At 55.0% G+C, this 57,671-nt stretch carries 39 protein-coding genes and 1 tRNA gene (1 of these 40 running past the window's edge); 22 read left to right on the top strand and 18 right to left on the bottom strand.

Annotated elements, in window-relative coordinates; all coding sequences use genetic code 11:
- The 7 genes from I2E77_RS09870 to I2E77_RS09900 all read left to right on the top strand — a co-directional run.
- Positions 1–429: ATP-binding cassette domain-containing protein (locus tag I2E77_RS09870; protein ID WP_195451148.1), on the top strand; the 429-nt coding region annotated here is incomplete at its 5' end.
- Positions 430–541: 112 nt separating this feature from the next.
- Positions 542–1,753 (top strand): galactose/methyl galactoside ABC transporter permease MglC, encoded by a 1,212-nt coding sequence (gene mglC, locus I2E77_RS09875; RefSeq protein ID WP_191441904.1) that lies wholly within the window; start codon positions 542–544, stop codon positions 1,751–1,753.
- A gap of 340 nt (positions 1,754–2,093) precedes the next feature.
- On the top strand, positions 2,094–2,276 hold the full coding sequence (locus tag I2E77_RS09880; protein WP_191441901.1) for a hypothetical protein: 183 nt from the start codon (positions 2,094–2,096) through the stop codon (positions 2,274–2,276).
- Between the two features lie 61 nt (positions 2,277–2,337).
- Positions 2,338–3,990, top strand: a complete 1,653-nt coding sequence (locus tag I2E77_RS09885) for a response regulator transcription factor (RefSeq protein ID WP_191521487.1) — start codon at positions 2,338–2,340, stop codon at positions 3,988–3,990.
- 54 nt (positions 3,991–4,044) lie between these two features.
- Complete coding sequence (locus tag I2E77_RS09890) at positions 4,045–5,826, top strand: sensor histidine kinase (RefSeq protein ID WP_191521486.1); 1,782 nt, start codon at positions 4,045–4,047, stop codon at positions 5,824–5,826.
- Positions 5,827–5,986: 160 nt separating this feature from the next.
- Complete coding sequence (locus tag I2E77_RS09895) at positions 5,987–6,958, top strand: substrate-binding domain-containing protein (protein WP_195451149.1); 972 nt, start codon at positions 5,987–5,989, stop codon at positions 6,956–6,958.
- Positions 6,959–6,982: 24 nt separating this feature from the next.
- On the top strand, positions 6,983–8,044 hold the full coding sequence (locus I2E77_RS09900; RefSeq protein ID WP_330608923.1) for a galactose ABC transporter substrate-binding protein: 1,062 nt from the start codon (positions 6,983–6,985) through the stop codon (positions 8,042–8,044).
- A 184-nt stretch (positions 8,045–8,228) separates the two neighbouring features.
- On the opposite strand, the gene I2E77_RS09905 is transcribed toward I2E77_RS09900, so the two are convergent.
- The 3 genes from I2E77_RS09905 to I2E77_RS09915 are packed head-to-tail and all read right to left on the bottom strand — an operon-like array spanning position 8,229 to position 11,531.
- Positions 8,229–9,557 carry a helix-turn-helix transcriptional regulator gene (locus I2E77_RS09905; protein ID WP_195451150.1) on the bottom strand — a complete coding sequence of 443 codons (1,329 nt, stop codon included), beginning with the start codon at positions 9,555–9,557 and terminating at the stop codon, positions 8,229–8,231.
- Positions 9,476–9,841 (bottom strand): response regulator, encoded by a 366-nt coding sequence (locus tag I2E77_RS09910; protein WP_195451151.1) that lies wholly within the window; start codon positions 9,839–9,841, stop codon positions 9,476–9,478. Before I2E77_RS09910 ends, I2E77_RS09905 begins: the two co-directional genes overlap by 82 nt.
- Positions 9,819–11,531, bottom strand: coding sequence for a sensor histidine kinase (locus tag I2E77_RS09915; protein WP_195451152.1), 1,713 nt, complete (start codon positions 11,529–11,531; stop codon positions 9,819–9,821). The genes I2E77_RS09910 and I2E77_RS09915 overlap by 23 nt, the downstream gene beginning before the upstream one ends.
- Positions 11,532–12,001: 470 nt before the next feature.
- Between I2E77_RS09915 and I2E77_RS09920 the strand changes: the two genes are divergently transcribed.
- The 9 genes from I2E77_RS09920 to I2E77_RS09960 all read left to right on the top strand — a co-directional run bounded on the left by I2E77_RS09920 (position 12,002) and on the right by I2E77_RS09960 (position 29,297).
- A complete protein-coding gene (locus I2E77_RS09920; RefSeq protein ID WP_195451153.1) occupies positions 12,002–13,288 on the top strand; it encodes a galactokinase in 1,287 nt (428 codons plus the stop codon).
- Positions 13,289–13,338: 50 nt separating this feature from the next.
- The gene (galT, locus tag I2E77_RS09925; RefSeq protein ID WP_191405419.1) at positions 13,339–14,319 is read left to right on the top strand and encodes a galactose-1-phosphate uridylyltransferase; all 981 of its coding nucleotides are present in this window, start codon (positions 13,339–13,341) and stop codon (positions 14,317–14,319) included.
- A 175-nt stretch (positions 14,320–14,494) separates the two neighbouring features.
- Positions 14,495–15,496 (top strand): UDP-glucose 4-epimerase GalE, encoded by a 1,002-nt coding sequence (galE, locus tag I2E77_RS09930; protein WP_087231067.1) that lies wholly within the window; start codon positions 14,495–14,497, stop codon positions 15,494–15,496.
- A gap of 491 nt (positions 15,497–15,987) precedes the next feature.
- Positions 15,988–17,484: an ABC transporter substrate-binding protein gene (locus I2E77_RS09935; RefSeq protein WP_172749569.1), complete on the top strand. Its 1,497-nt coding sequence runs from the start codon at positions 15,988–15,990 to the stop codon at positions 17,482–17,484.
- A gap of 231 nt (positions 17,485–17,715) precedes the next feature.
- Entirely contained in the window at positions 17,716–23,811 is a 6,096-nt protein-coding gene (locus I2E77_RS09940) for a carboxylesterase family protein (protein WP_195451154.1), read from the top strand.
- A gap of 335 nt (positions 23,812–24,146) precedes the next feature.
- Positions 24,147–24,223: transfer RNA gene (locus I2E77_RS09945), tRNA-Arg, on the top strand.
- A 587-nt stretch (positions 24,224–24,810) separates the two neighbouring features.
- The gene (locus I2E77_RS09950) at positions 24,811–25,434 is read left to right on the top strand and encodes a potassium channel family protein (protein WP_237966916.1); all 624 of its coding nucleotides are present in this window, start codon (positions 24,811–24,813) and stop codon (positions 25,432–25,434) included.
- Positions 25,435–25,634: 200 nt separating this feature from the next.
- On the top strand, positions 25,635–26,297 hold the full coding sequence (locus I2E77_RS09955; protein WP_087231079.1) for a potassium channel family protein: 663 nt from the start codon (positions 25,635–25,637) through the stop codon (positions 26,295–26,297).
- Positions 26,298–26,639: 342 nt separating this feature from the next.
- Positions 26,640–29,297, top strand: coding sequence for a TasA family protein (locus I2E77_RS09960; protein ID WP_195451155.1), 2,658 nt, complete (start codon positions 26,640–26,642; stop codon positions 29,295–29,297).
- A 636-nt stretch (positions 29,298–29,933) separates the two neighbouring features.
- On the opposite strand, the gene I2E77_RS09965 is transcribed toward I2E77_RS09960, so the two are convergent.
- The 3 genes from I2E77_RS09965 to I2E77_RS09975 form a co-directional block, all read right to left on the bottom strand.
- Positions 29,934–31,325, bottom strand: a complete 1,392-nt coding sequence (locus I2E77_RS09965) for a TrkH family potassium uptake protein (RefSeq protein ID WP_237966914.1) — start codon at positions 31,323–31,325, stop codon at positions 29,934–29,936.
- A gap of 57 nt (positions 31,326–31,382) precedes the next feature.
- Positions 31,383–31,928, bottom strand: a complete 546-nt coding sequence (locus tag I2E77_RS09970) for a QueT transporter family protein (RefSeq protein ID WP_087231084.1) — start codon at positions 31,926–31,928, stop codon at positions 31,383–31,385.
- A gap of 381 nt (positions 31,929–32,309) precedes the next feature.
- Positions 32,310–33,629, bottom strand: coding sequence for a hemolysin family protein (locus tag I2E77_RS09975; RefSeq protein WP_330608924.1), 1,320 nt, complete (start codon positions 33,627–33,629; stop codon positions 32,310–32,312).
- A gap of 442 nt (positions 33,630–34,071) precedes the next feature.
- Here I2E77_RS09975 and nifJ point away from each other — a divergent pair, with 442 nt between their 5' ends.
- Complete coding sequence (gene nifJ / locus I2E77_RS09980) at positions 34,072–37,638, top strand: pyruvate:ferredoxin (flavodoxin) oxidoreductase (RefSeq protein WP_195451156.1); 3,567 nt, start codon at positions 34,072–34,074, stop codon at positions 37,636–37,638.
- Positions 37,639–38,140: 502 nt separating this feature from the next.
- Here the strand turns inward: nifJ and I2E77_RS09985 are convergent.
- The 3 genes from I2E77_RS09985 to I2E77_RS09995 all read right to left on the bottom strand — a co-directional run bounded on the left by I2E77_RS09985 (position 38,141) and on the right by I2E77_RS09995 (position 42,036).
- Positions 38,141–40,009, bottom strand: a complete 1,869-nt coding sequence (locus tag I2E77_RS09985; RefSeq protein ID WP_195451157.1) for a heavy metal translocating P-type ATPase — start codon at positions 40,007–40,009, stop codon at positions 38,141–38,143.
- A 288-nt stretch (positions 40,010–40,297) separates the two neighbouring features.
- Entirely contained in the window at positions 40,298–40,573 is a 276-nt protein-coding gene (locus tag I2E77_RS09990) for a metal-sensing transcriptional repressor (RefSeq protein WP_087231095.1), read from the bottom strand.
- A 287-nt stretch (positions 40,574–40,860) separates the two neighbouring features.
- Positions 40,861–42,036: a M15 family metallopeptidase gene (locus I2E77_RS09995; protein WP_195451158.1), complete on the bottom strand. Its 1,176-nt coding sequence runs from the start codon at positions 42,034–42,036 to the stop codon at positions 40,861–40,863.
- A 309-nt stretch (positions 42,037–42,345) separates the two neighbouring features.
- Here I2E77_RS09995 and I2E77_RS10000 point away from each other — a divergent pair, with 309 nt between their 5' ends.
- The 3 genes from I2E77_RS10000 to I2E77_RS10010 all read left to right on the top strand — a co-directional run bounded on the left by I2E77_RS10000 (position 42,346) and on the right by I2E77_RS10010 (position 46,864).
- Positions 42,346–43,749: a sensor histidine kinase gene (locus I2E77_RS10000; protein ID WP_087231101.1), complete on the top strand. Its 1,404-nt coding sequence runs from the start codon at positions 42,346–42,348 to the stop codon at positions 43,747–43,749.
- A 21-nt stretch (positions 43,750–43,770) separates the two neighbouring features.
- Positions 43,771–44,358 carry a response regulator gene (locus I2E77_RS10005; protein ID WP_087231104.1) on the top strand — a complete coding sequence of 196 codons (588 nt, stop codon included), beginning with the start codon at positions 43,771–43,773 and terminating at the stop codon, positions 44,356–44,358.
- Positions 44,359–44,614: 256 nt separating this feature from the next.
- Positions 44,615–46,864: a vitamin B12-dependent ribonucleotide reductase gene (locus I2E77_RS10010; protein ID WP_195451159.1), complete on the top strand. Its 2,250-nt coding sequence runs from the start codon at positions 44,615–44,617 to the stop codon at positions 46,862–46,864.
- Between the two features lie 179 nt (positions 46,865–47,043).
- Here the strand turns inward: I2E77_RS10010 and I2E77_RS10015 are convergent, their stop codons facing one another.
- The 7 genes from I2E77_RS10015 to I2E77_RS10045 form a co-directional block, all read right to left on the bottom strand.
- Positions 47,044–48,180, bottom strand: coding sequence for a hypothetical protein (locus I2E77_RS10015; protein ID WP_195451160.1), 1,137 nt, complete (start codon positions 48,178–48,180; stop codon positions 47,044–47,046).
- Positions 48,173–48,703, bottom strand: coding sequence for an RNA polymerase sigma factor (locus tag I2E77_RS10020; RefSeq protein WP_195451161.1), 531 nt, complete (start codon positions 48,701–48,703; stop codon positions 48,173–48,175). Before I2E77_RS10020 ends, I2E77_RS10015 begins: the two co-directional genes overlap by 8 nt.
- Positions 48,704–48,937: 234 nt before the next feature.
- Positions 48,938–49,630: a peptidoglycan recognition protein family protein gene (locus tag I2E77_RS10025; protein ID WP_195451162.1), complete on the bottom strand. Its 693-nt coding sequence runs from the start codon at positions 49,628–49,630 to the stop codon at positions 48,938–48,940.
- Positions 49,631–49,655: 25 nt separating this feature from the next.
- Positions 49,656–50,183 carry a cob(I)yrinic acid a,c-diamide adenosyltransferase gene (locus I2E77_RS10030; RefSeq protein WP_087231118.1) on the bottom strand — a complete coding sequence of 176 codons (528 nt, stop codon included), beginning with the start codon at positions 50,181–50,183 and terminating at the stop codon, positions 49,656–49,658.
- 13 nt (positions 50,184–50,196) lie between these two features.
- Positions 50,197–51,786 (bottom strand): hypothetical protein, encoded by a 1,590-nt coding sequence (locus I2E77_RS10035; protein ID WP_195451163.1) that lies wholly within the window; start codon positions 51,784–51,786, stop codon positions 50,197–50,199.
- Positions 51,783–52,262, bottom strand: a complete 480-nt coding sequence (locus I2E77_RS10040) for an RNA polymerase sigma factor (RefSeq protein WP_237966906.1) — start codon at positions 52,260–52,262, stop codon at positions 51,783–51,785. The genes I2E77_RS10035 and I2E77_RS10040 overlap by 4 nt, the downstream gene beginning before the upstream one ends.
- Before the next feature lie 155 nt (positions 52,263–52,417).
- Positions 52,418–52,711 (bottom strand): DUF6809 family protein, encoded by a 294-nt coding sequence (locus I2E77_RS10045; protein ID WP_087231124.1) that lies wholly within the window; start codon positions 52,709–52,711, stop codon positions 52,418–52,420.
- Positions 52,712–52,822: 111 nt separating this feature from the next.
- Here I2E77_RS10045 and I2E77_RS10050 point away from each other — a divergent pair, with 111 nt between their 5' ends.
- The gene (locus I2E77_RS10050) at positions 52,823–53,011 is read left to right on the top strand and encodes a ribbon-helix-helix domain-containing protein (protein ID WP_087231127.1); all 189 of its coding nucleotides are present in this window, start codon (positions 52,823–52,825) and stop codon (positions 53,009–53,011) included.
- A gap of 418 nt (positions 53,012–53,429) precedes the next feature.
- Positions 53,430–55,112 carry a S1C family serine protease gene (locus I2E77_RS10055; protein ID WP_243252589.1) on the top strand — a complete coding sequence of 561 codons (1,683 nt, stop codon included), beginning with the start codon at positions 53,430–53,432 and terminating at the stop codon, positions 55,110–55,112.
- A gap of 350 nt (positions 55,113–55,462) precedes the next feature.
- Here I2E77_RS10055 and I2E77_RS10060 read toward each other — a convergent pair whose 3' ends face one another.
- Together I2E77_RS10060 and I2E77_RS10065 are read right to left on the bottom strand one after the other, a co-directional pair.
- Positions 55,463–55,807, bottom strand: coding sequence for a TIGR04076 family protein (locus I2E77_RS10060; protein WP_191395855.1), 345 nt, complete (start codon positions 55,805–55,807; stop codon positions 55,463–55,465).
- 25 nt (positions 55,808–55,832) lie between these two features.
- Positions 55,833–57,671, bottom strand: partial view of an NAD(+) synthase gene (locus tag I2E77_RS10065; protein ID WP_207727290.1) — the 3' portion only. The gene runs 78 nt beyond the window's last position; only the last 1,839 of its 1,917 coding nucleotides appear in the window; its start codon lies beyond the right edge, outside the window; the stop codon is at positions 55,833–55,835.

A 57,671-nucleotide genomic window follows, 5' to 3' on the forward strand; every position in this document is an offset into this window, starting at 1 on the left:
ATTGCGGCGCAGAGGAGTTTTGCAAAGCACGGCGTCTTGCAGGAAGGCAAGCGCTTTAAGGCGGCAAAGGAATCCAACGAGAGCATGCACACCAAGACGCCGAGCATGAAGGAATTGATGCAGAACCTGTCCGGTGGTAACCAGCAGAAGGTTCTGATTGCGCGGTGGCTCTTGACGCATCCGGATATCCTGATCCTGGATGAACCGACGCGCGGCATCGACGTCGGTGCGAAATACGAGATCTACACGATCATGCATGACCTGATCAAGGAAGGCAAGTCGATCATCATGATCTCCTCTGAGATGCCGGAATTGCTGGGCATGGCGGACCGCGTAATGGTCATGTGCGAAGGCCGTGTGACGGGCTTCCTGGACCGCGAAGAGGCGGACTCCGTTTCGGTTATGCGTCTGGCTACCAAGTTTATGTAAAGAAACCGGCGGCCGGCATGGCACGGTTTTGGATTTCCGAATCCGCCATATATCTGTTGGTTTCGTCGCGCGAAACGCAGATGTATAATAAAAGAAAGTGAGGTAAATGGGTATGCAAGGAGAAAAGACAGTCCCTCGCAAACAGTATGCAGTGGCCTTCGTCATTGTAGGCGTAGTACTTGCGATCCTGGGAGTCATTTTCAATTTTGCATTGGATGCAAGCAAGACCTTTGACTTGCCGTGGTTCGTCCTTGGCATTGGCGTAATCGCAATTGTATATGGTATCGTACAAATGACAAGAGGGCAGCGCCTTCATCCGGAAGTATCTTTTTCTGCTAGATCGGCAAAGAATTTCTTGACGAATAACGCCATTATGCTGGCATTGCTGGCACTGGTTGTTGTTATCTGCTTCATTGAGCCCCGTTTCATGCAGATTCAGGTTCTCTTGGACATCTTGACGCAGTCCTCCACGAGAATGATTATTGCATTGGGCATCTGCTTCACCCTGTTGATTGCAGGTACCGACCTGTCCGCAGGCCGTATGGTCGGCTTGGCGGCAGTTGTTTCCACCTCCATGTTGCAGACGGCTACCTATGCGAACCGGTTCTATCCGGATCTTCCGCAGCTGCCGGTATTCCTGCCGATTATTGTGGCAATCATCGCCTGCATGCTGTTTGGTACTTTGAACGGGTTCCTGGTGGCAAAGTATGACATGCACCCCTTCATCGCAACTTTGGCTGTCCAGGTTATGATCTACGGTGCATGTTCCCTGTATTTCGATATGCCTCCGAACAGCTCCCAGCCGATCGGCGGTATCCGTCCGGACTTCTCCGCAATCGGCCAGACCAAGCTGTTTGGTAGAATTTCTGTTTTGGTTCCGATCGCCGTTGTGTTCACCATTGCTATCTGGTTCGTATTGAATAAGACGGTCTTTGGTAAGAACGTTTATGCAATCGGCGGCAACCGTGAAGCAGCTGTTGTTTCCGGTGTTAACGTATTCAAGACCATCATGGGCATCTTCATCCTCGCTTCCTTCATGTATGGTGTTGGCGGCGTTCTGGAAGCAGCTAGAACGGCTGGTGCAACGAACAACTACGGCGACGGCTACGAGCTCGACGCAATCGCAGCTTGCGTGGTCGGCGGTGTGTCGTTGAACGGCGGTATCGGTACCGTTGGCGGCATCATCAGCGGCGTGTTGATCTTCACCGTTATCCAGTATGGCTTGCAGTTCATCGGCGTCAGCCCGATGTGGCAGCAGGTGATCAAGGGCATCATCATCGCCATCGCTGTTGCAATCGACCTGTCCAAGTACAGAAGAAAGTAATTTATATTACGAAAATTCAAGCCTGTTCCGGCTTTGCCGGAACAGGCTTTTTGTTTTATGGTTGGCATTTTGGGGGGCCCTTGAAAGTGGATTTGCATGCATTTCCCATATGGAACGGGCCTTATAGCGGGAGGAAAAGCCGGGAGGCGGTCCGCAGTTCCTATATGGCCGGGCAAAAGAGGGGATATGGGCAAAACTTTGTACAGCTGTAAGAAGGGACATGGGGTTATACCGCGGGCTCCAGAGGGCATTTGGCAAAAAATAATGGCTTTAGGGGAGGAAATTTTCCAAATTTGAAGCAGAATGGCAAAGAATCTGTTAAAATAAAGGAATACAATTTTTGTTTATAAGCCAAGTGGCCGTTCCAAAGGGATATCCTATGGAAGTGAATTTCAAAGTGCCTGCCCATGCGGCAATGATGGCAGGAGTGCTGATGAAACGGAAAGTATTGCGTAATTTGTGTAAGAATGGTACAATAAATTTAAACACCGATCAAATAGATGGAAAAATTGCCGTTTTTTAAGCAAAATTTGCGAAATGCTACAGGAAAGACCGCTGGTTGAAAATCAATAAAGGAGTTTCCTATGGGACAATATCGTGTAATTGTGGTGGATGATGAGGAGGAGATTCGTGAAGGAATCATCCGCAAGATCGATTGGAATGCTTTGGGATATGAAGTAGTCGGCAGTGCGGAAAATGGTGTGGAAGCGTTGGAATTGGCCGAGCATCTGCACCCGGATGTGATTATGACCGATATCAAGATGTCGTTTATGGATGGCTTGCAGCTGTGCGAGCATATTGCAGAAAAGATGCCTTCTGTAAAAATGATTATTTTTTCTGGGTTTGATGATTTCGAATATGCACAGAAGGCCATCAAATTGAATGTTACAGAGTATCTGCTCAAGCCGGTCAATGCACAGGAGCTTACGCAGACGCTCAAAAAGTTGAAAAGCCAGCTCGATCAAGAGCTTGCGGACCAACGCGATATTGAAAAATTGCGGCGCAATTATGAGGAAAGCCTGCCCGTTTTGCGGGAGCAATTCCTGGTCGGCCTGCTGGAAGGGCGTGTACCCCGGCAGCGGGTACAGGCACAGGCGGGGATGTTCCAACTGAAATTGGATGCGAAATATTGGGCGGTTGCGCTGGTCCACGCCGAGGGCGGCACATCCCAAGCATTGGACAATGTTGGCCCGCTGCGCAGCGCACAAGAGTTGGTCCCGCTTTCCGTGGCAAAGACCGTGGAGGAAATGTTGGGGCGTTTCTGCCATTTTACCAGTTTCCTTTATATGGATAACGTGGTTATCCTAGCCGATTTCCAAGGGGAAAATAGCGTTGCGGCTTTGATCACTGGATTGAACGAAGTTTGCAAGAGCGCAGGGCGCATCTGGGGCGGGGATATCTCCGCCGGCATTGGGGGGCTTTGCACCAACCTCAATGAGATCAGCCGCTCGTATCAGGAGGCACAAAGCGCCAGGGATTACAGCGCCATTATGGGCGAAGGGCGCGCCATCTATATCAAGGATGTGGAACCGGATACGTCCGTGCAGTTGCAGTTTGGCGAGCAGGAGGAGCGCGCGCTTATCAATGCAATTAAGCTGGGTGGGGAAGAGGAGATCACCAAGGTGATCAACGAGATGTTTTCCCACTTTGAGTCACAGCTGATCCCGGTGGCGCAATACCAGGTCTATTTGGTTGAATTGGTGACAGCCCTGTTGCGTGTGGTGCGCACATATGAACTCAACACAGATGAGGTGTTTGGCGAGGAGTTTAATTATTTTGCAACGATTTTTTCCCATTCGCCCTCCAAGATCCGTCAATGGCTGATCGAAAGCTGTATCCGGATCAGCGCGCAGGTGAAGCGGGAACGGCTGGATTCTACAAAGCTTCTGGCGCGCAATGCCAAGCAGTATATTGAAGAACATTATATGGACCCGGAGATTTCCGTGGAAAAGCTCTGTGCGGTTTTGCATGTGAGTCCCGCGTATTTCTCCACCGTATTTAAACGGGAGACGGAGATGAGCTTTGTCTCCTACCTAACCGAAGTCCGCCTCCAGAATGCGTTGAATTTGCTGAATACAACGGATGATAAGACTTATGTAATTGCAGGGAAAGTGGGTTATACGGAGCCAAATTACTTTAGTTATGTTTTTAAAAAGCGCTTCGGGGTCTCCCCGTCCAAATACCGCCAGTCTGCTCCGCCTGTGAGAGAGGATGTGGACAAGGGCCGCTTGGAATAAGCGGCGCATTTGGAAGGGCTAGGCTGCGAGCTGCATACCTTTTGGAGGATTGTGATGCTGAGACGCCTGAGATATCTCACGCAAAAAATCAAACATGCCTTTAAAAAACGCAGCCTCCAGTTTACCATTTCGATCACCTTTACCTTGGTGGCAGTGACCGGAATGATCCTGGTGGCGGTGATCCTGTCTGCACGCTTTGTCAACTCCAACGAGCAAATGATTTCGGATGACAACCGCCGCATGTTGAACCAGGTCAATTTGAACTTGGATAATTACCTGCACAATATGATGCGCGTTTCGGATTCGATGTATTACCGCGTGATCAAAAATGTCGATATCGATACAGATATGGAAAGCCTCACCAAAGATATGGGGCTGCTCTATGAGACGAACCGGGATCTTTTGGTGAGCGTGGCGGTCTTTACGGACAACGGCGAAGTGGTTGCAGCGGAGCCGCTCTCCCAGCTGAAGGCGACGGTGGACCCAAAGAGCCAAAGCTGGTTTGTGGACGCAAACGAACGGATCGAAAATTTGCATTTTTCCACCCCGCATGTGCAGAATTTGTTTATAAATTCCGACAACCGCTACAACTGGGTGGTGTCCCTCAGCCGTTCCATTGAACTTACGCGCAGCGGCTCCATCGTGCACGGCGTGCTGCTGGTGGATATGAATTTCAGCGGCATTGAACAGATCTGCAAAAATGTTGACCTGGGGGAATCGGGATATTTGTATCTCATCGATTCCAACGGCGAGATTATTTATCACCCGCGCCAGCAGTTGATTTACTCCGACTTGCTCCATGAAAATAATCGGCAGGCTGCGGAATATGAAGACGGCACCCACACAGAGACGTTTGAAGGCCAGCAGCGCCTGGTGACCGTTAAAACGGTCGGGTATACGGGCTGGCGCATTGTCGGCGTGGTGCCCATGTCGGACATTACGAACGACTATAGCCAATTCCAGATGTTTTCGATGTTCTTTGTCTGTTTTGCCATCTTTCTTTTGATTTCGGTGAATATGTTCCTTTCCCAAAGGATTGCAAATCCCATCAAATCCTTGGAGAGTTCCGTCAAAGAGTTGGAAAAGGGGAATTTGGGTGCCCATATTAGCATCAAAGGGTCGTACGAGATCCAGCACTTAGGCAAGGCGATCCGGTCCATGGCGGAGCAGATGCGGAAGCTGATGGACGATGTGGTGGCAGAGCAAGAGAGCAAGCGCAAGAGTGAAATGGACGCCCTGCAATCGCAGATCAACCCGCATTTCCTCTACAATACCTTGGATTCCATTGTCTGGATGGTGGAAAACGAAAGGTATGAGGGCGCAATCCAGATGGTTACCGCTTTGGCGAAGCTGTTCCGGATCAGCCTGTCCAAGGGGAAAAATATTATCACCGTGGCGGACGAACTGGAACATGTGCGCAATTACCTGACGATCCAAAAGATCCGCTATAAAAATAAGTTTTCCTACGACATCACCGCAGAGCCGGAGACACTCAGCTGCCAGACCATCAAATTGATTGTACAGCCGTTGGTGGAGAACGCCATCTACCATGGGATGGAGTTTATGGATGGGGATGGCGAAATCCACATCCGCGCATACCGAAAGGGCAAAGACTTGTATATTGACGTGGTGGACAATGGGCTCGGCATGCCGCAAGAACAGGCCGACGCCTTGCTGACTGAGGATACAGGGAAGGTGCGCGGGAAGGGGTCTGGGATCGGGCTTAAAAATGTGCAAGAGCGCATCCAGCTCTATTTCGGCGCCGACTACGGCCTCTCCCTTTACAGTGAGCCGGACGAAGGGACGACAGCCCGCATCCATTTGCCGGTCACCTAAAAAGCGGTCCCTTTGGATGGACTGCAGAAGAACGGCCCGGTGCGCAGGCAAAGCCCAAAGGTCCGGGGGACGCGCCGTCCCGCCAGGGGAAGGGTTTTCAACACTTGCCGGAAGGATTGTGGAAAAAACATCCCGGCGTGGGCCGTGCTGGAGGTTTTTCATGAGTAAGAAAAAAATATTGGTGGTCGCAATTGTTTTTTTATTGTTGGGCGTCTCCCTGGTGCGGTTGTCCGGCGATAGTGTTTGGAGCCCCAAACAGGACGAGACGATTCAGATTTCCTTTATTGCCCGCGGAAAAAAGACAGAACGCTGGAGCACCATTGAACAGGGGATTGAACAGGCGGCAAACGACCTGAATGTAGAGATTACGCCGATCTATCTTTCTAGTGAGAATGATGCGTCCGAGCAGATCTCCCTCCTGAACCGGGAAGTGCAGAATGGCGCGGATGCGGTGCTGATTGCGCCGGCCAATTCGGAAGACCTGCGCGCCCCTATTGAGGAGGCCCAAAAACATGTGCCGGTCGTCGCGATCGAATCCACGGTGGCGGGGATGGAGACACTCCCCTATATTGGCTGCGACAATGTCAGCCTTGGGCAGGCGCTGGGGGAGGAAATCCTTGCCGGCGGGGGCAAAGGCACCAAAGTCGCGATTTTACAAAACAGCCTTTCCTGCTCCAGTGTGAAGGAGCGCTACCAGGGCGTGTTGGAAGTGTTGCAACAATATGGGATGGAATTGAGCTTTTGGGAGATCCCGGACGATCCAACGCAGGCCTATGAGACGGCAAAAACGCTTTTGCAACGACAGGACGTCAACAAGGCGGTGGCGTTAGATGGCGCTACGCTGGAAGCTGTGGCCCGGGCCGAAAAAGAGCTCAGCCCACCCGGCGTGACCACGGTGGATATTTATGGGGTAGGGAGGACAAACCAGGTTGTCTCCTACTTGGAGGAGAAAGTCATCACATCCATCGGTGTGCAAAATGAGTTCAATATCGGCTATTTGGGCGTGAAGGCGGCGGTCGACCAGATCCAGGGGAACGAGGCTGAGAGCGCCACCATCAATTTTGCCATTGTTAATTCTGCGGATATGTATTCTCCAGAAAATCAAAGGCTGCTCTTCCCATTTGTCCGTTAAGCGGCCGAAGAAAGGGGTGATACCGTGATACAGCGACTTGTAAAAAGGGCACTGTGTGCGCTATTGGGGGTGGCATGCCTTGCGCTCTCCGCTTCCTGCGAAACCAACAACCCAGAACAACAGATCGAAACCGTCCGGATCGGCGTGGCAACCTACCGCAGCGACGATACGTTTATCACAGCCCTATGCGATGACCTGGAGAGGGTTTCGAAACAAATGGAGAGCGAGACAGGCAAAAAGATCATCCTGAATATTGCGGACGGAAAAAACAGCCAATCCAACCAAAACGACCAGGTGGATAATTTCATCTCCCGTTCGTACGATGTCATCTGTGTGAATATGGTGGACCGCACCGTTGCGGCGGTCATCATCGATAAGGCGAAACGGGCGGATATCCCGGTGGTATTTTTCAACCGGGAGCCGGTGGAAGAGGATATCCGCATGTGGGACCGGGCGTATTACGTGGGGACGGATGCGAAAGAATCCGGGATCATGCAGGGCCAGATCATCTTGAATGCGCTTAAAAAAGACGCGGGGATCGATAAAAACGGGGATGGAAAGCTGCAATATGTGATGCTGGAAGGGGAACAAGCACATCAGGATTCCCTGATCCGCACCGAATATTCGGTGAAAACGATCACGGCCGGCGGCGTACAGATGGAAAAGCTGGCTAACGATACAGCCAACTGGCAGCGTTCCCTCGGTACGGCAAAGATGACCTCCTGGCTCGGCCAATTTGGTGATGAAATCGAAGTGGTGCTCAGCAACAACGACGACATGGCCCTCGGCGCGATTGACGCCTTGAAAGCGCAGGATATGCTTGAAAATGGACCGGTCGTAGTGGGGGTTGACGGGACGCTTGCCGCTCTGGAGGCGATCCAGAATGGGGAAATGCTCGGTTCTGTGGTCAACGATGCACAGCTCCAGGCACAGGCCATGCTGGATATTGCCTGTGCGCTCACGGAAGGCAGCGACCCCCAGCAAGTGGTAGAAGGGATGAACGGCCAATATGTGCGGGCGCCCCATCGGATTGTTACGAAAGAAAATGTAGGGCAGGAGATCGCTTATCTCACCCAATCGGAATGAACGCAAAGAGGCCCGCGGCTTTTAGAAACTGACCCCCATTTGTTAGACGGTATTGATATACTGGATAACAAGAGGGGCACAGTTCCATTGCCGCGGGCCTCTCAGCCCTGGGGAAAAGCCCAGGGCTGTTTTTTTAGTCCTCTCCCAAAGGGCAACATCGCTTGGAGGTTTTGTAGCGACCATTTTAGACAGAAAAATCGCTGGGCTTTTCCGTTTGGGAGGCACGGTCTTCCGCGGGGGAACGGCCGATCATCTTTTTATAGACCTGGGAAAAATGGGAGAAATTTGTATAGCCAACTTTTGCTGCAACCATGCTGACCGGGAGCGCAGTGGTCCGCAGGAGGTTTTGCGCCACCTTCATCTTTTCTGCCACAATAAAATCTTTGAGCTGGACCCCCATCTCCTTTTTAAAAAGGCGCGAGAGGTAGTCCGGATTCAGATAGAATTCTTCTGCGATCTCGGTGCGCCGGACATCCCGCTCGATATGGTTCTGGATATATTGGACGATCTGCTCCATCTGGCTTTTGGTGTCTTTTTTGGGGTGGGCGTCCGCCTGGAATGCGCGGAAAGCATGCGACATCCAGTTTTTTACATCGTCAATCGTCAGGTAGGTGTTCAAGGAACGCTGGAATAGTTTTTGTTCTGGCAGGAATTCCCCCGGTGGGACGGAGGCTGTTTCCGCCGCATTGCAAAGCATCTGGAGCACGGATTGATAAAAAAGTTGCAGATTCTCTGCGTCCAGCGCGCCGGACTGGGCGAGGTGGTCCAAATAGGCTTGGGCCTCGTCGCAGGCAAGGGACGCGTAACCGCTTCCCAAAAGGCTTTCCCAACGTTTCAGGCTGGGAGGGTCCACATGTTTTTGCGGGGCCTCCAGCGATTCGTTTGGAAAGAACACCCCGCTGGCGAGGGCCACATTCCGGTTCCGCAGGCGGAAAAGTTCCCTGGTGCGCGCAGTCAATTCAGGGGGAGACAGGCGAGGCCCGGAATAGCAGGCTACTTCGCAATGGAAATGGGCTTGGCACACCTCTGTAAATGCGGTAAGCTGCCGGCGCAGGGCGGATTCATCCATAAAAACGGATTCATCGGAATAAGAGAGAAACGCCAAGGAGGCACGGTCCAACTGCACCAGGAGGATTTTTTGGCCGTATTGGGCGAAAAGTTCCGATAAGATATTCGAAAAGGCATATTTTAGCAGGTCGCGGTTCCAAATGCCGTCCTGACTATTCCAGCGGAGCAGTTGGATCAAAACGAAATAGATGGGCGTGTCCGCGCGGATCGGGCATTCCAGCTTTTCGAAATCCTCCAAAATCGAAGCGAGCTGGACATCCTCGCCAATATACCATCCTTTAAGCAACCCCTCCAGTAGGACGTCCCGCCGGCGGTACATCATCTTGCCATAGGAATAATATTCTTGCTGCTCCCGGCGGTTTTTTACTTTTTGGACGGCCCGCAGGACGGAAGCCTGGATGTCCTCATACCGGGCAGGCTGGAGGATATAGTCGAACCCGCCCAAGCGGACTGCCTCTTTTGCATAAAAAAGTCGGCGTGGGCGGTCAAGAAGATGCATTCGGTATCTAGCCCTTGCTTCCGGACCCAGCGGAATAGGTCAAGGCCGCTTTCCACCGGCATTTCAATGTCGCAGAGCATAATGTCGATTTTCTCTGTGGAGAGAACCTGCTTTGCTTCGAAGGCATTGTAGGCCGGCAGGACCTTCGACACCCCGATATCGCTCCAATGGACCCCGGAAATAATCCCGCTGACCACATTGGTTTGATCATCGACTACAAGAACGGTCATCGTTTCCACCCTCTTCTGGAATAAATAGTTCAATCCGGGACCCTTTTTTCAGGTTGCTAAAGGAGAAGATGCTCTTTCCCTGGTAAAGCAGCGCAAAGCGGTGCTTTACATTGAGAATCCCCACGTGTTGCCCGGTGTACTCGATTTTTTCCGCACGGTTGAGTTTTTCCAGGGTTTCCGGGGGGAAGCCGCTGCCGTTGTCGGAGATCGAGATATTGATGTATTGGGCATCTTCGGTTTTTAGCTCCATGACCTTGATATAGATGGAAAGGGCTTCCCCGGGAAGGGAGGCATGTTTCACCGAGTTTTCGACAAAGGTCAGGATCGACATGGGAGGGACCTGGAAGTCTAAAAGACGTTCGTCCGCGTCGATTTCACAGACAGGCGGGCAGGAAGCGCTCATCTGCTCAAGCAGCAGGTAGCGCTTGACGCTGCGCAATTCATCCTGTAGGGGGACAAACGTCATATTGTTGGAAAACAGATAGCGCAGGTAGTCGGACAGGGCCAGGATCATCCGTTGAATCCGGTCATATTGCTGCTCCTGTGCCAATGCGTAGAGATTTTTCAAGCAGTTCAGGAAAAAGTGGGGGCGGATCTGAATCTGCAAATATTGCAGCTGCGCCTGCTGCAATTCCAGTTCTTTTTCGTAAGCGGAGATTTTCAGCGATTTGATTTCCTCCATCATCCCGTTGAAGGTATCGCTCATCTGCTGGAACTCCATTACACGGTAGTTGGTCTCCATCTTTGCATCTAGGTCGCCGCTTTTGATGGCGTTCATGGTCTGGACCAGATGTTCCATCGGTTTTAGGAACAGGCCCTTTAAGATATAGCAACAGACCAGGAGCAGAATCAGGAGGACGGCGGACATCAGGAACAAAAGGAGGAAGTCCATCTGGTGGAACAAATTCTGGTAGGGCGTTAGATAGACAAACCAGACCCCCGCCACATCGGAATAGTCCTGTACAGCGAGATACTTGCCTGCGCCCGTCAGGTAAAAGGCGTCGTCGGTGTACTGTATTTGGATGTTTGCCCCCTGCGCCCATTCCACTGAGGTCAGCAGCGTTCCATCCGGCCCTGTGTAGAGAAGCACGCCGCTGGATGGGTCGGTAGAGTCCTGCGGGGCCAACAGCATGTCGAGATCCACGGCGCAGATCGAATAGACGCCGTTGGTGCCCAGTACGCGGTACAAAAATGCCTGCCCATCCAAGGACAGGACCTGCCAACGGCTGCGGTCGATCGAACCGGATTGGGTGAGCTGTTCAAAATACGTGAGCATCTGTTCCTTAAGCGAATACGAATATGCCCCGCCGTATATCTCCCGGTAAAGGCCGTTTGGCTCGGTAAATAGGAACATCCCCCCGATGATCTGTTTTGTGGAGATCAGCTCCTGATAGCGGTCCACGATTTGTTTGGCGCAAAGGTGCGCTTCCACGGGCTCCATTTCACTGTGCAGCCTTTGAAAATTGGTGTCGCCCACCACGAGGTTGGCGAGGAATAGGTCGATATCCTGGAGGTCCTTCTCCAGGGAGCTTTCATATAGGTAAACAGCGCTGCGGTTGCTTTCCGCAACGCGTTCGTTCATCGCGCGCATGGTATAAAAATTGTAGCCGGTCAGGAAGAGGACCAACGGCACGACGAAGAGCATCAATACCTGGAGGATTTGCTTTTTGGAAGAAATGTGAGTGTTCATAGCGCACACGCCGTTTCTGTATAGTTTGGGAACGGTTCTAAGTACTATTTTATAATGAAATCGATAGTGAAGCAAGTTCTTGACGGATTTATCGCATTATACACAAAAAAATGTGGGGAAAAAGTACAGATAAAAATACGGATAGATTCATGGGGCGTTCTTGGCGGAATGGATGGGATGCAAACCTGCGCCGGATGTTTTCTAAAAAGCAGTGGTAATCTTTATAAAATATGGTATAATTTAATAAATGCGATTTTTTGGAGGGAAAGCGCCTATTTTAGCACGCGCTTTGGGCGCAGGGCAGGAAAATTTTAGATCCCTGCATCAAATATCCATAAAATTGATACGGATTGCCCTTGTCTGTGTGCCCCAATGGGGATACAATGAAAACAAGACAAAGGAACAAAACCGGACGGCGGAAAGGATGTTCCGCTCTGGAAAAAACATAGGAAAAACGGGAGGTACCAATCATGCTTTCAGCAGAAGTCAAAACCCTGATCTCCAGCGGCGGCCTGGATGAGAAGCTGGCCTACATCTATGCGTGCAGCACGGCGGACGTCGCCGGCTACCGCGAGAGATTCATAAAGGCCATCGAGTCGTTCGAAGGGCTCTATGGCGCAGACCGCCACATTTCCATCTTCAGCGCGCCTGGGCGTACGGAAATCGGCGGCAACCATACGGACCATCAGCGCGGCCGCGTGTTGGCGGCCAGCGTCAATTTGGACGTTATCGCCATTGTTTCCCAGAACCCGGACACCAAGGTGCGCATCAAGTCCGAAGGCCACCGGGGGGATGAGATCGACGCGAAGAACCAGGACGTCAACCCCTCCGAGGTGAACACGTCCCGCGCCCTGATCCGCGGCATCTGCGCGCGTTACCAGCAGCTGGGCTATACGGTCGGCGGCTTTGACGCATACACGACCTCCAATGTGTTGACCGGCTCCGGCCTGTCCTCTTCCGCCGCCTTCGAGGTGCTGGTGGGGACCATCGTAAACGAGCTGTTCTGCGGAGGCAAAGAGAGCGCGCTCTCCATCGCCCAGATCGGCCAGTATGCGGAAAACGTGTATTTTGGCAAGCCGTGCGGCCTGATGGACCAGGCAGCCAGCTCCGTGGGCGGATTTGTACAGATCGATTTCCAGGATAAGGATCACCCGGAGGCCCAGAAGGTCGACTTTGATTTCACGAAGTGCGGCTATGCGCTCTGCATCATCGACACCAAGGGCAGCCACTCCGACCTGACGCCGGATTATGCGGCGGTCCCGGCGGAGATGAAGGAGGTCGCGGCCTTCTTCGGCAAGGAAGTCCTGCGCGAGGTGGACGAAGAAGAGTTCTATGCCAACATTGCGGCGCTCCGCCAGAAGATGGGCGACCGCTGCGTGCTGCGCGCCATGCATTTCTTTGCGGAGAACGCCCGCGTGCTCGACGAGGCGGCGGCGCTCAAGGCAAACGACTTTGACGCCTTTAAGAAGCTGGTCGTTGAATCCGGCTATTCCAGCTATATGTATCTGCAAAACGTGTTCTCGGCCGGCCACCCGCAGCAGCAGGGTGTTTCGATCGTCCTGGCGCTGGCACAGCGCCTGCTGGAGAAGCGCGGCGGCGCTTACCGCGTACACGGCGGCGGCTTTGCCGGCACCGTGCAGACCTTTGTCCCGGTGGACTACCTGCCGGAATTCGTCAAGGCGATGGAAGCGGTCACCGGCGAGGGAAGCTGCCACAACCTGCGCATCCGTCCGGTCGGCGGCACGCGCATCCTGTAATACATCATTTTGTACCAAATTTTACATAGGGATATAGGAGGAAATTTATCATGGCGGAATTGAGATGGCATCCATTGATTCAAGACTGGGTGATGATTGCGTCCAACCGGCAGGGACGCCCCCAGATGCCCAAGGACTACTGCCCGTTTTGCCCCAGCTTCGGCAATGTGCCGGACTATGAGGTGCTGGAGTATGACAACGACTTCCCGGCGCTTTCCCAGAACCCGCCGGAGCCGGACGAGGGGATTGCAAACGATTTCTTCAAAGTAAAGCCGTCCTATGGCAAATGCGAAGTAATTCTGTATTCCCCCGGCCATACGGTGACCATGCCGGAGCTGTCCTACGACCACATGAAGAAGCTGGTGGACCTCTGGTGCGAGCGGTTCAATGTGATGCGCTCCGACGAGAAGATCAAGTACGTCTTCCCCTTTGAGAACCGCGGCGAAGTGGTGGGCGTCACCATGCCCCATCCGCACGGCCAGATGTACGGCTACTCGTTCATCCCGAAGAAGCTGCAGCTGGAGACCGCGTCTGCAAAGGAATATTACGAGAAGACCGGAAACTGCCTCTTCTGCGATACGCTGAAGAATGAGCTCGAGGCCCAAAAGCGCATTATTTTCCAGAACGAGCACTTTACCGTGTACCTTCCGTTCTATTGCGAGTATCCTTACGGTGTTTACATCATGGCAAACCGCCATGTGCAGTATATCACCGACCTGACCGAAGAGGAGAAGTACACCCTGGGCGTCACCATCCGCGACACCGTCGGGATGCTTGACAGCCTGTTTGACTATCGCTTCCCGTACATGATGTGCATGCACAATGCGCCGGTCAACTCGGGCGACTACTCCAAGGACTTCCACTTCCACATCGAGTTCTTCCCGCCGATGCGCAGCGCAGACAAGCAGAAGTTCAACGCTTCCAGCGAAACCGGCGCATGGGCGCACTGCAACCCGACCTGCCCGGAGGAGACCTCCAAGGAACTGCGCGCCGCTTACGCAAAGTTCATGGAGAGCAAGAAGGGCGAATAAGAGGTTCTCGCGCCGGAAAGCCCGGCGGAAATGGACCCCTGCGCACACACAGGTAAGCGGGCGGTGTTTTGGGGCCTGCATACCTGGAACGAATAGAAATGACCGGCGGTTGCTGTCCGGCGCGCGGTGCGCTGGGCGTGCGGTGACGGCCGGATACTGGAAAGGATGATTGATTATGACCGTACTGGTGACCGGCGGCGCCGGGTTTATCGGTTCCCACACCTGTGTGGAGCTGCTCAACAATGGATTTGATATCATCGTGATGGATAACTATGTGAACTCCTCTCCGGACGCCCTGCGCGCCGTGGAGAAGATCACGGGCAAGACCTTCCCGATCTACGAGTGCGACATGCTCGATTACGACAACTTTGAGAAGATCTTCAAAGAGAACAAGATCGATGCCGTGATCCACTTTGCGGGCCTCAAGGCGGTGGGCGAATCCGTCCAGAAGCCGCTGGAGTATTATCACAACAACATCACGGGCACCCTGCACCTGCTCGACCTCATGCGCAAATACAATGTAAAGAAGATCGTCTTCAGCTCCTCCGCAACGGTCTACGGCATGAACAATAAGGTGCCGTTTAAGGAGGATATGCCCGCGGGCGGCACCACGAACCCGTACGGCACGACCAAGTATTTCATTGAGCAGATCCTGAAGGACGTCTGCGTTGCGGATAAGGATCTGAAGGTCGCTTTGCTGCGCTACTTCAACCCGATCGGCGCGCATCCGTCCGGCCTGATCGGTGAAAACCCGAATGGCATCCCGAACAACCTGATGCCGTATATCGCCCGCGTGGCTGCCGGCAAACTGCCTTGCCTCTCCGTCTATGGCGACGACTATCCGACCCCGGATGGGACCGGCGTGCGCGATTATATCCACGTGTGCGATCTGGCTGTGGGCCACATCAAGGCGTTGCAGAAGCTGGACAGCATCCAGGGCGCTGAGGTTTACAACCTGGGCACCGGCAAGGGCAGCTCGGTGCTGGATGTTGTGAAAGCATTCGAGAAGGCTTCCGGCGTGAAGATCAACTACAAGATTGCGCCGCGCCGCCCGGGCGACATTGCCGAGTGCTATGCGGATGCAACAAAGGCCAAGGAAGAGCTCGGCTGGGAGGCCAAGTATACCTTGGACGACATGTGCCGCGATTCCTGGAACTTCACAAAGAACCAGAAATAACGAAACAATACATTCATCAGTGGGGTACGCTGCGGAAGTCCGCGGCGTACCTTTTTTATTGCAATGGGCCGTTAAACAATAGCCGCCCCCGTTTTGTGCCTGCAAGGGCTGGAAAAGGGGATGGGGTGGCCCCTGTTTGGGCAAGGTCCGCGAAAAGGTGGGAAAAGGATGGGGATCAGCCTGTTTTGTAGTATAATAGAAGGGTGTGAAAGTCAGATTCCTGATAGTGTCAGGTCGGATTTTTGATAATCTTTGTTTCATGCATAGAAGAATATAGAAAAGTCGTCGGTTTTTTGATAATGGAGGTCGGGATTTTGGCAGAAACGAAAAGATCAACGGAGTACAATATACACACAGTGAATAATAAAGGCCAAATGGACAAAGGGGAAGATTCCCAAAGCAAACGGCGCCTTAGCCGGACATTCCAAGAGGAAAATCCTTATAGCGTTTTCGTGCGCCGCTCTGCGGCAAAGGAAAGGAAGGGGCGTCACATGAAACGGGCAAAATGGTTGTCGGTTCTGCTTACGGGCTTTTTTCTTCTCCAGCTGGTTGCCTGTAACGGTGGAACCACCGGGACGGAGCAAGCCGCTCCAGAGAGTGATCCCAGCGGCCTTTACACAGTGGACGTGTATGCACTGGGACGCGCCTCAGAACCCCTTCGGAAGGAGATCGAGGCCCGCGCGAATGCCATTATCCGGGATTCTTGCGGGGCGCAAATTAGCATTCATTACCAGGGGTTGGAAGAGAGCTGCCTCCAGCAAGTGAAATTGGCGGTTTCTACGGGAAAAAAGGTTGACCTGTTCCCAACGTTTGAAATGGGCGTTTCTGTGATGGTCAATTACGGGTTGGTCACCCCACTGAACGACTATTTGTCCCTGTGCGGCCCGGAGATCCAGGAGGAAATCCCTCCGGAGGATTGGCAATGTGTCACCGTGAATGGGATGATCTGTGGCGTACCGATCAACCGGGAAAAGGCTACGGGGCGTGGCTTTATCTATCGGAAGGATCTCGCAGAGGCGTTGGGCGTCTATGAGGAGGATCTCCAAACGATGCAGGATCTGGAGGACTTGCTGATCAAAGTCCGGGATGCTTATCCAGGGATGTATCCAGTGGTCACCAGTTCAGGGCTGGCCCGCCTGCCCTTGGCTTACGACCGCCTGGGCGACGACCTGGGTGTATTGGAGGACAGTTTCTCTGATTCCACCGAGGTGGTCAATCTGTTTGAGACGGATTCTTACCGGGAAATGGTTGAACTGCAGTGGGATTGGGCGAAGAAAGGCTTGATGATGCCCGACGGCGCCGCCAACACTGTGGACGAGTTTTCTATGATGCGGGCAGGGAAAGGCTTTGGGCATTTCGCCAATGTAAAGCCCGATAAATATGGGGAAGCCACCCGGAATGTTGGATATGAGATCGGGATTTTTGAAATTGTCCCGGCATATAGCGAAACCACTTTGGTTTCTTCGATGTGGAGTATCGGCTCTACGAGCGAACGGCCCGACAAGGCGGTGAAGGTGCTCAATGAGATGTACACCAACCCGGAGCTGGCAAACCTTCTCACCTATGGCATCGAGGGGAAGACCTATCAAGTGCTTGACCGCGAGCAAAAAATCATAGGGTTTCCCGAAAACAGGGACGATGCAAGCCTCTTTTATAGCTTTATGACGTGGTCTTGGCCAAACGAGCTGATTGTGAATGTCTGGCAGGAGGACCCGCCGGATGTCTGGCAGCAGGTGGAAGCGTTTAACCGGGAAGCACATCCTTCTCCAGCGCGCGGGTTTGTGTGGGACAATAGGGATGTACTGGGGGAAGTAAGCGCTTGCAATGGGGTGCTGGACGCATACCGCAACGCATTGGAATGCGGTTCCCTGGACCCATCTGTCGTATTGCCACGTATGAACCAGGAATTGAAAGCGGCCGGGATCGATAAGATCATCCAGGAGAAACAAAGGCAGCTTGACCGATGGTTGGCGGCACAAGGCCGGTAGGCATGTGCGAACCAGATGCCTGGAAACCTTTTTGCATAAACACAGGTGATATTGGGCCATAGGCCCGTTTACGATAGAATTGCATACGCGCACCAATGCTTGTCAAAAGCAAATCTTTGACAGGCTTTCTTTTCTACACACTTTTTTAGGAAATGGAGGGATGCCCATGCAGAAGAGACGCGCGGCCGTTTATTAGCAGTTCACATTTTTGGAAAAGGAGAGAAAAGCAGAATGAAAAAGATCCATCGATCCATTTTGGCGCTGGTTCTCACATTCACGATGCTGCTCGGCACATGCACCAGCGCATTTGCAGCTACGGCGAGCAGTGCATCGGAAACCGTAGAGCCCGGCATCGTCACGATCAGCAGTGGCGGCCATGAGAACGGCGACATCCAGGGCGTCCCCTCGGATACAGAGGGCGTCACCGTTTATAAAGGTGTCCCGTTTGCACAGCCCCCGGTAGGGGAGCTGCGTTGGAAAGCCCCGCAGGATCTCACGGAGACGTGGGACGGCGTGCGCGTTTGCGACAAATGGGGCAACCAGGCAATGCAGCCGGAAGACTTGAACCCCGTTGGCGAGTTCTGGGGGGACGAGTTCTATTTTGATGAAGCTTATAATCCGGAAATCAGTGAAGATTGCCTGTATTTGAACGTCTATGCACCGGAGCGTGCGGAAGACGAGCTGCTCCCGGTTATGGTTTGGATCCACGGCGGCGGCTATGACCATGGCCACGCCTCCGAGATGGAGTTCAACGCCTCCAAACTGGCGGCGCAGGGCATCATCGTGGTGTGCATCCAGTACCGTGTGAACCTGTTTGGCTTCCTGGCCCTGCCCGAGCTGAGCGAGGAAAGCGAAAACGGCGTTTCCGGCAACTACGGCACCCTGGACCAGATCAAGGCGCTGGAGTGGGTCAACGAAAACATCGAAGGCTTTGGCGGCGACCCGGATAACGTAACGATCTGCGGACAGTCCGCTGGCGCAATGTCTGTGACGGCGCTGTTGTCCACGGATATGACGGACGGCCTCTTCCATCGCGCAATCATCCAGAGCGGCTTCGGCGGATATGCAGCTCCGGGAAGCTACACGTCCCTGGAATCCAAGGAAGAAGGATGCCAGACTGCCATTGAAGAAGCCTTTGGCGAAGGCATCACCCTGGAAGAGCTCCGCGAAATGGATGCATCCGCGTTCATGGAGGACGACATTTATAATGCATTGAAGAGAGCAGCTGGCAGCAATGCAATGGACGGCTATGTATTTACAGAGGAATCCGTTGACCTGACCAGCGAAGGCGCACTCGACGGCATCGACATCATGATCGGCGGCACAGCGGATGAGTACACCTCCCTGTCCGGCACGCCGGACGGTACGATGGACATTGATGCGTTCCATCAGAGAATGGAACGGCAGTATGGCGAGCTTTATAACCGTGCTGCTTACAACCCGATGAACGAGACGCAGGCCTATCGCATGAACCTGCGCTCCACCAGCGACAGCAGCTTGGCGAAATACCGCATCTCCGCAGAATACGGTAAGACGCATAACGAAGACCATAGCGCCTATGTGTACTATTTCGATCACGATTTGGCGCCGCACGATCCGGAGACGGTCGGCAACCGCGATGAAGATTTCTACGGTTCCTTCCACTCCAGCGAGCTGTGGTTCATGTTCAACTCCATGCGCGACGACATCGAAGGCCAGCGCAACTGGACGGACGCAGACCATGAGCTGGGCGACATCATGTCCACCTATTGGGCAAACTTTGTCAAGACCGGCGACCCGAACGGCGAAGGCCTCCCGAATTGGGAAGAGTGCACCTCTGACACGGACGGCGCATTCATGCACTTCAAGGACGTAGAGGACGGCGTTGCAGCGGTCTGCACAACAAAGACGGATTACCCGGCGCGCGACCGCATGATGATGGCGGCAAACCTGGATTCCTTCGGGCTGACCGAGGACGACCTGCAGATGTCCTATAACATCCCTTACGGCGACATCCCGGTGGAACTCGTTACGGAAGTCATCCCGCAGGGCCAGCGTGTCGTGGAAGCCAACCTGACCTATGACAGCGCCGTCGACGCGGACAGCGTTTCCAAGGACGACTTCAAGGTCAAGGCAACCCTCACCTATGGCGACGGTTCCAACGATATGGACGGCTACCGGACCATCACCGATATCGATGTCAACGGCAATGTTGTGACGCTGAAATTCGATACAGATGATGCAGCCGCGGTCACCAGCTTCTACAGCGGGACCACAAATGCATACGACGTCTCCTATCTCATCACCCAGAAGGGCGAAATTGAGACGGCGGACGGCGTTGTAGAGCCGGCAAAATACGAAGACACCGCGATCACCAACCGCATCGTGGACGATTTCCAGGTTGGAAGCGCTACGAACGAGGCTGGCAAGACCCTTAACTACCGCTATTACGACCCGATCGAGGTCAATGGCGTGAGCGCTGACGGCGAGTATCCGCTGATCCTGTTCCTGCATGGCAGCGGCGAATCCGGCAGCAACAACCTCTCTCAAATCATTGCAAACAAGGGCGCGGTTGCTTGGGTAGAACCCGACCGCGTAGCAGAGAACCCCGTTTATGTCCTGGCCCCGCAGTGCCCGTCCGCACGGGAAGGCTGGATCAGCGAGGACAACGAGGCGTTGGTCCTGCAGATGCTCGATGAATTCATCGCAGCGCATCCGCAGGTGGACGAGAGCCGCATTTATATCCAGGGCCTGTCCATGGGCGGCATCGGCACTTGGAATATGATCCTCAGCCATCCGGATAAATTCGCAGCGGCCATCCCGATCTGCGGCCGTGTGCCGACCGAATTCTATGCAAACGACGGCGCAGCATTCGACGCATTGGCGAACCTCCCGATTTGGGTAGCCCATGCAGAGGACGATTCCTCCGTCAATATCCAGGGCTCTGACGACGCAGTCGCTGCTTTGCAGGCCCACGGCAACAATTCCGTGAAGTATTACAAGTATCTGCCGGGCTCCATCACCCCGAACCCGCATCACAGCTGGGAAGCCGTGTATGAGGATCAGGAGATCTACAACTGGCTGTTCGAGCAGAATACGTCGAGAAACCACAATGCGGACGCTCCGCTGAAGACCCTCTACACCGTGAAAGATTACGGCGACGGCGTGCAGGGAATCTGGGACTATGACGTCGATCCGATGTATGTGATGGTCAACGGCGACCGCGCCGTCCTGATCGACACCGGCATGGGCCAGGGCGACCTGTATGGCGCTTTGAAGGGCATCCTGCCTGAGAGCGTAACGACGATCGACGTCCTGCTCACCCACAGCCATGGCGACCACACCGCCCAGGCATACCAGTTCGCAGACAAAGCGGATGTGGAGCACATCTACATCGGCGCGGCGGACGAAGCCACGGTGAAATCCATGCTGCAACGCCAGAACGTCAGCACCGAGAAGCTCACAGCAGTCAACGACGGTGATAAGATCCCGTTCGGCGATAAGTCTTTCCAGGTCATCGACATTGTTGGCCATACGGCTGGTTCCGTCGGCTACATGATCGAAGACAAACTCTTCACCGGCGACGCCATCGGATCCGGCTATGTCTGGATGCAGATCGGCATGTGCTCCATTGAAGACTACGTAGGCTCTTTGCAGCATCTCAACGATGCCATCGGCGACCGCGACCTGACGGTCTACGGCGGCCACACCCAGTACCGCGGCACGATGACCGACCAGTATGTCCGCGACATCCTCGCATGTGCACAGGGCATTGTGGACGGCTCCATCGAGGGCACGCAGTACCTCCGCGGCAATGTCCGCGATGCGAAGGTGGCAACTTATGGCACCGCTTCCATCGTTTACGATCCGGCAAAGGTCACCGATACCTGCGAAGTTGAGATCGTAACGAAGGTTATGGACGACGGCCAGAAGGTCATCGAAGCAGTCGTCACCTATCCGGACGACGTGAACCCGGATTCTGTCTCCGCGGCAACCTATCAGGTGCGCGCAGAACAGAACGCAGACAATGCAACCTTTAACAATGTTGGCATGCGGACCATCACCGGCGTCCAGGTGGATGGCAACAAGGTCATCATCTCCCTCGACCCGACGGATGCAACCGCAGGCACCAGCTACTTTGATTACAACGCATTCCAGACCTTTATGTTCGACCTGGATTATCAGGTTACCCAGGTGGGCACCGTTGAGCTGGCTAACGGCGAGACTGTAGCAGCAGGCGGGACCTATGCGAGCAGCTCGGTTACGAACCTGACCGTGGACGATTTCCAGGCGGCAGAGGTTACAAACGAAGCTAGCAAGACCATCCCGTACCGCTATTATGACCCGATCCGCTCCGCTGGCAAGGATGCCAACGGCAAGTACCCGGTCGTGATCTTCCTGCATGGCGCAGGCGAATCCGGCGACAACAACATCTCCCACATCATCGCAAACAAGGGCGCTGTTGTTTGGGCGGACCGCGTAGATATGAATCCGTGCTATGTGCTGGCACCGCAGTGCCCGAGCATGGCGGAAGGCTGGGTCCAGGAGGACAACGAGGCGCTCGTCATGCAGATGCTCGATGAATTCATCGCAGCGCATGCGGACACCATCGATACCGACCGCATCTACATCCAGGGCTTGTCCATGGGCGGCTATGGCACTTGGAAGATCATCCTCGATCATCCGGAGGTCTTTGCAGCGGCAATGCCGATGTGTGGCGGCGTGGACGACAGCTACTATGCAAACAACAACGCAGCGTTTGAAAAGATTAAGAATATGGCAATCTGGACCTTCCACAATGCGGACGACAGCACCGTTCCGGTGGAAAATACCCGCAAGGTCGTGGAAGCCCTGAGAGCAGTTGGCAGCCCGTGCATCAAGTACGAAGAGTACAGCGCTGGCTCCACAACGCCGGACCCGCATCAGGTTTGGCAGAAGGTATATAGCGACCGCAACGGCACGCCGTACAACTGGTTGTTCCAGCAGTCGCGGAGCCGTTCGGCGGACCACACCCAGAACCCGTCCTTGGGATACACCCAGGAGACCATCAAGCCGGGCCTGACCGTTGTGCGCGACTATGAACTCGGCCAGATCTGGGTCATTGAAAACCAGGATGGCGCGACCGTGATCGATACCGGCATGGGCGCGGGCGATCTCTTCGATTACATTGTCAACAATGTTTTGGTAAACAAAGACGCCAATATCGACGTTGTTTTGACGCACAACCATGGCGACCACATTGGATGCTTGGACGACTTTGTCGGCAAGGATCAGGTGAAGAATGTCTATGTCGCAGAGGGCGACAAAGATGCAATCATCCGGAAGATGGGCGAAGATGCCGGCAAGGTATCCATCGTGAAGGATGGCGACAAGATCGACATCGGCAACGGCGAGAACCTCGAAGTTGTCGCAGTTCCCGGCCATACCGCAGGCTCCATCGTCCTGTTCTATGGCGATGATGTATTCACCGGCGACGCTGTTGGTTCCGGCGACCTGTGGATGCAGATCGGCATGTGCTCGATCCAGACCTATACCAAGTCCCTGCAGCACTTCATCGACAAGGTCAACGGCCGCCAGGTAACGCTGCGCACGGGCCACGATGAGAACCTCGAACCGTTCACAGAGGAATATCTCGACGACCTGATGAACTGCGCAGAAGGCATCATCGACGGCAGCATCGAGCCGACCGTCTATTTCAGAAGAGAAGCCAGCTATGCTTCCTATGGCAGAGCAAACATTGTTTACTATCCGTATCAGATCCTGGATGCAAACTTCGATGAGCTGAATGCAGCAATCCAGGATGCGGAGTCCCGCTCCGAAAGCAAGTACACCAGCGATTCTTGGGCAGCCCTGGAAGAGGCAGTCGCAGCCGCAAAGGCCCTGCCGTCCACCGCAACGCAGCCCACAGTAGACGCCGCAGTGAAGGCGATCAACGATGCGATCATGGCACTTGTGCCGAGAAGCAGTTCTTCTTCCGGTGGCGGTTCTACCACGGTTTATGTCCCTGTGAGAGACGGCAACACCGGTGATGGAACCAGCGTGGTAACGCCGGGCACGGGTACTTCTACACTTACACCATATGTGCGTTCCGATACGACGCTTCCGTTTACTGTCCGCCAGGGCCAGGCGTATTGCTTCAAGATGACGTTGGTCAACGGCAGCAATATCCTGCCTCTCTTCACCGTGGGCAACGGCAGCGTGTTCAAGACCCAGTATGTTGCGCAGATCGGCAATGACTACTACTTCCGCATTTGGGCAATCGGCAATGTCGGCGAGTCCACCGGCGTTTACACGACGCTTCCGGGACAGACCGCACAGCAGCATTGCGTAGTAACCATTGCAGCGTAAACGACTTTTCTAGGCTGGGCGCGGTTGATGGGCAACAGAAATCTTCTGCCCAGCAAAGCTGCTTTTCTCTTGGGGCCGCCCGGGGAGCCGGGCGGCAACCAGGGAAGCAGAATCTCTTCGATAAAAGTGCTTAACCCTTTTCTTTTTCATCTTCCTTAAACCCATTATATAATGAAGCTGTAGGGGGCGTGCGGTTAAAGAGCAGACCGTATGCCCCCTATTGCAGTTTTCAAGCACAACCTTATCTGGGAATGCCTGCGGAAAATCCCCTAGTTTTGGGAAACTAATGATTGAAATTTGTCCAAGGGCGTGCTATAATTACTAACAGTCTTCATCCGCCCGTAGCGAAGCTGGATATCGCAGCAGATTCCGATTCTGAAGGCCGGGGGTTCGAATCCCTCCGGGCGGGCCAAATATGTGTGGTGACCCACACGGGATGCATCCTTCTTTCGCCGGGTCCCGGCGGCCTGAATCTGAAAGGGTTCAGGCGAAGGGAGCTGCATCGTTGGATCAATCAGCAGATGGAAGTGCCCCGTGCAAGGGCTTTTTCCAGGGGGTTCTCTGGTTCCGTCAATTTTGTGGCTGCTGGGCAGGCGAATGGCCGTTGCCAGCAACGAAGGAGGACTTGGCTTTGTATCCCATACTGGAGAATGGAATGGAGGCCGGCGCTTGTGATCCGTACAACAAAATAGCATATGTTGCGTCAAACGGCCGTTAGAGCCGTGATGGATACCCTTTTCCTTTTTTGGGAAAAGGTTTTTTTGTTGTATAGAAGCAGAAAAAAGGAAGGCGCTCCAGCGCAAATGATGTCATACAATGCGTTTTTATGAACCTGCCTTCGAGATCGAACCGGGAAAAACGCGTATGAGCAGCGCCTTTGGCTTCAGGCCGGGGCGTGATAAAGATCCTTTTAGAAACCAGGTGGCATGGGGCGGTATGGGCTTTGCCCTTCCCAAGCACCGGAGAAAATCAAATTGAATTGCCGGGAGGAGATTCTGGGTGAACGTTTTAGTGATTGGATGCGGCCGTCTGGGCAGACGCTTGGCGGAGCTGTTGGACCATCATGGCCACGATGTTGCAATCGTGGATTCTGACACCGATGCATTCCGGATGTTGGAAGATGATTTTAATGGGATGACTGTTACAGGCTTTCCCATGGACACCCATGTGCTGAAAAATGCGGGGATCGAAAGCTGTGATGCAGTGGCGGTCTGTACGCCGGACGATAATCTGAATATCACGATTTCACAGATTGCAAAAGAGTTTTTCGGGGTCCAGAATGTGGTCGCGCGCATTTCAGATCCGGCGCGCGAAAAGGTTTTTAAACGGTTCGGCCTAAAAACCGTCTGCCACACAAAGCTCGCCGGGGACGCGATGTTTGCCGCCCTGACGCAGCCCTGGGATTCCAAAGAGGTGACCTTTGGGACGGCAACTGCGGGGTTCTATACCAAGGAAGCGGACCGCGCTTGGTATGGGCTTTCCCTGGACCGGTTCCCGATGAAGGAAGGGCAGATCCTCTTTGGCGTTGTACATGCGGATGGGACAATGGTGCTTAACACCGGGCGGAAGGATCAGTTGATTATGGAAAATGACCGCCTAGTGTTTGCCAAGATTATCGATTGAGTTTTCCGGGAGATTGCCTTCGCTCCGCCCTTTGTTGCAATACAGCGGGCGTCAAGTAGGGCTGGGGAGCCTCCCGGCCAGATTGCACCTGCCTTTTGCAAAGCGGGGAAAGGCTATATTCGGAAATTTAAGACAATAATGAAACAGATTGTATTTTTAAAACATAAAAATACAGATAGTATTATCTGGGAGGAAAGACGATGCGTATTGTAATCGTTGGAGGCGGAAAATTAGGCTATCATTTGGCCACGATTATGCTGGACCGCAAGCATGATGTGCGTTTGATTGAAAAGAATAAGCTTCGCTGCATGCGGCTGGCGAATGAGCTGGATGTCGAGGTAATCTGCGGCGATGGAACAGAGATTGAGACGTTGGAAGATGCAGGGACACAGAATGCGGACTGCTTCATCGCGGTGACTGGCCAGGACCAGGACAACCTGGTGGCTTCCCAGCTCGCGAAGCGCCAATTTAAGGCGATTAAAGTGATTGCACGGGCGAACGATCCACGGAACATGGATGCATTGCGCATCTTGGGAGCGGATATTGTTGTTAGCAGCACGGAAATCATTACGAATTTGATTGAACAGGAAGTCGATATCGCGGAAATGCATCTCTTGGCAACGCTCAATAAGGGCCGCGCTGGCATTTGTACAATGACTTTGCCGCCGGATACCGCTTTGGAGGGCGTTACGCTGAAAGATGTCGACCTCCCAGAGAGTTCGCTGGTGATTTCGATTGTCCGCGGGGATGCAATGATGATCCCAAATGGTAATACGGTGATCCATGCGAATGATGAAATTGTCGCTGTGTGCGAGGGCAAGAGCCAGAAACAGCTTTTGCGTGTCTTGCGGGAACGCAAGTGATCGGGCAATAGAATAGAAAACCGAAAAAGCACGTGTGTATAAAAATACACACGTGCTTTTATGCATTTTGCTGGATAAAAGTCACACAAACAAGATGCAGTTTTTTAAAGCGCAATTTTTCCAGATGTTATTTGCTTTTATCGTATAATATATACAAATTGTTTGAAGGATTGACATGTAACCCAAAGAATGGTAAAAAAATCATCCTATATTATACAATGTATAAATAAAAGAAAGAACGCATTTAAATTCTATTAATTCAATACTACTGCGAAATGGCACGCTTTTGCCGTGGAATTTTGCTGTAGATAGATTAATCATTTATAACGAGGAGGATTCGGCATGAAAAAAAGGAGAGTATTGCTATCAGGCGTATCCATCCTGCTGGTGCTTTGCCTGCTGATAGGCGGGACCATGGCATGGTTTACGGATACGGAGAAGATGGATGCGGACTTTACCGCCGGCGTTTTGGACATCACTGTAGAGCCGGGCGAAGGGGCTACCGCACCCCTGACCTTTGTGAACCTGCGCCCGATGCAGTATCAAAATTTCTTGGCAGAGATCAACGATGCGGGCAACGGCAATGCAAATGTGGATGGCTATGACCCAAAACCGGTCTATTTTCAGCCGGTCGTTGTGGAAAACGCGGGGACACTCCCGGCTTATATCCAGCTTTCAGTGGAAGCTTTGGATATGGCAAGCGCGACATGCCCGGAAGGCGGCGAGAAAGCAATTGCAATTACCGAAAATGCCGACGGAACGGAGACCATTGTGCAGAGCAGTCAAAACGGTGAGGCGGTTTGCACGAACGGCTTGGCAGATGTGTTGAAACTGGTTCTCTTTGAGAAGGTCAACGGGTCGTGGACGCCCATAGCGGACAACCTTAACCCGGATTCGGAAGGCACATCCTATACACCCGGCCTGGCGTTGCCAGCGGGCAATGGTGAGCAGACCTATGTGGTCGGCGCATATCTGCCGGAGACAGCAGGCAATGAATACCAAGGCAAACACTTCCACGGCAATTTGGTCGTGAAGGCGTTCCAGACCGACGAAGGCGCAGGCGCAGCCGAAATGGCAACGGTCCAGTGGGTAAAGGACGGCGAAACCGTCGGCTCTTACCTGGTGGCCTTCCCCGAAGGGGAAACAACCATGACGCTCAAGCCTGACGCGAATAAGCTGCCCGCAGGCTATGTGCTGGCGGACCCGGATGCGACCGTTGAGGTCTCTACAACCGATAAGACCGCTTCCTTTGAAGTCGCATTCAAAGCGGACGGCGACGGCAGCTCGGAAGAGCAGGCCATCTGGATCCGTTCGGCAGAGGATTTCAGCAAGATCAACGACAATATGGACGGGTATTATGAGCTGGGATCGGATATCGACCTCTCGGGCATGATTTGGGAACCGATTGGAGGCGCTGGGAGCAAAACGGAGACATTTACCGGCACCTTGGACGGCAACGGATACACGATCGCGGGGATGCAGATCAAAGGGGAGAAACAGATGCTCCATGTGGGCCTGTTCGGATATTGCAAAGACGCGGAACTCAAGAACCTTGTATTTGAAGCGCCGCAGGTGGAAACGAACCGGTACGGCGGGGCCTTGGCAGGCGTTGTGAGCAACACCCGCATTGAAAATTGCCAGGTCAACGGCGGCAGCATCACATGGGATTACACGAAGGGCGAATGTTCTATAGGTGGTTTGATTGGCGAGGACACTGGCAGTTCTGTCCTGAAGGATTGCTCGTCTTCTGCGGATGTGACGGCTGTGGGGACGGCAAAAAGTGAGGTCTATTTGGGCGGACTCATCGGCGGTTTGTTCTTGAATTCGACCATTGACGGCTGCACGGCTTCCGGCGATGTGACCATGACCGGCAGCACGCAGGATGACGAGACCATCGCCCTGGGCGGTTTGGTTGGATGGGTAACCGGTACAGCGGTGAATTCCAGCGCGTCGGGCAATGTCAGCAACGAGAGCGCCGGCACGGCAGGCAAAATCTATGTGGGTGGCTTTGCTGGATCGCTGAGCGAACCGGCAGAGGGCTGCACCGCCACTGGCGACGTCAGCAACACCGGCTCGGCAGCGGAAACCTATGTGGGCGAGCTGGCAGGAAACGAAGATATGCTGTATACGGACGGCGACGGCAGCTCGGAGGAGCAGGCGATCTGGATCCGCAAGGCCAGCGATTTCGAGAAGATCAACGAAAATTTGGACGGCTATTACAAGCTTGCAAGAGGGATTGACCTCTCTGACGTTGATTTCCAGCCGATCGGCGGGGAAGAAAGCAAAAACAACTTTACCGGCACCTTCGACGGCAACGGCTACAAGATCACGGGTTTGCATGTAGAAGCTGCAAAGGATGAAAAGCCTCTGAAATATGCGGGCTTGTTTACATACTGCAAAAATGCGGAGATCAAAAATGTCGTGCTGGTAGACCCGCAGGTCACCACAGGCGAATATGGCGGCGCCCTTGCAGGCGTTTTGAGCAGCACCAACGTGGAGAATTGCCATGTCATCGGCGGTACGGTTACCTGGGACGATACAGGGGGTTCCTGCTATCTGGGCGGCCTGGCCGGTGTGGCCGGTGATGCCATCGGCGATTCCACATTGACGGATTGCTCGTCCACTGCGGACGTGACGGCGGAAGGAACGGCAACCTCCGTTGTCTATGTGGGCGGCCTGATCGGCGAGGGATACTTGAATACAACGGTCGACGGCTGCACGGCTTCCGGCAATGTGACGATGACCGGAGATATGCAGGATGAAGACACCATCGCCCTGGGCGGTTTGATCGGCTGGATGAACGGCACGGCATCCAATTCCAGCGCAAAGGGCAATGTCAGCAACGAGAGCACCGGCATGGCCGGCAGAATCTATGTGGGCGGCTTTGCAGGTATGCTGAGCGACCCGGCAGAGGACTGCGAAGCCACGGGAAGCGTGAACAACACCGGCGAAGCAGAGAATGTTTATGTAGGGGAGTTCTCTGGCAACGACGCCATGTGATCCCTATAGCCCCTGCTATAGAAAACCTTTTGGAAAGGCAGCGTCCCCGGAAGGAGGGGAGCGGCTGGATTGCCGGCTGAACCTTCTCAAAGGGAGAAGAATATAAACGATAGGGCCCGCATTTCGTTTCGAAATGCGGGCCCTTTGTTTGCTTTATCGGCTTTCGCGCAGCCAAGACACAGCCCTATAGAAGCACGGGGCCACCGGCGGAAAGGTATGTACGAAGTGGGGAAGGGGCCTTTTCCTGGAGAGGCATAGCCCTGCCCGGATGAGGATTGCGCACAGATTTGGAAATTAGAGGGGCTAGCTAGGGGCCTTTCTGAAGCAGGCCTTGTCCCTCCAGAAAGGGCAGAGGGACGGGCGGGACCCCCTTGGGGAGCAGGACCGGCAAAAAAGGCTTATTGCCTGCGGGGCGCAAGCAATAAGCCTTTCCCAATCCTCCCAATGCATTCGGGCCGAACCCCTTTTATTGGAAGGTGTGTTGTTGCGGGAAGCCCGATAAAAGGTTTCCTCAAGGGCATCGGAGATGGGCTGCGTGGAAATGGACGGCTGTCCACACAGGGCACGTCCGGTGACGCCGGCCCTCAGGGTGGTAAACAGCGGCATGCCCTTTGGCCAACCGTTACCAGGCGGCCTTTATCCGACGACGATTTTGCCTTCTGGCAGGATAGCCCCTTTGTTGCGGGCACGCTTGATCGCGATGGCCAAGGCAAGGGAAATAGGGCCAACGCGCCCGATGAACATTGTCAAACTCAAGACAAATTTTGAAATCCAATTTAAGGTCGGAGTTAAGCTGGCGGTCAGGCCGACGGTGCCAAATGCGGAGGTTGCTTCAAAAAGGGCGTCAATCGCGCTGATTGGATGGTCGTTTGTGGCAAGGATAACCCCTGTGGCAAAAAAGACGACCAACATCGAGACAGTTGTAATGGACAAGGCGCGGTAAACAGTGCCCTTTTCAATCCGGCGATGGTTTAACGTGGTATCTTCTTTACCAAACATGACGCTGACGACCGTAGCCACCAAGACTACGAATGTAGTCACCTTAATACCGCCGCCGGTACCGGCAGGCGCCGCACCGATGAACATCAAGATAACCGTCAGGAGTTTTGTGATATCGTGCTCGCTGGCGATATCTACAGAGGCGAAACCCGCTGTACGTGCGCTGGTCGATTGGAAGAAGGAGACCAACAACTTTTGGAAGAAATTTTTCCCCTCCAGTGTGTTGTTCCATTCAAAAGCAAGGAAACCAACCGTACCGATGACAAGCAGGGCGACCGTCATGCAGATGGCGACGCGGGAATGCAGGTTTAGCGGCAAGCGTTTTTTCTTTTTCAAGCTGGGGAACAGCTTTGCATAATAAATATTATGGATCACAATAAATCCGAGGCCGCCCACAATGATCAATAGGGCCACAGGAATGCAAACTAATGGATCGTTCGCATATCCGATTAAGCTGTTGTCCGGCTTTTCAAAGCCAAGGATGTCAAAACCGGCATTGCAAAAAGCAGATATGGCGGTAAACACGGAGATCCATATTCCATGGGCGCCAAATTTGGGGACAAAACGGAGTGCAAGAACGGCTGCCCCGATCAACTCGCTGCTAAAGGTGAAGATCAAAATGGTCCGAACCAATTGATAGACGTCCATCGTATCACCGGAGGTGTTTTCCGACGCGAGCTGCAATTCGCGCAAGCCCAGCTTCCGGCGGGCGAGGAGAGTAAAGCCCGTTGTGAAGGTAATCACACCCAGGCCGCCGGTCTGGATCAAGAGGATAATCACAACCTGCCCGAACACGTTCCAGTGGGTCCAGGTGTCAAATGTGACCAGGCCGGTTACGCAGGTCGCGGAGGTCGCGGTAAACAGCGCGTCGATCACGGCGGTGAATTGCCCGCTGCGGCTTGTGATGGGGAGCGTCAGAAGCGTTGTACCGATCATGATCACAACAAAAAAGCTGACGACAATCAATCGGACGGGGGGGACAGATTTTAGACGTTTGAATAAGGAAAAGCTTTCTTGCAATTCGATCACCTCGAAATAGTCTTGTGGTTGACAGTTTATGTTAAGGACAGCCAGTTTTGGCTGCCCTTAACGGCTGGATAGGCGAAGCGGTCCATCGGTCAAATAGCGGGAAAGCCCTGTGCGTTCCATGAATACCGCCAGGGGCAAACCTAAGATATAGCAAACAGCCAGCTCCCCCAAGCCGACGGAAAGCGCAGAAGCGGCAAAACCGGCCCAAAGGAAACCTTCTGGGGCAAAGAACGCGATTTCTGCGCCGACGATGACGGCGTTAAAAACGACCGGCGGCAATGGCGCCAGCCAAGGGATATGTTTGATCCTTACATTCCGCAACATGTGGGTGGCTATGGCTGCCAATAGAGTGGCAAGCGTGCCAAAAATCATATCGGCCGCCCCATACCCACTGAACAGGTTGCTCAGCAGGCATCCAATGGTCAGCCCAGGGATTGCTGCGGGTGTGAACAAGGGTAAAATGGTGAGCGCTTCGGAAAACCGGAATTGGACCGGCCCATAGGCCAGGTTCATGGTGGCGGCCAGAAGCGTCAGGACCGTGTAGATGGCGGCAATCATGGCGCCCTGCGCCAGGAAAACCGTGCTTCGGGTTTGTTTTTTCATTTGAGATTCCTCCGTAGTTTTCTTTTAGGTCAGGAGTTTGCGACTGACCGGTGCCCAGCCCGCATGATCCATGCTGGACGGCCCCTATAATGTACTACAATTCGCGGAGAAAAGCAAGGTAAAAATGAACATTTTGTGAATCGTTTTAGCGGAGGGCAATGGCTCCCCGCAGCGCGTCGTTTTTGTGGCGGCCGCGGTTTCCGGAGGCAGGCGAAAACCCACGAAAAAACCGGGTGTTTTGCAGGGGATAGCCTGCGGAATTTTGGGTGCGTATACCTTGTATAAAGCACAAAAAAGCCAAGCGCATGAATGCGCTTGGCTGGTATCAGAATTGCCTATATAGAATGTTGGCACCCCCTGGGCATCCGGATTGGGATGCGGTCAGGATGCTTCTCCTTCCTCCGCCTTTGGCGGGACGTGCTTTTCGATCAGGATCTTCGCAATCCGGCGGTCGTCCACCGCCAGGACGGTCAAGGTCAAGCAGTCGATGTCGATGCTCGGATGTTCCTCCGGCTTTGGGATGCGCCCCAGGTTTTCCACCATAAGGCCCGCGATGGTGTCATATTCGCCCTCCGGCAGTTCGACGCCCACAAGGTCGGAAATTTCGTCGATCGGCGTGGTGCCATCCACGGTAAACTTGTTCTCGTCCACCTGATAGATATCCTCTTCCTCGTGGTCGTATTCGTCCTGGATATTGCCCACGATGGATTCCATCAGATCCTCCATGGTGATGAGGCCCTCGGTGCCGCCGTATTCGTCCACAATGATGGCGATTTGCAGCTTGCGCTCGATCATTTCAGTGAGGAGCTGGCTGCACTGCTTGGTCTCCGGGACGAAATAGACGCTCCGCATCAGGCTGGTCAGCGGGATGTGGTCGTCCGTCTGCTTCCCTACATATTTTAAAAGGTCTTTCACATAGATAATCCCGATGATGTTGTCGAGATCCTCGTGGTATACGGGGATGCGGGAAAAGCCGTCTTCCAAAGAGAGGTTCACAACATCCTGGATGGTTGCGGTGTCCTCCACCGCAGTGATGTCCGTACGGTGCGTCATCGCCTCGTCGATGGTCGCGTCGCTGAAATCGAAGATGTTCGAGATCATGTCCTTGGCGCTCTCCCCGATCACGCCGGTTTCTTCGCCCTGGTCCACCATCATGAGGATTTCTTCCTCGGTGACCGTCTGTTCATCTTTGTTGGGGTCATATCCCATCAATTTGAGCACGAAATTGGTCGATGCGGTCAGGAAGGAAATAAACGGGTGGAAGATGGAGGAGACCGCGTTTAAAATGCCGGAGAATTTAAAGGAAAGCGATTCCGCCCGCTGCATGGCGATCTTTTTCGGCACCAATTCGCCGAAGATCAACGAAAAATAGGAGAGCAGCAGGGTGACCAGGACGGTGGACACGCCAAAGAGGATATCGTGCGAAATGGGTATGAACGATAGCGCGTCGGCCAGTTTCCCGGCAAATGTCTGCGAAGCCGCTGCTGAGGTCAAGAAACCTGCCAATGTTACGCCGACCTGGATGGTGGCCAAAAAACGGCTGGAATCCTTGGTGAGCTTGAGGACGCGCTTAGCGCGCTTATCGCCCTCCTCTGCCATTTTGCGGACCTTGTTGTCGTTCAGGGTGATGACTGCGATCTCAGACGCTGCGAAAAACGCATTGACCAAGATCAAGATAATCAGCAGGATAATGGAAAACACAGAGAAGGATGATTCCGCCTGGGCGGGTTGGACACTCGTTGACAGCGGCCATAAATGGCCTGCGGGTTCCGGAGGCATAAATAAATTTTTCCCCTTTCGGCAGGTGAAAACCTGCATAGTATAAGAATAGTATGGTGATTCTTATTTTAGCCTATACCGAGGGGAGCTGTCAATCGCGATACAGCGGCATAATCCCTACGGAACGCCCATTTTGAAAAGTTATGCGCCGCTAGGGCGTTTTGGCGGAGCAAAGAGGATTGGCCCGGCCTGGGAAAGAAATTTTTCTATGGGGGCAAAACGAATATTCTGCGGAATTCTCTGGATAAATCCGGTTTTTTTCCTTTACATGCGCCATAAAAGATGCTAAAATTTAGATTGGTACAGTGTGGGTGTAAATTGTACCGGGAGATTACAAGATCCTTAAAAGGAGGAAAATATTAGAATGGCAAGACAAAGAAAAACCATGGACGGCAATACCGCCACCGCGCATGTATCGTATGCGTTTACGGACGTTGCCGCAATCTATCCGATCACCCCGTCTTCCCCGATGGCGGATGAGACGGACAAGTACGCTGCTGCAAACAGAAAGAATCTTTTCGGAAGAGAAGTACAGGTTACGGAGATGCAGTCCGAAGCAGGCGCTGCCGGTGCAGTGCATGGCTCCCTCGCGGCTGGCGCTTTGACCACCACTTACACCGCTTCCCAGGGTTTGCTCCTGATGATCCCGAATATGTATAAGATCGCAGGCGAATTCCTTCCGAGCGTTATTCATTGCTCCGCCCGTTCGCTGTCGACTCATGCGCTGTGCATCTTCGGCGATCACTCCGACGTGTATGCATGCCGTCAGACCGGCTATGCGATGCTCTGCTCCAACAGCCCGCAAGAGGCTATGGACCTGGGCGCTGTGGCGCACCTTGCTGCTATTAAGGGCCGCGTGCCGTTCCTCCATTTCTTCGACGGCTTCCGGACATCCCACGAGATTCAGAAGATTGAAGTATGGGATTACAAAGATCTGGCCGACATGCTCGATTGGGATGCGGTTGATGCGTTCCGCCGCCGTTCCCTGAACCCGGAGCATCCGGTCACCCGCGGCACTGCGCAGAACGACGACACGTTCTTCCAGGCGAGCGAGGCTGGCAACAAATATTACGACGAGCTGCCGGCCGTTGTGGTTGACTACATGAACCAGGTCAATGCAAAGATCGGCACCGATTACAAGCCCTTCAACTACTATGGCGCACCGGACGCAGAGCGCGTGATCGTCGCCATGGGTTCCGTCTGCGAATGCGCAGAAGAAGTGGTTGACTATCTGAACGCTGCCGGCGACAAGGTTGGCCTTGTGAAGGTTCACCTCTATCGTCCGTTTGTAGCGGAGTATCTGACGGACGTCCTGCCGGAGACGGTGAAGACGATTTCCGTTCTCGACCGCACCAGAGAGCCCGGTTCCATCGGCGAGCCGCTGTATCTGGATGTGCTGGCTGCTCTGTCCGGCACCAAGTTCGGCACCGTGAAGGTTTACACCGGCCGCTATGGCCTCGGTTCCAAGGATACCACCCCGGGCCAGATCGTCGCTGTATACCGCAACATGGAGTCCGAGACCCCGAAGAAGCGCTTCACCATTGGCATCGTGGACGATGTGACCAACCTCTCCCTTGAGATCAAGGAGAACCCGGACACCACGCCGAAGGGCATCACCTCCTGCAAGTTCTGGGGCCTGGGCGCAGACGGCACCGTCGGCGCAAACAAGAACTCCATCAAGATCATCGGCGACCACACCGATATGTATGCACAGGGCTATTTTGCCTATGACTCCAAGAAGTCCGGCGGCCTGACGGTTTCTCACCTGCGTTTTGGCGACAAGCCGATCAAGTCCACCTATTATATCAGCCAGGCTGACTTCGTAGCCTGCCATAAGCCGTCCTATGTCAACGAGTATGACATGGTTCAGGACGTTAAGCCGGGCGGCAGCTTCCTGCTGAACTGCCTGTGGAGCGATGAAGAGCTTGACCAGCACCTGCCGGCCAAGATGAAGAAGTATATCGCGGACAACAACATCAACTTCTACACCATCGACGGTGTGAAGCTGGGCAAGGAGATCGGCCTGGGTGGCCGCATCAACACCATCCTGCAGTCCGCATTCTTCAGCATCGCAAACATCATCCCGAAGGACCAGGCGATCCAGTACATGAAGGACGCCGCTACCAAGTCCTACAGCAAGAAGGGCGAGAAGATCGTCGCCATGAACCACGAGGCCATCGAGCGCGGCGCGAACGAGTACCATAAGGTCAATGTGCCGGAGTCCTGGAAGAACGCCGTGGACGAGGCGAAGGCCGACGTTGCCATCGAGGGCAATGCGGACACCGTGGCATATGTCAAGAACTTCTTGAATCCCTGCAACAAATACAAGGGCAATGAACTGCCGGTTTCCACGTTTGTCGACCTCAGCATGGAGGACGGCACGGCTCCGGCTGGCTCTTCCGCTTATGAGAAGCGCTGCATTGCAATCGATATTCCGGAATGGAACCCGCAGAACTGCATCCAGTGTAACTTCTGCTCCTATGTCTGCCCGCACGCGGTTATCCGCCCGGTCGCTCTGACAGAGGAAGAGGCCGCCAATGCACCGGCTGGCATGAAGTACAAGGACATGACCGGCATGCCGGGCATGAAGTTCGCAATGACCATTTCCGCGATGGACTGCTCCGGCTGCGGTTCCTGCGCACAGGTTTGCCCGGGCATGAAGGGCGAGAAGGCGCTCGTCATGAAGCCGATGGAGACCCAGCTGCAGAGCCAGGAAGGCTTCGACTATGGCCGCAAGATTGGCCCGAAACAGGAAGTCATCGACAAGTTCAAGGAGACCACCGTCAAGGGCAGCCAGTTCAAGCAGCCGCTGCTTGAGTTCTCCGGCGCCTGCGCAGGCTGCGGCGAGACCCCGTATGCTAAGCTGGTCACCCAGCTGTTCGGCGACAGAATGTATATCGCCAACGCAACGGGCTGCTCCTCCATCTGGGGCGGTTCCGCACCGGCTACTCCGTACACCCGCAACGAGAAGGGACATGGCCCGGCATGGTCCAACTCCCTGTTTGAAGATAACGCAGAGTTCGGCTACGGCATGACGCTCGCTCAGAAGGCGATCCGCGGCAGATTGGCCGAATATGTTGAGCAGATCGCAGCTTCCGATAAGTCCTCCGCGGAGATGAAGGAAGCTTGCAAGAACTATCTGGATACCTTCGACGACAGCAAGCTCAACCGTGCGGCGACCGACGCTCTGATTCCGGAGCTGGAGAAGGCTGCGGCGGCTGGCTGCGAGCTGTCCCAGAAGACCTTGAAGGACAAAGACTTCCTCGCGAAGAAGTCCATGTGGATCTTCGGCGGCGACGGCTGGGCATATGACATCGGCTTCGGCGGCCTGGATCACGTCATCGCTTCCGGCGAGAACGTCAACATCCTGGTATTCGACACCGAGGTTTATTCCAACACCGGCGGCCAGGCTTCCAAGTCCACCCCGATCGGCTCCGTGGCACAGTTCGCGGCAACCGGTAAGGCGACGAAGAAGAAGGACCTCCCGGCTATCGCAATGAGCTATGGCTATGTCTATGTTGCTCACGTTGCAATGGGCGCTGACTACAACCAGTGCATCAAGGCGATCACCGAGGCAGAAAGCTACAACGGCCCGTCCCTCATCATTGCGTATGCTCCCTGCATCAACCACGGCATCAAGGGCGGCATGAGCATTGCACAGAAGGAAGAGAAGAAGGCAGTTGAGGCTGGCTACTGGCAGAACTTCCGCTATGATCCGAGACTCAAGGAAGAGGGCAAGAATCCGTTCCATCTCGACAGCAAGGCGCCGACCGCCAGCTATCGTGACTTCATCATGGGCGAGGTTCGTTACAACTCCCTGACCCGTGCGTTCCCGGAGCGTGCAGAGAAGCTCTTCACAGAGGCAGAGAAGGTCGCGAAGGAGAACTACGAGCACCTCGAGAAGCTCTCCAAGGGCGAGATCGCAGAATAAATCGCATTCCCCCAGCAAATCCCTTTTTGACACAACAGGTGAAATCCCCTGCTGCATCACGCAGCAGGGGATTTTTTATGTTGCAATAGGAAATACGATTGGAACCCAATATTTGGTTTTGTTTTCCCATATCATTTTCAGAATCATTGGGAACATCCTCGAGAACCCCAGCGGAGCATCCAGGAACACAGAAACGTTACACCACGGCAGAAATGATGGCGCACTCCATGCTTTAAAATACGGTTCTGCACGTAACACTGCTGCTGGGGGAGGTACCGCATCAAAGAAATCCAATAGGGATATAACAAATAGATATATTAATTTAAATTATACAATTTGTATATATACAATCGAAGAACCGGCGGCTTTGAAAATCCAAGCCGCTGGTTCTCTGACAATTGTATTTCAGTAGGAATGGTACATTCAAGAGATCATAAAAGCGAATGAGCGATTTGTTTTTAAATGTCTGCGGGGTAAAAATACATGATACATGGAAGATTTCTTAGCGCTTTTTCCTCCATTTCAAAAGCAAGGAGGAATTGACGATGACGAGCACAGAGCCCGCATTATGGACCAGCGCGCCGACCACAGGGTTCAAAATGCCGGTCATCGCCAAGACGATCGCAATGAAATTTAGGGCCATGGAGAACGTCAAATTGCATTTGATGGTGACCATCATGCGCTTTGCCAGGCGCAAAAGGTGGGGCAGCTCCTTGATGTCGTCGTTGACCAGCGCGATGTCGGCGGCGTCCACGGCGATGTCGCTTCCCACGCCGCCCATGGCGATGCCCACATACGCCTTTTTCAGTGCGGGTGCATCGTTGATGCCGTCCCCGATCATGCAGACATAATGTCGCTCCTTCTGGTAGGCGTCAATCCAGTGTAGCTTGTCCTCCGGCAGGCAGCCCGCATGGACCTCGTCGATTTCGAGCTGTTGGGCGATGGTCTGCGCAGCATTCTCGTGGTCGCCGGTCAGTAGGACGGGGGTGACGCCTGCCTCCTTTACAGCGCGGATCATCGCTTTGGCGTCCTCGCGCAGCGTATCGGAGAGCGCAAGGAATCCCGCGAGGGTGTGATCGATCGCCAGATAGATGACCGTGCACCCCTGGCCGAGATACCGGCCGGCCGGTTCTTTCGCCGCACGAGTCGGAATATTTTCCTCCGCGAGCAGTTCCCCATTTCCTGCCAGGACTTCCTTCCCGTCGATCCGCGCCTTTACGCCCCGCCCCGGGAGCATTTGGAATTGGTTAACCGGGGAGAGTTCCTGTTTGCCTTTGCGGCCATAGCTGGACACAATCGCCTTTCCCAAGGGATGCTCGGAGTGCGATTCGACGCTGGCCGCGTAGAGGAACAGGTCCTCCTTTGCAAAATGGTCCGAAAGGCTGTGGACGGCGACGACCTCCGGTTTCCCATAGGTGAGCGTCCCCGTTTTGTCAAACGTGATCTTGGAGACGGACGCAAGCCGCTCCAAAGCGTCGCCCTCGCGCACGAGAAAGCTGTGTTTGGTGGCATTCCCAATCGCGGCCATGATGGCGGTGGGGGTGGCCAAGACCAGGGCGCAGGGACAAAAGACCACCAGAATGGTCACCGCCCGGATGATCTCCCCGGTGATCAGCCAGGTCAAGGCGGCTGCGCTGAGGGCAATCACAACAATCCAGGTTGCCCACCGGTCTGCAATGCCGACAATCTTCGCTTTCCCGGCGTCTGCCGACTGCACCAGGCGGATCATGCGCTGGATGGAGCTGTCCTCTCCCACCTTGGCCGCCTTCATATCGAAGGAACCGAATTGGTTGACAGTCCCGCTGGATACCGGGTCACCGGGATGTTTGTCCACGGGCAGGGACTCGCCGGTCATGACCGCCTGGTTGATCGACGTTTCGCCGGAGACGATCTTCCCGTCCACCGGGATGGTTTCCCCGGGGAGGACGCGGAGCAGGTCGCCCACGCAAACCTGTTCGGCGGGGATGATTTCCTCCTGGCCGCCGGCAAGCCTGCGGGCGGTCTGGGGGGTTAGATGGACCAGCTTTTCGATGCCGGCGCGCGCTTTTGCGACGGTCAGATCCTCCAAAAGGGCGCCCAGCTGCATGATAAACGCGATCTCACCGGCGGCGAAATCTTCCCCGATGAGCACCGAGGCGATCAAAGCGATGGACACCAGCACATCGGCCTTGATGTCAAAGGCGGTTACAAGCCCGATGAAGGCTTCCAAAAGGATGGGGACGCCGCAAAGGATAATCGCAACCCAGGCGGCGTCAAAGGGGAGGGGAAGCAAATGGAAAATGCTGATGACTAAGGAAATCCCGGAGAGAACAAGACAGGCGATGTCTTTTTTCAGCCCGCCCCATTCTAAAAACCGTTCCAATGCTTGCATAGAGCACCCTTCTTTCTATACCTATGGGGGTATATGTATATAATACCTATACGGGTATAGGTTGTCAAGTATGCAAAAAATTTTTTAGAAAGAAGTACGTGCGGATTGGGCAAATGGATGATTACCAGAAGGGCACAGAAATCTTATAGTGGGGGTAAGAAATGAAAATAGAGCGTAATCTTTATAGGGCGTTTTGTGAGGGGCATGCAAAAGAAGCGGGGGATATTTTCCAAATCCAGAGCATGGAAATAAAAAGCACCGGCCGTTTTGTACAGCCGGTGTGCAAAATCATGTCATGTTGGAAAAGCGTTCAACCGCTTTTGTAAAGTTCTCGATGGTCTTGTCTGCGTCCCCGTGTTCGATCCCATCGCGTACACAGTGCTGGATATGGCCCTCCAAAACAACCTGGCCGACCTTGTGCAGCGCTGATTTTGCAGCATTGATCTGGGAAAGAACGTCCTCGCAGGGCACGTCTTCGTCGACCATCCGATCGATGGCCTGCACCTGGCCGATGATCTTTTTCAAACGGCGGTGCAAATTATCCGCGTCCATACATTGTCTCATCCTTCACGCCTCCTGTGCAACTTAGGGATATGAATCTATTATTCGCGAAAAGTTTGTGTTTGTCAAGGGCCGCTGTGCCGGATGGACTGGCGCAGGCGCGGGGCAATTTACGACCGGCCGGCTGCCGTGCGCAATCTTTTTGGTTGCACTGCGCTTTGCGCAAAACAGAACGGACCGCATGGGGCGATGGCCGCCATACGGTCCGAGGAAATCATAGAAAACGGTGGCTGAAACTTGCATAGCGCCGAAAAAGGCACGGACAGCGCTGGTACAGACTGCCCGATAGATCATCCTTCGACGGTGACGGAACAAAGCCGGATGGGGGCTTGTCCATCAAAGGTCGCATAGAGGTTGGTGCTTCCCGGGGCCAGCCCCTGCACCGAGAGCAGATACGTGCCGCTGCGGAACCGCAGTCCGGCGGTGGAAAGAATGGTCCCGTCGCCGGTGGTAAAGGTGGGCACGGCGAGGGCTCCGGATGGCTGGAACGCAAAGGTATACGAGCTTCCCTGCGCAAGGGAGAGCGTATCCGGCGTGTCGGAGGTTAAGGAAGGGACGCCGCTGCCCGGGTTGGCCAGGAAGATCGCGCAGTATTCGTCCAGGGTGAGGCCAAGGCTGTGGATTTCCGCCGCCGCCTTTTTCCCCACATAGCGCCAGTGCCATTCCTCCGTCTTATAGCCGGTGATCGCCTGTTTCCCCTCAGGATAGTGGATGATAAACCCGTATTTATAGATATTGTCCTTCGCCCATTGGTACTCCGCCGTCTCGCCAAAGCGGTTGTAGGGGAGCGAGGCGTTTTTGACGTCCACCACCAGGCCCGTTTGGTGGTCCGAATGGCCGGCGCGCGAGCTGTAGACGTCTGCGCCCTCCGTCCCGTCCTGGGCGGCGTATTGAGAATAGAGGGATTTCTGCCGGGCATAGCTGCGGTAGGCGGATTGCGCCAGGATGGTGTATCCCTCTTTTTTCGCATCCGCACAGAGCTGTTCAAAGGCGCCGGCCGCCTCGGAACGCATTTGATTGGAGACACCCACAGCAACCCGGGACGAAAGCGGGCGCAAATCGGAAGGTTCATAGCCGTCCGGAAGTTTCCAATATTTGTTGCAAAGCGCCAACAGGCCGGCAGGGTCGCTGACGGTCTGAATGTTGGTGTAAAACGGATGGTCCAGGCCGATGTTCACATAGGTGACAACGTCCCAGGGGGACATCTCCGGGTGTGCGGACTGGTAGCTCAAATAGCGCTCTTGATTGGCCGCAATATAGTGTAGGCAAGCAGAAAGCGATTCCTGCGGCGTGGGTTCCGCAAAATCAGCGGATAAGTGAATTTCGGTGGATTTCTGCACGGTTTGTCCCACCCTTTGCGCGAGCTCGAGCGGATTGTTGCGGTAGACCGCCGCACCGCTGGCGCTTTGACAGGAGGTGAGCAATAAAGCAGCTGCCACAGGAAGAAGAATCCACTTGTTTTTCATAACCGTTCTTTCACCTTTCTACCCTTTCACTCAGAAACCATTCCATATGAAATCTATAATACCGGACAGTGGCCAAAATTTCAACCGAAAATATGTGAATAATTTTCCAACATTTGCAGAAAAAATGCCGTGGCTTTTCTCGAAATCAGGTGATCCCGATTGAAAATTGACGGTTTCATTATAGCATAGTTTGCTGTGACTGTCTTCCTAAAAACTTTGGGAATATCGGGCCCTTTTTTTTGGAAGCGCTTCCCCCAGCGCCCCAAAAAACGTGTATAATGAAAGAAAAGTGCTTGAGGGTGGAAGGCGATGTTGATTGGGACTTCAAAAGGGCTGCCGGGGGAATTTTTATTGTTGTTCACCCTCCTGATTTGGGTGCTGTTTTTCCTGGTCTATCTTGGGAACCGGCACAACCGGCTGAACCGTTGGTGCTTTATCAGCGGGATGTGCTTCAGCATGGGCGTATTCAAAGAGTACCTCTATTTTACGCTGTTCCCAGCGGTCATGCAGGCGTGGCCCGGATGGATGACCGAGGAGCTCTCCCTGGATATTTATTCTGTGCTCACGGCGGTGTTGTACTATTTCGCCATGCCCGCCGCCCTGGTGTTTGGCTTCTATTTCAGCCGTATGGATGAGCGCCGCCCAAAGCTTTTCCGTTGGGCGCGCATAGGGGTCTTTGTGCCGGCGCTGCTGTTTGGCGTCTTTTATCCCTATCTGGAAACCCGCTACTACCAGCTGTACGACCGGACGTACTATCTTTGTGCAGCCCTCTACAACTGGCTTTACGGGGTCCTGCTGACGGTTTTGCTGCTCGGAACGCTTTGGCGGGAGCGGCGGACAGCCGTATACCGGCAGAAAAAGATGGTGGCCATCCTGGTCTTGGTGCCGATCTGGTATCAATTAATCAGCGCATTCCTGATTCACCTGTTGGACCTGAAGGGCCTTTTTAAGGCGTGGCAGGGAAACTTGCCGATTATCCTGTTCCTGATTATCTTCTATTTATACAATGCCTTCAAAGGCGGATTTATGGGTGCGCGCTTCCAACATGAATCGTATGAATGGAATCAGGACGGCAAATTGGTGAACCAAAGCGCGCAGTTCTTACGGCATATGCTGAAGAATGAAGTGGTCAAAATCGAATGGTGCGCCCAAAATATCCAACAGTCCGCGCCGGAGGAAGCAGCGGATTATGCCGACATCATCCTGCGGTCGACCACGCGCTTGAAGGAGCTGTCCGGCAAAGCGCTCCACTATTCCAAAGACATCGTCCTGAACCGGCAGGTGCTGCAAATAGCCCCGCTTTTGGAGGCCTGTGCAGCGGATTACCGGAAGCTCTCTCCGGGGGTCCAGGTGGAGGTCCGCTGTGGGGAGGGGGACGAATTGTTCTGTGACCGGGCGCATCTGACGGAGGTGCTCAACAACCTGTTGAACAACGCTGGGGAGGCCATGCGCGGGCAAGGCAGCATCACCGTGGAGGGGAAGCCCACAGGCCGTGGGTATCAGATCTGCGTGTCCGATACCGGGGACGGCATCGCAAAGGAACATTTGGGGCAGCTGTTTAGCCCGTATTACACGACCAAAACCAACGGCCATCACATCGGGCTGGGGCTCTATTACTGCCGGAATGTGATGCGCAAGCACGGGGGCAGCATCCAAGCCCGGCAGAACGAAACGCGCGGGACAACGTTTGTACTGCGTTTCCCAGGGGAATAAAGGTTGAGAAGGAGGATTGGGGTGAAGGACGGAACAATCGGCGTCCTGGTGGTTGAGGACGACGACGATTTTTGCTTTTTGATCGGCGACACATTGGGCCGGGAACCCGACATGCGGATCTTGGGGAGTACGGCCAGCGGCGAGGAGGCGGTGTATCTGGCCCAAAGGCTCGACCCAGACATTGTGTTGATGGATTTAAACCTCTCCTTAGAGGAATTGGACGGCATCGAAGCGGCGCGCAAAATCCGCCTGTATACGCGCGCGAAGGTGATCCTTGTGACTGCCTTTGAAGCGCAGTCCATTGTGATCGACGCCTGTAAGCGTTCGTTTGCTTCGTCCTATGTGTTTAAAAGTCAGTTTAGTATCCTGACAGAGACTGTGCGGCAGACGGCGGAGGGCCCGACGCCGCAGGAGTATCTGATTGCTTCCCTGATTTTGGCCGACCTTTCGCCAGCGGAGCAATCGGTCTGCCTGATGATGCTGGGGAGGGACGTCCACTTGCAGTCCTCCCAAAAGACCATTGCGAACCAGAAGACCGCACTTCTCAAAAAGCTGGGATTAAAAAGCCAAAAAGAGTTGGAGCACCTTTTTCACGGGATGCAGGTATAGAATGATAAAACGTCCGCGGCCCATTTACGGCGCACGGACGTTTTTGCGCCTTATGGGGCGCAAGGCGCGCCGGGCAGAGGGAGAAAAAACAAGTTTGGAATGCAAAGCAAATGATGCCCCCACTGATTGACAACAGTCGATCCTGTGGTACAATATATGGTATGCGGCATGGGAGATGCCTGGAATGGATGGAAGACGCGGGCGCCAAAAAGGGGACGGGCCCGCAACCATAGAAATCAATATAGGAGGAACGTTCATGGGAGTTTCGAAAAATGCGCGGCTGGTTTTGGAGAAGCGCTATTTAATCAAGGATGCGGACGGGAAGGCGATTGAGAGTGTGGACGGCATGTTCCAGCGCGTGGCGGGGGCGATTGCGGCCTCCGACCTGCTGCACGACAAAAACGCCGACGTGGAGCGGACCAAGAAGACCTTTTACGATATGATGACCAACCTGGAATTCCTGCCGAATTCCCCGACGCTGATGAACGCGGGCAGGCCGCTCGGCCAGCTCTCCGCGTGCTTTGTGCTGCCGGTGGAGGACAGCATGGACGAGATCTTCGAAGCGATCAAGCAGGCGGCCCTGATCCACAAGAGCGGCGGCGGGACGGGCTTTTCGTTTTCCCGCCTGCGCCAGAAGGGGAGCACGGTCAACTCCACGGGCGGCGTGGCCTCCGGCCCGATCAGCTTTATGAAGGTGTTCAACATGGCGACAGAGGCGGTCAAGCAGGGCGGGACGCGCCGCGGCGCCAATATGGGCATTTTGCGCGTGGATCATCCGGATATTTTGGAGTTCATCGACTGCAAGAGCAACAATTCCGAGATCAACAACTTCAATATTTCCGTAGGCCTCACAGAGAAATTTATGAATGCGGTGGAGTCCGGCGGGGATTATGAGCTGGTTGACCCGCACACCCGGAAAGTGGTGCAGAAGCTGCGCGCGCGGGATGTGTTTGAGCGCATCGTGGACGCGGCGTGGCGCAACGGCGAACCGGGGATCATCTTCCTGGACCGCCTGAACCGCGACAACATCGTCCCCTCCCAGGGGGAGATCGAATCCACAAACCCCTGCGGGGAGCAGCCGCTGCTGCCGTATGAATCGTGCAACCTGGGGTCGATCAACCTGACAAAGATGCTCAAGGAAGAGGACGGCGTCTATTCCTTTGACTGGAAGAAACTGGAGCGCACCGCGAAGGACGCGGTCCATTTCCTGGACAATGTGATCGACGCGAACAAGTACCCGCTCGAGAACATCGACCGCGTGACCAAGCAGACCCGGAAGATCGGCTTGGGCGTGATGGGCTGGGCGGACAGCCTGCTGCGGATGGGCATCCCGTACAACTCCCAGGAGGCGGTGGCGCTCGGGGAAAAGGTGATGAAATTTATCACCGCCTGCGGCCGCGAAGAGAGCGCGGCCCTCGCGGTACAGCGCGGCGCGTTCCCGCTGTTTGAAGAGAGCATTTTGCCGCAGGATACGCCGCAGCGCAACGGGACGATCAGCACGATTGCGCCCACCGGCACCCTCTCGATCATCGCGGGGTGCTCTTCCGGCGTGGAGCCGGTGTTCGGCTATGTGTTTATCCGCAACATCATGGACGGGACCGAGATGGTCGAGGTCAACCCCATCCTCCGGGAGGAATTGGAAAAGCGCGGCCTGTACTCCGAAGGGCTGATGCGGCGGATCGCCAAGGAGGGCACCATCGCCCACATCGAGGAGCTTCCGGAGGACCTGCGCCGGGTGTTTGTCTCGGCGCACGACATCAGCCCGGAGGATCACATCCGGATGCAGGCGGCCTTCCAGCGCGGCACGGACAATGCGGTCTCCAAGACGGTCAATTTCCGCCACGATGCAACGCGGGAGGAGGTCGCGGAGGTGTACAGCCTGGCGTTCCATCTGGGCTGCAAGGGCGTGACGATCTACCGCGACGGCAGCCGCAGCGAGCAGGTGCTCAACATCGGCAAGGTCAACAAGGAGGGCGAGGGGAAGGAGCCGCAGGACGGCGCAGCCGCGCCCATTGTCCCGCGTCCCCGCCCGGACCTGGTGCAGGGCGTGACCGAGCGCATGCAGATCGGCTGCGGGAACCTCTATGTCACGGTCAACTACGACGACAAGGGCATCTGCGAGGTCTTCACGAACACCGGCAAGGCGGGCGGATGCCCGTCCCAGAGCGAAGCGACCGCGCGCCTGGTTTCGATCTCCCTGCGCAGCGGCATCGACGTCAAGACGATCGTCAACCAGCTGCGCGGCATCCGCTGCCCGTCCACCATCCGGCAGCCGGGGCTCAAGTGCACGTCCTGCCCGGACGCAATTGCGCGCGTGATCGAAAAAGTCTGGAACCAGCAGGTGGAGCAGGGGCACTGGAAGGAATTCGCGCCCCCGGCCCCGAAGCCGCGCGGCACGGTGGACATCGCCGGCCGGATGCACTTCTGTCCGGAGTGCGGCGCAAAGCTGGAGCACGAGGGCGGCTGCGTCACCTGCCGCCAGTGCGGGTATTCCCATTGCTCCTGACCAGGGATTATCGACAAACATTCTATAAAATATAGCAGCAGGCCCGTTCCGGCGTTTGTTTCCGGAATGGGCCTGCTGCGCTATTTTGGGGGATCGGTATGAAAAAAATTCCGAAGGGCGGGGCTATTTTCAGGCGGATGGAGCCCGTCCCGGGATGCGTCCGCCGGAAGAAAGGGCCGCTATTCTTCCGCTTGGGCTTCCTTTAACAGCGAGGGGAATTCCTGCAAACGGACGGCCTTTCCCATGACAACGCCTTGTTCATTGCGGTAATAACAGATGGCCAAGGGGTTCCCATCGGAATCCTCGGTCAAGGAGGCGCAGCTGGAGGGGCCGAGCGAACCGTCCCCCAACAAGAGCTCCGGGTCAAAGGTCTCGCTGTAGCCGCCGAAGGAATAGTGGGCCATCCCGTCCTCGTCGTAGGTGACCGCCTGTTCCGAGCCCGGTACGACCGTCCCGTTGGCGATTGCATCCGCCCAATCGCCCGTGCCGGTTGCCGCACTGGATTCCTGGGAATCGTCCTCCCACGGTTCCAGAAGGGTTTCCAGGTAGGCGTCCGCCTCGGCGCGGTCCGCCTTCGCTGGGTCGAGCGGCAGGTCGAACAGGGCGCAAGCGCCGCTGTAATCCGGGTTGGTCGTGATCTCCCCGGTTTCCTCGTCGTAGGTAAAGGCGTTTTTGTCGTAAAAATCGCTGGTGCTCACGCAGAGGTATAGCCCGCGGTCCGCGAACATCTCGATGTCGTCGCATTCGATCAGGCGGTAAAGGACGCCGTCTTCGGCAAATTCCGTGTAACCGCCGTTCATGGTGGTGATGTTCACCTGCCAGGGCTTTTGCCCCTTGATTAAGGGCGAAACAAAGAACGACTCCGAGCCGTCCGCTGCCATGGCTGTCCCGTCCGTTTTGGCGATGGCCAGGACCGCATAGGTGCGCTTGGGGTTCACTTGGGAATCCGATTGGAAGCCGCTCAAGTTTTCTCCCGAGGCGATGCCCAAGAACGAAAAGGTATAGTTGCCGGAAGCGACGGTTTGATTCACGGAGACCGCATCCCCGCTTTCAAAGGCACGGGCGAGGCCGGACATGCCGGAGTGTTCGGCGGCCTCCCCAGCGGATAGGAACCGCCAGGATGCAAAGCCGGTGATGGACAGGGCGAGGACCAACGCCGCAACAAGCGCGGCCGCCAGCGGCCGCTTTTTGGAAAACCGTTTCATAGTCTGTTCCTCCTGTACACGGTTTCGGATGGTTTGGTTCAATTGGTCAGAAGGGAACTCTTTTGGCGCGAGCGCCTGCTGCAGCAGGCGGTTCAGATCGGATTCATTCATGATCGGCAGCCTCCAAACGTTTCAGGATTGCTTTGCGTGCATGGTATAACCGGCTTTTGACCGTCCCCTTGGGAAGCTTCAGCAACGAGGCGATCTCCTCGAGGGGCAGCTCCGCCGTATAGTAGAGATACAGCGGGACCCGGTGCGCGTCGTCCAACGCTTCTACGGCCCGCCGGACCATTTCCGCTTGTTCGCGGGCGATGGCGATCTCTTCCGGCTGGTCCTCTTTGGCCCCGGCGAAACGCCCTTGCAGGCCGTCCTCCGGCAGGGATTCCATGGGGGCGATGCGCTGCCGCCGGGCAAATTTCCGCCGCTTGTCCTTCCATAGGCGGAGGGCGATCGCGAGCAAAAAGGCCTTTGGATTGTCGTACCGGTCAATTTTGCGGCACAGTTCAGTGGCCTTCAGAAAGGTCTCCTGGTAGAGATCTTCCGCGTCGGGCCGGTTGGCGGCCAACCGGCAGCAAAAGCTGTAGACGGCTGCGCCATGCAGGCGAATGAGTTCGTTCAATTCCTGTATATTCAATGTTGCGTCATCCTTTGTTCGAACGAGAGGATTTTCAGGGGAGAGTCCCTTCACTCCCTATATGGTCACGGGGAAGGGGGCGGTTCAAATTTTGCAAAAATTTTGCGGATTCCGCAGCGGGCCTGGCGTTTGTAGGAAAGCGCCCCATGGGAATGGCAGCGGCCACCTAGGACGGGCTGCAAATATACAAAAATCCCGCGGATACGGCTATTGAAGGCCGTACCTGCGGGAAATTTATTCCTCAGAGGGAATGAGGTTTTTGTATTCGTGGACCTTTTCAAGAAATTCCGGCCACCGGTTGTTGTCCCGGATGGTTTGGGGGCAATTTTTGTCCATAAAGTCCGCGTGCTGTTTGACGTCGCCAAGCTGGAGGCCGTATGTATCGAGCAGGTAGGCGGTCAGCCGCGCCGCGTTGTCAAAGGTTTTTTCGAAGTCGCCGTCCTCGTTGACGCAGAGTTCCACGCCGATGCCGCAGAGATTGCCGCCGTCGCGCGTGCGCCGGTCCCCCGCATGCCAGGCGATTTCATCGTCCGGGATGTGGTGATAAATCTGGTGGTCGTCCACGGTATAATGCCAGGAGGTGTCGCCGCTCTTCCCGCTCAACAGATAGGCGCTGTGGCCCGCGGCGTCGGAACCTTCGGCGGTGTTGCCCGTCTCATGGATTACCACATATTTGATGGTGCGCCGTTCCCCGGGGCGGGCGGGCAAGGTCTCCGGGAGCAACTCCGTGTGGACGGGGATGCCAAAGATCTCCTCCGGGTAGACGCTCTCCTGCGGCTCCGGCTGGTGGCTGTTCACAACCGTCACCACCAGGAAGGCCGCCACGACCACAACAAAAACAAGGATGGGTACTGCGATGGCCCATCTGCGCCATGCAGCACCCCGTAGATCGGTTTGCATACTGTATTCGCTCTCCCAATGGCCCATAAAAGGGCTTCCCTTATTTTGTAAATTAATACTCAATCCCCCGCCGCGCGGCAACTCCAACGTCGTAGGGATGCTTTACCTTGCGGATCTCCGAAACGTAATCCGCGAGGGCCAGGAATTCCTCCGGCGGGTTGCGGCCGGTCAGGACCAATTCCAGATGGGGCGGTTTGTGCTCCACGAAGTCGAGCAGCGCCTCCGTATCCAGCATGCCTGTGGAGAGCGCCCCAAAGCACTCGTCCAGCACCAGAAGGTCGCATTCCCCGGCCTCGGCCGCCCGGCGCGCCTGCGCCAGCATCTGCGCGCTTCGCTGCGCGGCCTCCTGCCGCTCCGCTTCGTTCATCTGAAACGTAAATTTGACCACCTTCGGGGCAGGGATCAACGAAAACCCGGGGAGCAGGCGAAGGGAAGAGAGCTCGCCGGAGGAATCGTCCTTTAAGAACTGGGCGAGGAGCACCCTTTGGCCGCAACCGCAGGCCCGTGCACATAGGCCGACTGCGGCGGTGGTTTTTCCCTTCCCATCGCCGCAGTAAATGTGAATCAACCCTTTTTCCATACAGACCTCCCGCTTAGGAAATTTTTGTAAGAGCCCCCGTCTCGGACTGGAAATGGAAGATTTCCCCGGATGCTTTGGCCAGGAACAGGCCGTCCGGCGCGGGCAAAAGCTGGCAGAAATCGTCCGCCCCGCCAGCGGTATTGGTCAGGACAAGCCGGTTGTCCCCGGTGGACAGGTCAAACGCATAGATCGCGTTTGACGCGGAAGCGTCGGAGGCCGCCAATGTGTAGTAGACGATCCCGCCGGACACAGCCGGTTGGTAGAGGACGCGGCCGTCCACCAGCTTCCTGGCGCCGCCCCCGTTTGTCTGCACAGCACAGAGATTCGATTGGGCGTCTATGAAGAACAGCTCGCCCTCCCAGAGATAAAACGGGACGGATGTGTAGTTGGCGGTGAGGCGGCGCGGCTGGCCGCCGGACGCGGGCAGCGCATAGAAGCCGTCTTCCGTGGAGAAGTAGATGACCCCGTTCTCCGCGAGAAGGGCCTGGGTAATCTTGCCGCCGGTAGAACCTCCGGTGGCGGTAAACAAAATCTGCTCGGTTGTTCCATCCGGCGTTACGCGCAGGATGGCATAAGAAGCATCGCTGCCGTTGGCGAACAGATAGAGATACCCGCTGTCCGCGCCGAACACGCGCAGCGTAAAGGAGGATGTGCCGAGAAGCGCCTCCCCGGAGAAATCGCGCACCAGGGAGGTTCCATGATACAGTTTATTCTCCGACGTGTAAGAATATCCGCCGTTGGCAGCAAGCAGGCTGTCGGCGTTTGAAACCCCTGTGTCGGACAGGGTGGTTCCGTCCCAGACCATCAGTTTCCCGCCGTTTTCGCTGGAGGGATCCGGCTGAAAGTACAGCGTCCCGCCGTCCGCAGAGAACAGCGCCTGCCCGGCATCCTCCAGGGTGGAGCGGAGCATCACGCCGGGGGTTGGCGATTGATCCATGGCCTCGCTGCCGCCGGCCCCTTCCTGTACCGGCATGGGGTTCTCCTCCTGGAAAACCTGCGGGGCGCAGGAGGAATTCGCTGTGGGGGTGCCGGTGTCCGGCGGCACGGCCCCGCTTGAGGCGGTGTCCTGGACTTGCTTTTCTACGGCAGCGTCCTGGCTGGAAATGGACGCCTGCTCTTCCACTTCGCCATCCGCCGCCCCGCCCAGGGAGGCAGCCTCCGGAATGCAGCCTTCATCCATGCGGTCCTCTGCGGGGTTCCCGGCGGTAAGGGCTGCTTCCGGTTCCCCCGCCTCGGGTTCTGCTTCGCCGGCTTCTGCCCCACCGTCTAGCCCGCCGTTCCCGCCCGCCTCATCATATTGCATGACCGCAGCGGTATCGTTGCTCTTTGTGGATAAGGAGGGCTGTGTCAAATACAAAACAGGGAATACGCCGACCACCAGCAGGAGCAGCAGGGCGAAACAGACCTGCGCCGCCGGACGGCGGTAAAAGGGCTTTGCGCGCCAGACGTCTTTCACAGCCTGCTTTTCCTGCGCCTGTTCCATGCGTTTTTTCGCCAGTTCCAGCGTGCGCTGCTCGAAGTCCTCCGGAAGCCGGAGGTGGTTCATGGCGGCGCGATAGAGTTCGGTGTTTTCCTGCGGCCCACGGCCTTCGTCCTGTTTCATTCGTCAAACCCTCCTTTCAAACTCTTTTTTAAAGCGGCGCGCCCGCGCGCCAGCCAGGTGCCCACCGTGGCGGGCTTTTTATGTAGAAGTTCTGCGATTTCATTGATGCTGTAGCCTTCATAATAGTGAAGATGAATCACATTTCGATAATTTTGTGGCAAAGCCAGGACCGCCTGCATAACGCCGGTTTCCTCCTCGGGCAGATAGCTGAGGTCTTCCGAGAGCCCTTCGGTGTGGCGGTTCCAAAAGCTTTTGACATGGTTCTTGCAGCGGTTGATGGTAACACGGATCAACCACGCTTTTTCGTGCTCTTCGCTGTCAAACTGCGGACGCTTTGTAAGCACGCTGATAAAAACCTCCTGCGCAATGTCCTGGGCGTCCTGTAGGTTTTTTACATTGGAGAAAGCGATGCGCAGTACCATAGAAGAATATTTTTGCAGCAGTTCGGTGAATTCCGCCTGCTCCTTCTGTTCCACCTCGCGTCCTCCTCTCCTCTAGTAATAATACAAACTACACGGCCGAAACTTTTCAAGGGTTGACAAATTCCGCCGGTAGCTGAAATTCTTCCCAAAGGGCGGTAGGCCCCAGGGAAGTCCATGCAATTGTCTCTATTATAAAAGAAAGAGGCGGTTTATACAAGGGCACGCAGGCAACCGTCCGCCTCTGAAAAAATTTCCAGGATCAAGCGCGCCCCCAGGCGGACTCCGTCGATGAAGGATTCCTCGCAGGAGAGGGACTGGATATCCAGGTTGTGCTGGACCAGGGCGGCATAGAGCTGCTTTTCCGCGCTGGTGAGCAGGGGCAGAAGTTTTTCCTCCGTCTCGGTGAGATCGTTGACCAGACGGCCATAGGGCGAGTCCGGGAGGAACGCCTTTCCGCTGGGATTGAGATTCCCATAATAGAGGTCTTGCAGGATGGTTTTCATGGTGGATGCTCCTTTCTAGCTTATTAAGCTTAATAATATTATAAAGCTTATGTGAGTTGTATGCAAGTCCATCAGGCAATATAATAAAGAAAGAGAGAAAGGAGCGGTGAGATGGGTGATTTAAAATATCGGGAACGCCTATCCTCTTCGGTGGATAAGGGGCTATATAGAGCGATCCGCAAGTATTCCATTGAGACACGGATTCCCCTTTCAAAATTACTGGATGAAGCGATCGAAGATTTTTTGAAGAAGAACGGCGTTTCCTATGAGATAGAAGACAATCTGAGAAGAAACCTGTAACATAAGTGAAAGCAAGATCCTTTTCAGAAAAGGAATGCAGGGAAATTGCCGACGCACTTGGCTGCGAATACGAGGGATTTTTCTTCTTGGAAAACGGCAATCGCATATAGTGCGTTCCTGAAAAGGGGCGGCAGAAGAACCAGCCGGGCACGGATTCGTGCCCGGCTGGTGTGCGTTTCCAGCTAAAAAACAAGCTCTGGAACGGGAGAATACGCTTAGCAAAACCAGAAAAGGATATTCGCGCATGGAATACAGGGATTCTTTTGCAAGTTATCAGGAAAACATAAAATAGTCTTCACACAGCGGTCACATTGCACTGGCATAATAAAATCACACCGAGGGGGACGGAAGGAACCCAAGGGATGAAACAGACAACCATCCATTGATATAGAGGATTTCTTGGAAAGGAAATGATTTTATGTATAATCCGAATGAAATGGACAATACTTTGAACGAAGAACACAACAACACGCAGGAAATGCATCCGGAGACGGACGCTGCTTCCGTAGAACAGGCAAATTTTGAAAATACAGAGGGATCCAGCAAGGAACCCTATGAAGCGACAGAGAATGGTTCTGCTGAAACTACAAATACCGTTCCAGAGGAACAAGCTTCCAATGAAGCACATGCCGAACAAACACAGGCGCCGTCTTATACGTCCGCTTACACCAATCCTACAAACAGCTATTCCCATTATCAAGCCAATCCCTATGGCCAGCAGCCGTACAACGCATACCACCAATCGCAGGGGAATCCATCCTACTCTCCTTACGGTGGGTATTCCGGCAGCGCCAATGGACAAAGCGATTACAGCGAGCACCAAAGCCAGGTAATGTGGCAGGGCGACTATTACCACAGCTATCAGAACCCATACGCACAGGCAGCCCAGAAGCCGCAAAAGCCGAAAAAAGAAAAGAAGCCGATGTCCAAAGGCAAAAAGACAGCCCTGAAGGTTGTAGCCGGCGTGATGGCGTGCTTGATGGTTTCCGTCGGCTCCATCGGCGGCTTTGTCGCCCTGATTAACAATGGTTATATCTCCGTCAATAACTCTGGGAACTCCACAGAACCGGCGTTTACCATCAACAAACTGGTGGATAACAATCAGCCGGCCAGCACAGTATCCGGTGAACTGACTCCCCAAGAGGTGGCAAAGAAGGTCATCCCGTCTGTGGTATGCATCCAGAATTATCAGAGAAGCAACAATAATTCGATGTTCTTCTTCGGTGGAGGGGCGCAGAGCGGTGACGCGGGCGATGAAGTCTCTCCGGTGAGCGAGGGTTCCGGCATCATTGCGACAAGCGATGGCTATATCATCACCAACGCCCACGTGGTGGAGGGTGCCTCTTCCCTGAAAGTGATTTTGTCGGACGGCACAAGCTATGAGGCGCAGCTGGTTGGCAGCGACAGCATCACCGATTTGGCCGTCATTAAGATCGATGCAACTGGTCTGCAAGCCGCAGAATTTGGTTCCTCCGGCGATTTGGAGGTTGGCGACAGCGTCATGGCAATCGGCAACCCGGGCGGCTTGGAACTGAGTTCCAGCGTGACGCAGGGCATCGTTTCCGCCCTGAACCGCCAGATTACCAACAGTGAAACCGGCTACACGATGGATTGCATCCAGACCGATACCGCCATTAACCCCGGCAACTCCGGCGGCGCACTGGTCAACATGTATGGCCAGGTGGTTGGTATCAACTCCAGCAAAATCGTGGCGGAAGGCTACGAAGGGTTGGGCTTTGCAATCCCGATTGACGATGCACAGTCCGTTATCAGCAATTTGAAGGAATACGGCTATGTGAAAGACAGAGCGGTGCTCGGCATCACCGGCCAGTATTTGGACAGCATGTCCGCCCGTTTTTATGGCCTGACCTCCGGCATGTATGTAGCGTCCATCAGCAATGAATCCGTTTCGAACGCGGGCATTACCCAGGGATGCATCATCACAAAGATCGATGATACGAACATCACAAGCAGCAGTACCATCACTTCTTATGTGAGCAAGTTGAAGCCGGGCGACACGGTGACCTTGACCGTGGTCAACGATCTGACAGGACGCACATTCACTGCGGATGTAACGCTGGTACAGGCCAGCGGCCAATAATCGATTACAAGACTCTTTTTCATAAATTCTTCCTTATCCAAACCGGGAGGGGCGGGGCCGAAAGGCTCCGCCCCTTTCGGTTTTGTGGATTTATTATAGCATTACACTGCATGGCGGTTGGCAGACCGTTAACGCCGGGGGCTTGTGGCTGAATTTGCGGGAAATATTTACATTCCATCAAAGAGGCCAGAAACAGTGAAACAAAAACGACTCTCTTAGATGGCCAGCGGCCATCTAAGAGAGTCGTTTTTCTAAAATTTTAATACGGACCCGGTTTACGGAGCACAACCCGCTTGGCATCCCGGCAAAATCGGAATCCGGCCAGAGAAATCCAGGAGGGTGCTTTCCCGTTACCGCACAGGCGTATAGTTGATGACGGCTTCCTCGTCGGTCGCTTCCAGCTTGAAAATGACCGGACGCAGGCCGTCGTTGCAGCTGCAAATCGCCACGCCCGGCTTGCGGATCCAATCTCCGTAGTAGAAGAGCCCGTTTTCTGCGCCGTGGGCCAGGGCGAACACATACTGATAGATCGCTTTCCAAGCCTCGTCGCAGAACCCTTCCGGCTTTGCGTGGTCCGCATAGAACACTTGCCCGGCCTTCATCATGGGGCATGCGGTCAGCCCCTCAACGCCGTACTCCCTGGAGAGTTCTTCATCCAGCGTTGTTTTTAAGACCGTGATTCGAACTTTTTTCATGCAAGCTCCCCCTACAAATATTTTTCTATTCAGCGGAAAGGGCTTCCAGCTCTTCCAACCATAGGCGTGCGCTGGCGTCGCTGGGCATCCGCCAGTCGCCGCGCGGAGAGAGCGCGACCGTGCCGACCTTGGGGCCGTCCGGCAAGCAGGACCGCTTAAACTGCTGCGCAAAGAAGCGCCGGTAGAAAGTGTATAGCCATTTATAGATGGTGGCGGCGTCATAAGTGCCCGAAAAGGTGCGCAGCGCCATCCGGTAAATCTTTGACGGAGGGAAACCAAAGCGAAGCATGTGATAGAGGAAGAAGTCGTGCAGCTCGTACGGGCCGACCAGGCTTTCCGTCTTCTGCGAGATCACGCCGTCCACGGGCGGCAAAAGCTCGGGGCTGACCGGGGTGTCCAGGATGTCTTCCAGCACTTCGCAGAGCGCGCCGCCGGACTGCTGGGCGGCATAGTGGACCAGGTGGCGCACCAGGGTTTTGGGCACGGAGGCGTTGACCGCATACATGGACATGTGATCGCCGTTGTAGGTCGCCCAGCCGAGCGCCAGCTCGGAGAGGTCCCCGGTCCCGATGACCAAGCCGCCGTTCTGATTGGCCAGGTCCATCAAGATTTGGGTGCGCTCGCGCGCCTGGGCGTTTTCATACGTCACGTCGTGTACCGTGGGATCGTGGCCAATGTCCTGGAAATGGCCGCTCACCGCGTCGCCGATCGGCACGGTGCAAAAATCGACCCCCAGAAGCTCGGCCAGCTTTTCCGCGTTGCCCTTGGTGCGGCCGGTGGTGCCGAATCCGGGCATGGTCACAGCCAAAATGCCCTTGCGGGGCAGGGAAAGCGCGTCGAATGCGCGCACGGTCACCAGCAGCGCCAGGGTGGAATCCAACCCCCCGGAGAGCCCCACCACGGCATGTTGGACGCCGGTGTGGGCTAAGCGGGTCTTTAATCCGGATGCCTGGAGATGCAGGATCATCTCGCAGCGGCCGGAAAGGTCCTGCGCATCCTGGGGCACAAAGGGGAGGCGCGCAAACGGGCGCGTCAGGGTCAGCTCCGGAAGGGATAGGGAGAAGGGGATGGGCGCCGGGCCGCCGAAGCGGTCCGCCCAGGTGTTTGCGCGGCGGCGCTCCTGCACCAGGCGCTGCAAATCGACCTCTGCGGTGACCAGCCCGGTGGTAAAGGGCTGGCTTTCCGCCAGGATCGCGCCGTTCTCTGCGAGCAAATCGTGCCCGGCAAAGACCAGGTCGGTGGAGGATTCTCCCTCCCCGGCATCCGCATAGGCATAGGCGCAGAAGAGCCGCGCCGATTGGTCGCGGACCAGGCTGCGGCGGTAATTCGCCTTGCCGATTACTTCGTCGCTGGCGGAGGGGTTCAGGAGCACTGTCGCCCCGCATTGGGCCATGCGGCTGGAGGGCGGCTCCGGGACCCAGAGATCCTCGCAGATCTCCACGCCCACGGTGAACTCCGGCGCATCCGCGCAAGAATAGATCCGTTCACGCCCGAGCAAGGTCTCCTGCCCACAGAATGTGACCGGGATAGGCGTGTCCGGTGCGGGCGAAAAATGGCGCGCCTCATAGAATTCGCTGTAGTTTGGAATATGGCTTTTGGCCGTGAGGCCCAACAGCTTTCCCCGGCAGAATACGGCGGCCACATTGTAAAGCGACGCGCCAAACGCGGCGGGAAGGCCCACAACGGCCAGAAGATGGTACGAAGCGCTTTCCTCTATGAGTTCCTGAAGCGCGCGTTCCGCCGCTTGCAACAGCGTCGTATCGTGGAAGAGATCGCCGCAGGTATAGCCTGTCAAGCAGAGCTCCGGGAACACAATGGCGCTGACGCCCTGCTCGTTGGCAGCGCGCAGCAATGCGGAGATGGC

The sequence above is a fragment of the Anaeromassilibacillus sp. 1001302B_160321_C8 genome, assembly GCF_015554745.1.
Classification (GTDB): domain Bacteria; phylum Bacillota; class Clostridia; order Oscillospirales; family Acutalibacteraceae; genus Anaeromassilibacillus; species Anaeromassilibacillus stercoravium.

What these genes read in the sequence shown, in the direction of transcription:
- I2E77_RS10015 (WP_195451160.1), bottom strand. Translation starts at nt 48,180, where the DNA reads ATGAATGAATCCGATCTGAACCGCCTGCTGCAGCAGGCGCTCGCGCCA.
- I2E77_RS09935 (WP_172749569.1), top strand. Translation starts at nt 15,988, where the DNA reads ATGAAACGGGCAAAATGGTTGTCGGTTCTGCTTACGGGCTTTTTTCTT.
- I2E77_RS09920 (WP_195451153.1), top strand. Translation starts at nt 12,002, where the DNA reads ATGCTTTCAGCAGAAGTCAAAACCCTGATCTCCAGCGGCGGCCTGGAT.
- galT (WP_191405419.1), top strand. Translation starts at nt 13,339, where the DNA reads ATGGCGGAATTGAGATGGCATCCATTGATTCAAGACTGGGTGATGATT.
- I2E77_RS10050 (WP_087231127.1), top strand. Translation starts at nt 52,823, where the DNA reads ATGGGTGATTTAAAATATCGGGAACGCCTATCCTCTTCGGTGGATAAG.
- I2E77_RS09890 (WP_191521486.1), top strand. Translation starts at nt 4,045, where the DNA reads ATGCTGAGACGCCTGAGATATCTCACGCAAAAAATCAAACATGCCTTT.
- I2E77_RS09960 (WP_195451155.1), top strand. Translation starts at nt 26,640, where the DNA reads ATGAAAAAAAGGAGAGTATTGCTATCAGGCGTATCCATCCTGCTGGTG.
- I2E77_RS09955 (WP_087231079.1), top strand. Translation starts at nt 25,635, where the DNA reads ATGCGTATTGTAATCGTTGGAGGCGGAAAATTAGGCTATCATTTGGCC.
- I2E77_RS09970 (WP_087231084.1), bottom strand. Translation starts at nt 31,928, where the DNA reads ATGAAAAAACAAACCCGAAGCACGGTTTTCCTGGCGCAGGGCGCCATG.
- mglC (WP_191441904.1), top strand. Translation starts at nt 542, where the DNA reads ATGCAAGGAGAAAAGACAGTCCCTCGCAAACAGTATGCAGTGGCCTTC.
- I2E77_RS09885 (WP_191521487.1), top strand. Translation starts at nt 2,338, where the DNA reads ATGGGACAATATCGTGTAATTGTGGTGGATGATGAGGAGGAGATTCGT.
- galE (WP_087231067.1), top strand. Translation starts at nt 14,495, where the DNA reads ATGACCGTACTGGTGACCGGCGGCGCCGGGTTTATCGGTTCCCACACC.
- I2E77_RS09910 (WP_195451151.1), bottom strand. Translation starts at nt 9,841, where the DNA reads ATGACCGTTCTTGTAGTCGATGATCAAACCAATGTGGTCAGCGGGATT.
- I2E77_RS10025 (WP_195451162.1), bottom strand. Translation starts at nt 49,630, where the DNA reads ATGGGCCATTGGGAGAGCGAATACAGTATGCAAACCGATCTACGGGGT.
- I2E77_RS10055 (WP_243252589.1), top strand. Translation starts at nt 53,430, where the DNA reads ATGTATAATCCGAATGAAATGGACAATACTTTGAACGAAGAACACAAC.
- I2E77_RS10030 (WP_087231118.1), bottom strand. Translation starts at nt 50,183, where the DNA reads ATGGAAAAAGGGTTGATTCACATTTACTGCGGCGATGGGAAGGGAAAA.
- I2E77_RS10060 (WP_191395855.1), bottom strand. Translation starts at nt 55,807, where the DNA reads ATGAAAAAAGTTCGAATCACGGTCTTAAAAACAACGCTGGATGAAGAA.
- I2E77_RS09895 (WP_195451149.1), top strand. Translation starts at nt 5,987, where the DNA reads ATGAGTAAGAAAAAAATATTGGTGGTCGCAATTGTTTTTTTATTGTTG.
- I2E77_RS09990 (WP_087231095.1), bottom strand. Translation starts at nt 40,573, where the DNA reads ATGAGACAATGTATGGACGCGGATAATTTGCACCGCCGTTTGAAAAAG.
- I2E77_RS10045 (WP_087231124.1), bottom strand. Translation starts at nt 52,711, where the DNA reads ATGAAAACCATCCTGCAAGACCTCTATTATGGGAATCTCAATCCCAGC.
- I2E77_RS09940 (WP_195451154.1), top strand. Translation starts at nt 17,716, where the DNA reads ATGAAAAAGATCCATCGATCCATTTTGGCGCTGGTTCTCACATTCACG.
- I2E77_RS09915 (WP_195451152.1), bottom strand. Translation starts at nt 11,531, where the DNA reads ATGAACACTCACATTTCTTCCAAAAAGCAAATCCTCCAGGTATTGATG.
- I2E77_RS09985 (WP_195451157.1), bottom strand. Translation starts at nt 40,009, where the DNA reads ATGCAAGCATTGGAACGGTTTTTAGAATGGGGCGGGCTGAAAAAAGAC.
- I2E77_RS10035 (WP_195451163.1), bottom strand. Translation starts at nt 51,786, where the DNA reads ATGAAACAGGACGAAGGCCGTGGGCCGCAGGAAAACACCGAACTCTAT.
- nifJ (WP_195451156.1), top strand. Translation starts at nt 34,072, where the DNA reads ATGGCAAGACAAAGAAAAACCATGGACGGCAATACCGCCACCGCGCAT.
- I2E77_RS09995 (WP_195451158.1), bottom strand. Translation starts at nt 42,036, where the DNA reads ATGAAAAACAAGTGGATTCTTCTTCCTGTGGCAGCTGCTTTATTGCTC.
- I2E77_RS10010 (WP_195451159.1), top strand. Translation starts at nt 44,615, where the DNA reads ATGGGAGTTTCGAAAAATGCGCGGCTGGTTTTGGAGAAGCGCTATTTA.
- I2E77_RS10000 (WP_087231101.1), top strand. Translation starts at nt 42,346, where the DNA reads ATGTTGATTGGGACTTCAAAAGGGCTGCCGGGGGAATTTTTATTGTTG.